Origin of the sequence: Actinoallomurus sp. NPDC050550 (assembly GCF_040655075.1) — a bacterium.
Taxonomy (GTDB): domain Bacteria; phylum Actinomycetota; class Actinomycetes; order Streptosporangiales; family Streptosporangiaceae; genus Actinoallomurus.
Window position 1 is genome coordinate 56,666 of the sequence record NZ_JBFAJC010000020.1, and the last position, 55,377, is coordinate 112,042.

Annotated in this window: 60 protein-coding genes (1 of these 60 running past the window's edge); 34 read left to right on the plus strand and 26 right to left on the minus strand. The window is 71.1% G+C overall.

The features are described from left to right. On the plus strand, nt 1-1,394 hold the 3' portion of the coding sequence (locus tag AB0I04_RS26440; RefSeq protein WP_360889621.1) for an MMPL family transporter. The gene continues 757 nt to the left of window position 1, outside the view; only the last 1,394 of its 2,151 coding nucleotides appear in the window; the start codon falls outside the window, past its left edge; its stop codon occupies nt 1,392-1,394. A gap of 203 nt (nt 1,395-1,597) precedes the next feature. Here AB0I04_RS26440 and AB0I04_RS26445 read toward each other — a convergent pair whose 3' ends face one another. The 3 genes from AB0I04_RS26445 to AB0I04_RS26455 all read right to left on the minus strand — a co-directional run bounded on the left by AB0I04_RS26445 (nt 1,598) and on the right by AB0I04_RS26455 (nt 2,726). Further along, nucleotides 1,598-1,945, minus strand: a complete 348-nt coding sequence (locus AB0I04_RS26445) for a metalloregulator ArsR/SmtB family transcription factor (protein ID WP_360889624.1) — start codon at nt 1,943-1,945, stop codon at nt 1,598-1,600. 2 nt (nt 1,946-1,947) lie between these two features. Beyond that, nucleotides 1,948-2,166, minus strand: coding sequence for a hypothetical protein (locus AB0I04_RS26450; RefSeq protein WP_360889627.1), 219 nt, complete (start codon nt 2,164-2,166; stop codon nt 1,948-1,950). Between the two features lie 242 nt (nt 2,167-2,408). Then, the gene (locus AB0I04_RS26455) at nt 2,409-2,726 is read right to left on the minus strand and encodes a hypothetical protein (protein ID WP_360889629.1); all 318 of its coding nucleotides are present in this window, start codon (nt 2,724-2,726) and stop codon (nt 2,409-2,411) included. Between the two features lie 192 nt (nt 2,727-2,918). Between AB0I04_RS26455 and AB0I04_RS26460 the strand changes: the two genes are divergently transcribed. From AB0I04_RS26460 to AB0I04_RS26470, 3 genes are all read left to right on the plus strand, one after another. Beyond that, complete coding sequence (locus tag AB0I04_RS26460) at nt 2,919-3,251, plus strand: hypothetical protein (protein ID WP_360889632.1); 333 nt, start codon at nt 2,919-2,921, stop codon at nt 3,249-3,251. Between the two features lie 393 nt (nt 3,252-3,644). Continuing rightward, nucleotides 3,645-4,508: a helix-turn-helix transcriptional regulator gene (locus AB0I04_RS26465; protein WP_360889635.1), complete on the plus strand. Its 864-nt coding sequence runs from the start codon at nt 3,645-3,647 to the stop codon at nt 4,506-4,508. Next, nucleotides 4,483-4,677 (plus strand): DUF397 domain-containing protein, encoded by a 195-nt coding sequence (locus AB0I04_RS26470; protein WP_360889637.1) that lies wholly within the window; start codon nt 4,483-4,485, stop codon nt 4,675-4,677. Before AB0I04_RS26465 ends, AB0I04_RS26470 begins: the two co-directional genes overlap by 26 nt. Nucleotides 4,678-4,742: 65 nt before the next feature. On the opposite strand, the gene AB0I04_RS26475 is transcribed toward AB0I04_RS26470, so the two are convergent. Beyond that, a complete protein-coding gene (locus AB0I04_RS26475; RefSeq protein WP_360889640.1) occupies nt 4,743-5,414 on the minus strand; it encodes a TetR/AcrR family transcriptional regulator in 672 nt (223 codons plus the stop codon). Nucleotides 5,415-5,546: 132 nt separating this feature from the next. Here AB0I04_RS26475 and AB0I04_RS26480 point away from each other — a divergent pair, with 132 nt between their 5' ends. The 6 genes from AB0I04_RS26480 to AB0I04_RS26505 all read left to right on the plus strand — a co-directional run bounded on the left by AB0I04_RS26480 (nt 5,547) and on the right by AB0I04_RS26505 (nt 10,905). After that, the gene (locus tag AB0I04_RS26480; protein WP_360889643.1) at nt 5,547-6,146 is read left to right on the plus strand and encodes an HAD family phosphatase; all 600 of its coding nucleotides are present in this window, start codon (nt 5,547-5,549) and stop codon (nt 6,144-6,146) included. A 108-nt stretch (nt 6,147-6,254) separates the two neighbouring features. Next, complete coding sequence (locus tag AB0I04_RS26485) at nt 6,255-6,572, plus strand: helix-turn-helix transcriptional regulator (RefSeq protein ID WP_360889646.1); 318 nt, start codon at nt 6,255-6,257, stop codon at nt 6,570-6,572. Further along, entirely contained in the window at nt 6,572-6,868 is a 297-nt protein-coding gene (locus AB0I04_RS26490) for an HAD-IA family hydrolase (protein ID WP_360889649.1), read from the plus strand. Before AB0I04_RS26485 ends, AB0I04_RS26490 begins: the two co-directional genes overlap by 1 nt. Before the next feature lie 240 nt (nt 6,869-7,108). Beyond that, complete coding sequence (locus tag AB0I04_RS26495) at nt 7,109-7,474, plus strand: hypothetical protein (RefSeq protein ID WP_360889652.1); 366 nt, start codon at nt 7,109-7,111, stop codon at nt 7,472-7,474. Nucleotides 7,475-7,659: 185 nt separating this feature from the next. Next, entirely contained in the window at nt 7,660-9,018 is a 1,359-nt protein-coding gene (locus AB0I04_RS26500; RefSeq protein ID WP_360889655.1) for a hypothetical protein, read from the plus strand. Between the two features lie 879 nt (nt 9,019-9,897). Then, entirely contained in the window at nt 9,898-10,905 is a 1,008-nt protein-coding gene (locus tag AB0I04_RS26505; RefSeq protein ID WP_360889658.1) for a virginiamycin B lyase, read from the plus strand. A gap of 193 nt (nt 10,906-11,098) precedes the next feature. Here the strand turns inward: AB0I04_RS26505 and AB0I04_RS26510 are convergent, their stop codons facing one another. The 3 genes from AB0I04_RS26510 to AB0I04_RS26520 form a co-directional block, all read right to left on the minus strand. Beyond that, the gene (locus tag AB0I04_RS26510; protein ID WP_360889660.1) at nt 11,099-11,716 is read right to left on the minus strand and encodes a hypothetical protein; all 618 of its coding nucleotides are present in this window, start codon (nt 11,714-11,716) and stop codon (nt 11,099-11,101) included. Between the two features lie 448 nt (nt 11,717-12,164). Beyond that, entirely contained in the window at nt 12,165-12,302 is a 138-nt protein-coding gene (locus tag AB0I04_RS26515; protein ID WP_360889663.1) for a hypothetical protein, read from the minus strand. A 322-nt stretch (nt 12,303-12,624) separates the two neighbouring features. Beyond that, nucleotides 12,625-13,200, minus strand: a complete 576-nt coding sequence (locus tag AB0I04_RS26520) for a hypothetical protein (RefSeq protein ID WP_360889666.1) — start codon at nt 13,198-13,200, stop codon at nt 12,625-12,627. 350 nt (nt 13,201-13,550) lie between these two features. Here AB0I04_RS26520 and AB0I04_RS26525 point away from each other — a divergent pair, with 350 nt between their 5' ends. Next, complete coding sequence (locus AB0I04_RS26525) at nt 13,551-14,213, plus strand: hypothetical protein (RefSeq protein ID WP_360889669.1); 663 nt, start codon at nt 13,551-13,553, stop codon at nt 14,211-14,213. A 217-nt stretch (nt 14,214-14,430) separates the two neighbouring features. Beyond that, a complete protein-coding gene (locus AB0I04_RS26530; RefSeq protein WP_360889672.1) occupies nt 14,431-15,438 on the plus strand; it encodes a DUF916 domain-containing protein in 1,008 nt (335 codons plus the stop codon). A 40-nt stretch (nt 15,439-15,478) separates the two neighbouring features. On the opposite strand, the gene AB0I04_RS26535 is transcribed toward AB0I04_RS26530, so the two are convergent. Beyond that, nucleotides 15,479-15,895, minus strand: a complete 417-nt coding sequence (locus tag AB0I04_RS26535; RefSeq protein WP_360889675.1) for a TIGR03668 family PPOX class F420-dependent oxidoreductase — start codon at nt 15,893-15,895, stop codon at nt 15,479-15,481. A gap of 246 nt (nt 15,896-16,141) precedes the next feature. Between AB0I04_RS26535 and AB0I04_RS26540 the strand changes: the two genes are divergently transcribed. From AB0I04_RS26540 to AB0I04_RS26565, 6 genes are all read left to right on the plus strand, one after another. Next, nucleotides 16,142-17,452, plus strand: a complete 1,311-nt coding sequence (locus AB0I04_RS26540) for an extracellular solute-binding protein (protein ID WP_360889678.1) — start codon at nt 16,142-16,144, stop codon at nt 17,450-17,452. A gap of 87 nt (nt 17,453-17,539) precedes the next feature. After that, nucleotides 17,540-18,505 carry a sugar ABC transporter permease gene (locus AB0I04_RS26545; protein ID WP_360889681.1) on the plus strand — a complete coding sequence of 322 codons (966 nt, stop codon included), beginning with the start codon at nt 17,540-17,542 and terminating at the stop codon, nt 18,503-18,505. Continuing rightward, on the plus strand, nt 18,502-19,377 hold the full coding sequence (locus AB0I04_RS26550; protein ID WP_360889684.1) for a carbohydrate ABC transporter permease: 876 nt from the start codon (nt 18,502-18,504) through the stop codon (nt 19,375-19,377). Before AB0I04_RS26545 ends, AB0I04_RS26550 begins: the two co-directional genes overlap by 4 nt. Next, nucleotides 19,374-20,801, plus strand: a complete 1,428-nt coding sequence (locus AB0I04_RS26555) for a GH1 family beta-glucosidase (RefSeq protein WP_360889688.1) — start codon at nt 19,374-19,376, stop codon at nt 20,799-20,801. Before AB0I04_RS26550 ends, AB0I04_RS26555 begins: the two co-directional genes overlap by 4 nt. An 88-nt stretch (nt 20,802-20,889) precedes the next feature. Beyond that, a complete protein-coding gene (locus AB0I04_RS26560) occupies nt 20,890-21,924 on the plus strand; it encodes a LacI family DNA-binding transcriptional regulator (protein WP_360889691.1) in 1,035 nt (344 codons plus the stop codon). A 41-nt stretch (nt 21,925-21,965) separates the two neighbouring features. Beyond that, the gene (locus AB0I04_RS26565) at nt 21,966-23,237 is read left to right on the plus strand and encodes a serine/threonine-protein kinase (RefSeq protein WP_360889694.1); all 1,272 of its coding nucleotides are present in this window, start codon (nt 21,966-21,968) and stop codon (nt 23,235-23,237) included. A gap of 3 nt (nt 23,238-23,240) precedes the next feature. Here AB0I04_RS26565 and AB0I04_RS26570 read toward each other — a convergent pair whose 3' ends face one another. Then, nucleotides 23,241-24,662 carry an aspartate aminotransferase family protein gene (locus tag AB0I04_RS26570; RefSeq protein ID WP_360889697.1) on the minus strand — a complete coding sequence of 474 codons (1,422 nt, stop codon included), beginning with the start codon at nt 24,660-24,662 and terminating at the stop codon, nt 23,241-23,243. Nucleotides 24,663-24,755: 93 nt separating this feature from the next. Then, the gene (locus AB0I04_RS26575) at nt 24,756-25,298 is read right to left on the minus strand and encodes an NUDIX hydrolase (RefSeq protein ID WP_360889699.1); all 543 of its coding nucleotides are present in this window, start codon (nt 25,296-25,298) and stop codon (nt 24,756-24,758) included. 33 nt (nt 25,299-25,331) lie between these two features. Between AB0I04_RS26575 and AB0I04_RS26580 the strand changes: the two genes are divergently transcribed. After that, entirely contained in the window at nt 25,332-25,931 is a 600-nt protein-coding gene (locus AB0I04_RS26580; RefSeq protein WP_360889702.1) for a hypothetical protein, read from the plus strand. A gap of 5 nt (nt 25,932-25,936) precedes the next feature. Here AB0I04_RS26580 and AB0I04_RS26585 read toward each other — a convergent pair whose 3' ends face one another. Genes AB0I04_RS26585 through AB0I04_RS26595 form a run of 3 tightly spaced genes read right to left on the minus strand, consistent with a single transcriptional unit; the run spans nt 25,937 to nt 27,793 of the window. Beyond that, on the minus strand, nt 25,937-26,350 hold the full coding sequence (locus AB0I04_RS26585; RefSeq protein ID WP_360889705.1) for an RpiB/LacA/LacB family sugar-phosphate isomerase: 414 nt from the start codon (nt 26,348-26,350) through the stop codon (nt 25,937-25,939). A gap of 5 nt (nt 26,351-26,355) precedes the next feature. Further along, nucleotides 26,356-27,051 (minus strand): deoxyribose-phosphate aldolase, encoded by a 696-nt coding sequence (gene deoC / locus AB0I04_RS26590; protein WP_360889708.1) that lies wholly within the window; start codon nt 27,049-27,051, stop codon nt 26,356-26,358. Nucleotides 27,052-27,061: 10 nt separating this feature from the next. After that, the gene (locus tag AB0I04_RS26595) at nt 27,062-27,793 is read right to left on the minus strand and encodes a GntR family transcriptional regulator (RefSeq protein WP_360889711.1); all 732 of its coding nucleotides are present in this window, start codon (nt 27,791-27,793) and stop codon (nt 27,062-27,064) included. 87 nt (nt 27,794-27,880) lie between these two features. Here AB0I04_RS26595 and AB0I04_RS26600 point away from each other — a divergent pair, with 87 nt between their 5' ends. Next, a complete protein-coding gene (locus AB0I04_RS26600) occupies nt 27,881-28,513 on the plus strand; it encodes a hypothetical protein (RefSeq protein WP_360889714.1) in 633 nt (210 codons plus the stop codon). A 207-nt stretch (nt 28,514-28,720) separates the two neighbouring features. On the opposite strand, the gene AB0I04_RS26605 is transcribed toward AB0I04_RS26600, so the two are convergent. After that, complete coding sequence (locus tag AB0I04_RS26605) at nt 28,721-30,025, minus strand: hypothetical protein (RefSeq protein WP_360889717.1); 1,305 nt, start codon at nt 30,023-30,025, stop codon at nt 28,721-28,723. A 271-nt stretch (nt 30,026-30,296) separates the two neighbouring features. Here AB0I04_RS26605 and AB0I04_RS26610 point away from each other — a divergent pair, with 271 nt between their 5' ends. Next, nucleotides 30,297-30,596, plus strand: coding sequence for a hypothetical protein (locus AB0I04_RS26610; protein WP_360889720.1), 300 nt, complete (start codon nt 30,297-30,299; stop codon nt 30,594-30,596). Nucleotides 30,597-30,638: 42 nt separating this feature from the next. On the opposite strand, the gene AB0I04_RS26615 is transcribed toward AB0I04_RS26610, so the two are convergent. The 3 genes from AB0I04_RS26615 to AB0I04_RS26625 form a co-directional block, all read right to left on the minus strand. Further along, complete coding sequence (locus AB0I04_RS26615) at nt 30,639-31,790, minus strand: acyl-CoA dehydrogenase family protein (RefSeq protein WP_360889722.1); 1,152 nt, start codon at nt 31,788-31,790, stop codon at nt 30,639-30,641. A gap of 4 nt (nt 31,791-31,794) precedes the next feature. Continuing rightward, a complete protein-coding gene (locus AB0I04_RS26620; protein ID WP_360889964.1) occupies nt 31,795-32,262 on the minus strand; it encodes a flavin reductase family protein in 468 nt (155 codons plus the stop codon). A gap of 309 nt (nt 32,263-32,571) precedes the next feature. After that, complete coding sequence (locus tag AB0I04_RS26625; RefSeq protein WP_360889725.1) at nt 32,572-34,068, minus strand: hypothetical protein; 1,497 nt, start codon at nt 34,066-34,068, stop codon at nt 32,572-32,574. A gap of 115 nt (nt 34,069-34,183) precedes the next feature. On the opposite strand from AB0I04_RS26625, the gene AB0I04_RS26630 reads away from it, so the two are divergent. From AB0I04_RS26630 to AB0I04_RS26640, 3 genes are all read left to right on the plus strand, one after another. Continuing rightward, nucleotides 34,184-35,341 carry an acetyl-CoA acetyltransferase gene (locus AB0I04_RS26630; RefSeq protein WP_360889728.1) on the plus strand — a complete coding sequence of 386 codons (1,158 nt, stop codon included), beginning with the start codon at nt 34,184-34,186 and terminating at the stop codon, nt 35,339-35,341. Continuing rightward, complete coding sequence (locus tag AB0I04_RS26635) at nt 35,338-35,751, plus strand: Zn-ribbon domain-containing OB-fold protein (protein WP_360889731.1); 414 nt, start codon at nt 35,338-35,340, stop codon at nt 35,749-35,751. The genes AB0I04_RS26630 and AB0I04_RS26635 overlap by 4 nt, the downstream gene beginning before the upstream one ends. Before the next feature lie 178 nt (nt 35,752-35,929). Continuing rightward, a complete protein-coding gene (locus AB0I04_RS26640; RefSeq protein ID WP_360889734.1) occupies nt 35,930-36,844 on the plus strand; it encodes a hypothetical protein in 915 nt (304 codons plus the stop codon). Between the two features lie 111 nt (nt 36,845-36,955). Here the strand turns inward: AB0I04_RS26640 and AB0I04_RS26645 are convergent, their stop codons facing one another. The 5 genes from AB0I04_RS26645 to AB0I04_RS26665 all read right to left on the minus strand — a co-directional run bounded on the left by AB0I04_RS26645 (nt 36,956) and on the right by AB0I04_RS26665 (nt 42,749). Next, complete coding sequence (locus tag AB0I04_RS26645; protein ID WP_360889737.1) at nt 36,956-38,575, minus strand: AMP-binding protein; 1,620 nt, start codon at nt 38,573-38,575, stop codon at nt 36,956-36,958. Nucleotides 38,576-38,609: 34 nt separating this feature from the next. Further along, nucleotides 38,610-39,686, minus strand: coding sequence for a hypothetical protein (locus tag AB0I04_RS26650; RefSeq protein WP_360889740.1), 1,077 nt, complete (start codon nt 39,684-39,686; stop codon nt 38,610-38,612). 37 nt (nt 39,687-39,723) lie between these two features. Further along, a complete protein-coding gene (locus AB0I04_RS26655; protein WP_360889742.1) occupies nt 39,724-40,791 on the minus strand; it encodes an LLM class flavin-dependent oxidoreductase in 1,068 nt (355 codons plus the stop codon). A gap of 99 nt (nt 40,792-40,890) precedes the next feature. Beyond that, on the minus strand, nt 40,891-42,033 hold the full coding sequence (locus AB0I04_RS26660) for a lysylphosphatidylglycerol synthase transmembrane domain-containing protein (RefSeq protein WP_360889745.1): 1,143 nt from the start codon (nt 42,031-42,033) through the stop codon (nt 40,891-40,893). An 86-nt stretch (nt 42,034-42,119) separates the two neighbouring features. Further along, nucleotides 42,120-42,749 carry a TetR/AcrR family transcriptional regulator gene (locus AB0I04_RS26665; protein ID WP_360889748.1) on the minus strand — a complete coding sequence of 210 codons (630 nt, stop codon included), beginning with the start codon at nt 42,747-42,749 and terminating at the stop codon, nt 42,120-42,122. Between the two features lie 78 nt (nt 42,750-42,827). Here AB0I04_RS26665 and AB0I04_RS26670 point away from each other — a divergent pair, with 78 nt between their 5' ends. Both AB0I04_RS26670 and AB0I04_RS26675 read left to right on the plus strand, forming a co-directional pair. Further along, nucleotides 42,828-43,115, plus strand: coding sequence for a hypothetical protein (locus tag AB0I04_RS26670; protein WP_360889751.1), 288 nt, complete (start codon nt 42,828-42,830; stop codon nt 43,113-43,115). Further along, entirely contained in the window at nt 43,112-43,276 is a 165-nt protein-coding gene (locus AB0I04_RS26675) for a hypothetical protein (RefSeq protein WP_360889753.1), read from the plus strand. The genes AB0I04_RS26670 and AB0I04_RS26675 overlap by 4 nt, the downstream gene beginning before the upstream one ends. Here AB0I04_RS26675 and AB0I04_RS26680 read toward each other — a convergent pair whose 3' ends face one another. The 4 genes from AB0I04_RS26680 to AB0I04_RS26695 form a co-directional block, all read right to left on the minus strand. Next, a complete protein-coding gene (locus AB0I04_RS26680; RefSeq protein WP_360889756.1) occupies nt 43,277-44,338 on the minus strand; it encodes an acyl-CoA dehydrogenase family protein in 1,062 nt (353 codons plus the stop codon). 148 nt (nt 44,339-44,486) lie between these two features. Next, entirely contained in the window at nt 44,487-45,854 is a 1,368-nt protein-coding gene (locus AB0I04_RS26685) for a threonine/serine exporter family protein (RefSeq protein ID WP_360889759.1), read from the minus strand. Between the two features lie 55 nt (nt 45,855-45,909). Then, nucleotides 45,910-46,365, minus strand: a complete 456-nt coding sequence (locus AB0I04_RS26690; protein WP_360889762.1) for a ferritin-like domain-containing protein — start codon at nt 46,363-46,365, stop codon at nt 45,910-45,912. Between the two features lie 184 nt (nt 46,366-46,549). After that, complete coding sequence (locus AB0I04_RS26695; RefSeq protein WP_360889765.1) at nt 46,550-47,056, minus strand: hypothetical protein; 507 nt, start codon at nt 47,054-47,056, stop codon at nt 46,550-46,552. A 168-nt stretch (nt 47,057-47,224) separates the two neighbouring features. On the opposite strand from AB0I04_RS26695, the gene rimP reads away from it, so the two are divergent. The 8 genes from rimP to truB all read left to right on the plus strand — a co-directional run bounded on the left by rimP (nt 47,225) and on the right by truB (nt 55,265). Next, nucleotides 47,225-47,764 carry a ribosome maturation factor RimP gene (rimP, locus tag AB0I04_RS26700; RefSeq protein ID WP_360889768.1) on the plus strand — a complete coding sequence of 180 codons (540 nt, stop codon included), beginning with the start codon at nt 47,225-47,227 and terminating at the stop codon, nt 47,762-47,764. A gap of 11 nt (nt 47,765-47,775) precedes the next feature. Then, nucleotides 47,776-48,798 carry a transcription termination factor NusA gene (nusA, locus tag AB0I04_RS26705; protein ID WP_360889771.1) on the plus strand — a complete coding sequence of 341 codons (1,023 nt, stop codon included), beginning with the start codon at nt 47,776-47,778 and terminating at the stop codon, nt 48,796-48,798. A gap of 4 nt (nt 48,799-48,802) precedes the next feature. Then, nucleotides 48,803-49,078, plus strand: coding sequence for a YlxR family protein (locus tag AB0I04_RS26710; RefSeq protein WP_360889774.1), 276 nt, complete (start codon nt 48,803-48,805; stop codon nt 49,076-49,078). A gap of 120 nt (nt 49,079-49,198) precedes the next feature. Next, entirely contained in the window at nt 49,199-52,336 is a 3,138-nt protein-coding gene (infB, locus tag AB0I04_RS26715) for a translation initiation factor IF-2 (RefSeq protein ID WP_360889777.1), read from the plus strand. Nucleotides 52,337-52,518: 182 nt separating this feature from the next. Then, nucleotides 52,519-52,818 (plus strand): DUF503 domain-containing protein, encoded by a 300-nt coding sequence (locus AB0I04_RS26720; RefSeq protein WP_360889967.1) that lies wholly within the window; start codon nt 52,519-52,521, stop codon nt 52,816-52,818. Nucleotides 52,819-52,894: 76 nt separating this feature from the next. Beyond that, nucleotides 52,895-53,377 (plus strand): 30S ribosome-binding factor RbfA, encoded by a 483-nt coding sequence (gene rbfA / locus AB0I04_RS26725; RefSeq protein ID WP_360889780.1) that lies wholly within the window; start codon nt 52,895-52,897, stop codon nt 53,375-53,377. Further along, nucleotides 53,374-54,402 (plus strand): bifunctional oligoribonuclease/PAP phosphatase NrnA, encoded by a 1,029-nt coding sequence (locus tag AB0I04_RS26730; protein WP_360889784.1) that lies wholly within the window; start codon nt 53,374-53,376, stop codon nt 54,400-54,402. The genes rbfA and AB0I04_RS26730 overlap by 4 nt, the downstream gene beginning before the upstream one ends. After that, entirely contained in the window at nt 54,399-55,265 is an 867-nt protein-coding gene (gene truB, locus AB0I04_RS26735) for a tRNA pseudouridine(55) synthase TruB (protein WP_360889787.1), read from the plus strand. The genes AB0I04_RS26730 and truB overlap by 4 nt, the downstream gene beginning before the upstream one ends. The last annotated feature ends 112 nt before the right edge of the window (nt 55,266-55,377 follow it).

Consider the following 55,377-nt stretch of genomic DNA (forward strand, 5'->3'; position numbering starts at 1 on the left):
AGGCGCTGCACGGGGACGACCACGAAGCGCATGCCGCCGACCCCGAGGAGGCGACGGTCATCGCGATCGCGACGGCCGGGCGGTCGGTGCTGTTCGCGGGCACCACCGTGGTCGTCGCGCTCCTGGGACTGTTCGTCATGGGGCAGCGGCTGCTGAACTCCGTCGCCGTCGCCGCGTCCCTCACCGTCCTCATGACGATGATCACCGCGGTCACGCTGCTGCCCGCGCTGCTCGGCTTCACCGGCCGGAACATCGACCGGTTCGGCCTTCCGTTCCTCGCCCGCCGACGGCGGCGGCGCCCGCGGTCCGAGCGGTGGGCCGGCGTGATCCAGCGGCGGCCGGTGCTCGCGGTCGTGGTCTCGGCGGCCGCGCTGCTGACGATCGCCGTGCCGGCGCTGTCGATGCGGCTGAGCTTCACCGACTCCAGCACCCAGCCCCACGACACGAGCGCCTACGCCTCGCACCGCATCCTCGCCGACGGGTTCGGCGCCGGATACGACGCGCCGCTGATCGTCGTGACCCGCCTGCCCGGGGACGTACGGCCCGTGGCGGACATCGTCCGGAACACCCTGGGCGTCGCCTCGGTCACCCCCGTCCGGACCAGCCAGGACGGCGCCACCGCCATGTTCATCGCGTACCCGAGGACCGGGCTGCAGGACGCCGCGACCCCGAAGCTCGTCCACACGCTGCGCGCGGCCATGGCGGCGCGCGACGCGGGCGGCCCGCGCGTCTACGTCGGCGGGCCCAGCGCCGCGACCATCGACTTCGCCGACGCGGTGATCTCACGGCTCCCGTGGCTGATCGCGGTCGTCGTCGGCCTGTCGCTGATCCTGCTCCTGGTGCTGGTCCGGTCGGTGGCCATCGCCCTCAAGGCGGCGCTGATGAACCTGGTGTCCATCGGAGCGGCGTACGGGGTGCTCACGGCCGTCGTCCAGTGGGGATGGCTGGGGCGCCAGCTGGGCTTCCCGACGGGCATGCCGGTGACCTCGTGGGTGCCGCTGTTCATGTTCCCGATCCTGTTCGGGCTGTCGATGGACTACGAGGTGTTCCTCATCTCGCGGGTCCGCGAGGAGTACGACCGGGGCGCGGCGACACGCGAGGCCGTCACCCGCGGCCTCGCCCGTACGGCCCGGGTGATCACCGCCGCGGCGGCCATCATGGTGTGCGTGTTCCTGGCGGTACTCCTCGGCGCGGACATCGCGGTCAAGCAGATGGGTCTCGGCCTCGGCGTGGCCGTGTTCATCGACGCGACCGTGGTCCGCATGGTGCTGGTCCCGGCCATCATGGAACTCCTCGGCAAGGCCAACTGGTGGCTGCCGGCCCCACTCGCCCGCCTGCTGCCGAACGCCGAGCCTCCGGCGCCCGCCCGGACCGCCCCCGTACGCGTCGAGTAGCGCTGATGAGCGGGCCGGCCACGACGAACATGACCGCCAGCAGGACCGTGGCCGCGGTTTCGGCGTGGTCGAGGCCGCGGCGCTGCGGATTGGCCTCCGGGCCCGTCCGTCGCAGCGTCCGCCGCAACGCTGCCGCCGTCCGCCGGCCGGCAGGTCGCTGGGACGGCATCGTCATCACCTTCAGACGCTGTGACGCCGGCTGATCAGCGGGCCTGGGCGGCAGTGGTGGCCTGCCGGAGTTCGGCGAGCAGTTCCTCGCGTCCGGTGATCAGCTCGGTGAGGATACGGCGGGCGGCTTGCAGCAGATCCGAGACGTCCGGGCCGGCGAGTGCGTACACCATCGTCGAGCCGTCCCGGGTGGCGGTGACGATCCCGCTACGGCGCATCACCGTCAGTTGCTGGGACAGGTTCGATGCCTCCACCTCGATCTCGGCCAGAAGGTCCCGTACCGGCATCGGCCCCTGGCTGAGCAGTTCCAGGACCCGGATCCGTACCGGGTGGCCCAGCATGCGGAAGAACTCCGCCTTCGCCTCATACAACGGGACACCCACGATCAGCCCTTCTCCTCGCCGGGCTGATCGGCGGCGTCGCAGGCCGCCGACAGGGACGGACGGCGGACCCTCAGGCCGTGCCGGTCGGCGACGCGCAGCAGTTCCTCCAGCTCCGCCTCATGTGTTGCCACCCCGTGGTCATCACCGGCGGCGTTCGCCTGCCCGATCGCTTCGCTGGCCAGCCCCAGCCGGCGTTCCATCTCCGCCGCGAAATCCCCCACACGCTCCTCCTTCAGCTCGGCTCCTGGTGAATGCCCGACGATCCCAGGATCTAACGGATTGAAGATATCTTCAATCCGGCAGCAGTTCCGCCCGTCCGCGGCGCGGTCACGGCTGTCTCGCCGGTGCGGGCAACGTTCACGATCGCGGTGCCGGCGTGGCTGCGGATGATGATCGCGCCGTCGTCGACGATGGCCTGCCGCGGTGGTACTGAGGCCGCGCGCGGCCGGTGGGCGTGGTCGAATCAGCCTGGGCTGTCCCCGGACCGGCGGGTACTTCCTTCGTGGGTGGAGCACTCGGCGGTGATCTTGCGTGCTTCGGCGGTGAGGGCGGCCAGCTCGCGGGCGGTTTGTTCGGCTCGGGCGAGCCGGGCGCGGGCCTGGGCGGCCGCCTGGCGGGCGAGTTCGGCCTGCCGGGAACCAGCGGCGGTGAGCCGTTCGCATTGGGCGGCCGCAATGCGGGCGGTCTCCAGCAGTGCGGCCAGATCCGTGGTGAGCCGTTCGGGGGTCGCGGCGTCCGGCACTCCACCGCGGTCTCTGTTCGCGATCGGCTTATCACTCACGGTGAAATCGTGTCATGGGTAGGCCCTGCCCGCAGGGACCATGCGATAGCGGGTCGCTCTTTGTGGTCCCGGGCGGCTGCAGAAGTCCGGCATCGGGCCGGTATCTGCGTGAAGCTGCACGAATCCGGCCAGCCGGGGTAATGAGGAGGGGAGAAACACCTGCCGGAGGCAAAGGAAGGGAGTGTGGCCGGCATGTCCCACATCTCCGCATGGCCGCCGGCCGGCGGTGACCCGCCGCCGGAGGCCGATGAGTTGCACCAGATCGCGGCCCGCCCGTGCGGGCGTCAGCGGATCTGCGCCGAACTGGCCGACGCGCTGGTGCGGCAGTTGCTGGCCGCCGGCCTGGACCTGGCCGCCACCCAAACCCGCGCCGCCTACCACGCCGACGGCCGCCTTCACGCCGCCCGCGAACGCCTGGAGCAGATCATCGAGGCCGTGCGCCTGACCGTCGTGGCCGACGCCCGGACGGCTGCGTCTGTGGCCGGCCCGCCGCTGCCCGCCCGGCGGAGTTGCTCCTGTCGGTGAGGGCATGCAACGGTCTTGTGCATGGAGCACCGTGTGCGATCGCCGGTAACAGCGCCGGCCTGATCGCAGGCCGGTCGGCCGCGTCACCGACATCAACAGTGCGAACCTCACTGACAACAACCAGACGAATCCACTGACATCAACTCGGCGCACAACAGGCGCGGCGTGTCCCGACCGGGACACCCCCGTGCGGCCTGCGTTGAGCGCCGACGCTGAGGCCGTTCGCACACGCTTCGCGATCTCCCTCGAGAGCCGTGAATGTGGAAATCGTCGTCATGGCACCACGCTCTGACGTCATCGGTTTACTCTGAGTGCGCATTCGCGTACGCAGTGAAGGAGCCGTGAAGGCGATTCGACGTCGGATCGCGTCAGCGCGAGGTGAGGAGCCCGGCAATGGCATCAACGACATCCCGCAAATCGACCACGTCCACGGTCTCCGGCACCACGGCGCTCGCCTACTGGGGCGACGAGCTGCGCTTCTACCGCGAACAGGCAGGGCTCACCCAGGAACAGCTGGGCCGCGCGATCCACATGTCCCCCTCTATGATCGCCATGGTCGAGACGGGCAGGCGCGCGCCTCGCATCGAGTTCATCAAGGCCTGTGACCATGTCCTGGCGGCCAACGGCGCTCTCGGCCGCCTCTGGAAGCGGATCATGGAACATTCCTATCTCGAGTGGTTCCGCCCGTTCGTCGAAGTGGAGTCCGACGCCACCGAGATCTTGGAATACGAGCCGCAGGCCGTGTCGGGCCTGCTCCAGACCGAGGACTACGCCCGCGCGCAACTGCGCGCGGGGCGGCCCCACGACACCGACGAGGAGATCGAGAAGCACGTCGCCGCCCGCATGAGCCGCCAGGAGATCCTCTCCCGCAGCGAGCCGCCGCTCCTGTGGGTCATCCTCGACGAGGCCGTGCTCCGCCGCCCCTTCGGTGGCGCCGAGGTGATGCGGGACCAGTTCGCCCGGCTGGTGTGCGTCGCGCAGTCCCCGCGGGTCGTGCTCCAGGTGCTGCCGTTCGCCGCCGGTGCGCATGCGGGAACCAGCGGCCCGATGGCGTTGTTCACCCTCCCCGACGAGACCAGGCTCGTCTACGCTGAGGGCTTCGGAGACGGGCAGATCATCGGGCGCCCGGAGGAGGTCGCGAACTGTCGTGTCGCTCTCGACCTTCTGCGAGCCTGCGCGCTCTCGCCCGACGACTCCGTCCGGATGATCGCCGACCTGATCGGAGAGTGCGATGAGCGACGAGGTCCCGTGGCGTAAGAGCAGTCGCAGCAGCGGCCAGGGCGGTCAGTGCGTCGAGGTCGCCCCGTGGCGTAAGAGCAGCCGGAGCAGCGGCCAGGGCGGTAACTGTGTCGAGGTGGCTCGGGTGACCGTCGAGGAGTCGGCCGTCGGGGGGCTCCCGCACGACGGTTCTGTCCTGGATCGCTGAGCTGGTCGGATAGGCGTACAAGAGGCTCGGTGAAGGGCGCCCCGATCCGGGGCGCCCGGCGTGGTTCAGCGGTGCAGGGAGATGCCGTCGAACAGGACCTTGATGTAGTGGTCGGCGAGGCCGTCGGCGTCCAGCCGGCCCTCCGGCTGGAACCACCGGACGGTCACCCAGATCGTGTCGCGGATCATCCGGTAGGTGAGCTTCGGCTCGATGTCCTCGCGGAACAGCCCGGTCTCCTGCCCCCGCTTGATCTGGTCGACCCACAGGCGCTCGGTTTCGGCCTCCGCCTTGGCGAGGTAGTCGAACCGCTCGAACTGCTTAAGGTAGTTCCAGTCGTTCTGCAGGACCATGATCGCCGCGCGGTGCGGGACCAGCGTGCTAAAGCAGATGCGCACCAGGTCGGACAGGACCTCACGCGGGTCGCCGCCTCTGGCCAGGGCCGCCTGGTTGGCAACGGCCAGCTCGTCGAAGAAGGACGTGAGGATCTCATCCACGATCGACTCCTTGGAGTCGAAGTGGTGGTAGAGGCTTCCGGACAGGATGCCGGCCTCGTCGGCGATGTTGCGGACCGTCGTGGCCTGGTATCCCTTTTGGGCGAACAGCTCCGCCGCGAGCTTCACGAGATGCTCGCGGCGCTCGGAGGCGAGCGTCGACGAGCCTCTGGCGCGGCGGCGGGCGCCCCCCGTGGTGCGGGCGTCGGCCCGCTGCCGTCCGTTGTCCTTGCTCGTGGTCGTCACCCCCTCATTATGACGTGCCCACCCAACCGCTTGTTCAACTGTCCGAATTACGCGCGATCCGCCCGGCAGGCCGCAGGGCGCGACGAAGTAGGCTCGCGGCACCACCTGACCGCCGCCCGAGGAGAGGACCGCATGCCGTCCGCGATCGTGTTCGACCTGTTCGGCGTCATCGCGCTGCCCCAGAAGCCCGAGGCCAAGCGCCGGATCGAGCAGATCGCCGGCGTCCGGCCCGACGTCCTCTGGGACGCCTACTGGGCGCTCCGCAAGCCGTACGACGCGGGACAGGCCAGCGCGGAGTACTGGGAGGCGGTCGGTGACCGGATGGGCGCGCGGTTCGCCCCGGACACGATCGACGCGCTGATCGAGGCCGACCTGGCGAGCTGGACGGACGCCGACCCGGCCATGGTCTCCCTCGTCGGCGACCTCGCCGACGGAGGACATCGGCTCGGCCTGCTGTCCAACATCATCAGCGATCTCGTCCCCGTTTTCGAGAAGAAGCACGGGGAGTGGCTCGCCCACTTCAGCGCGCTGACCTACTCCTGCTCCATCGGTGTGGCCAAGCCGGACCACCGTGCCTTCGAGATCGCGGCCGAAAGACTCGGCGTCACTCCGGCCGACTGCATGTTCATCGACGACACCGAGGCCAACGTCCTGGCCGCCCGTGAGGTCGGCATGCGCGCCGAGGTCTTCCGCTCCGCCGAGCAGGTACGCGCACTGGTCACCCTCTCGTAGTCGACGTGCCGAGCGGGCGCCCGGTTCGCGCAAGGGGCCGAGAGGCCGTGCGCGAAGGTATACCGTGCGCTTTTTGAAGGAGCCTCAGGCCGAAGAGGACGGTAGATCTTGACGGGCTACGTGAGGTGGAAGGACATTCGCGCCGAGCATGTCGAGCGTGCTGGCGGTGAAGAAGCGGTCGAGGCGGGTAAGCAGGAACTGCTCGCCAAGGTCCAGGGGCACCGCCTCGCCGAGATTCGCCGCAGCCGCGGGCTGACACAACGAGACATCGCAGAGAGGATGGGCGTAACGAAGGGGCGTATCTCGCAAATCGAACAGGGCAAGATCTCTGGGCAGGACATCCTTGCCCGCTACGCCGTCGCCCTCGGCGGGCGACTCCATCAGTCGATTTATTTCGATGATGGGGACATCGCGGCAATCGCCTGATGCCCACGCCGACGCGGCCTGCTGTCGAACATCATCGCCGACCTCGTGCCGATGTTCGAGAAGAAGCACGAGTCCTGGCTCGCGCACTTCGAGCGTTGACCTATTCCTGCGCCATCGGGGTGGCCAAGCCGGACCACCGCGCCTTCGAGATCGCGGCCGAGAGCCTCGGTGTCACCCTGGCCGACTGTCTGTTCATCGACGACACCGAGGTCAACGTCCTGGCCGCCCGCGAGGTCGGCATGCGCGCCGAGGTTTTCCGATCCGCCGAGCAGGCACGCGACCTGACCACCGCGTAGCGCCGGATCGGCAGGCCCAGCCTTGCCACGATCATCACGCCCGGTACAGGGACCAAGGTCCCGGGCAAGCACAGACCATCGCCACTGTCCTGCCGCCGGGCCTCGCAGGGAGGATCACGTCTGTCCCAGGCCAGAAGGAAGGCAGCGGCTCATGCAGGCGGGAGGGTGAACTCACCGGTTTGGGGGGTGCGTGGTGCCGGTTCGCAAGGGAGTGTGAAGGCGAGATGGGCAGGGGGCGTCGTGCCGTCTGATGAGCGGTACCGGGCGCAGGCGATGGCGCCGCGGCCCCACCGGATCCTGCGGCGGCGGCCCGAAGGGCCCGGGCAGGTGGCGCTGACGCTCGCCGCAGCCGACGGGGCGGCCACGGACCCGATCACGCCGGCCGATCCGGCGTCGCCGGGCCAGTACTGGGTGCTGCACACCGCGGCAGGCGCGAAGGTCCCAGCGGTCGACGTCACACTCCCGGCCGACGATCCGGACGTCGTGGCGACGGTGACCACGCTGGGTGTTCCGCGGGGCACCGGTCGGCGGGGCCGTCCGAGCGTGACCTGCGGGTCGTTGTGGTCCGTCAGCCTACCGTTGCTTTCCGCTAGTCTCTGTTGCTGATTGTAATCGCAGGGTAGCTGCATGCGGAACGCGCTACTCACGAGATGACCTGTGGTGATGCGACGGTTTCCGCGCGGGCTCGGCGTGTTCGCGGTCCTGGTCGGCGGGTTGTCGGCCGGGACGTGATTTTTCGGGCTTGTCGGGGGCGTTACGGAGTGTGCCGGTCATGGTCGCGGGAGGGTCGGTTGAGCAGGTTCGGCCGCTGGCCGATGGTGTCGTCGGTGCTGGTGGTCCTGTGGTGTGTGGTGTGCCTTGTCTGGCCTGTTCCCCGGGCGAGCGCGGCGACCCTGTCCGACGCCACCTGGACGACGAGCAAGACGACGACCAGTGCTACGGGTGCGAGTTATACCTACACCTTCACCGCGACGACGACGTCCTCGCTCAGTTCGGTGACGATGAGTGTTCCGTCCGGGACGGGCGGGAGCGTGAGTGTGGGCACGGTGAGTCCCGCCGGTGTGGCGGGCGGCAGCGTCTCCCTCGTCGGCACCACGCTCACCTACTCCTTCACCTCAGCCACAGTCGCCTCGGGTACGGCGGTCTCGATCAAGATCAATGGGCTGACCAACGCCGGCACCGCCGGAAGCTATACCTCGACACTCACCACGCGCAGCGGCGCGAGTTCGGTGGACACCGGCACGACCGGCGCAGTGGTATTCACCTCCCGTGCACTCACCAGCCCGGGCTGGTCGGCCTCGTCCGCGACAGTCGGCGCGACCAGCGTCAGCTATACCTTCACCTTCACCACGGCGACCAACGGCGTGACCCTCAACACGGTCACGATGACGGTCCCGCCCGGAACCTCGGGAACACCCACTCTCGGCACGGTCACTCCGTCCGGCCTGGGCGGCAGCATCGCGCTGTCGGGCGATACTTTGACCTTCTCGGGGTTCAGCAAGATTACGTTTGCTCCCACGGCGTTCTCGATCCAGGTCAACGGACTGACCAACACCTCCACGGCGGGCACCTACACCTCCGAAATCGTCACCAAGCGCGGGTCGGGCACTCTCGTCGACTCCGGCATCACCCCGGCAGTGTCTTTCACCGGCCCCCTGAACCTGGCCGCACCGAGCTCACTGACCTGGGCCGCCACACTGACCGGTACCGACCAGAGCGTCGTCGACGCCGTCGCGGCAGACCAGCAGTTCAGCGTCGACGACGAGACCAACTCTGGCGCGGGCTGGCACATCACCATCTCGGCGACCACGTTCACCGCCGGCACCAAGACCCTGCCCAACTCGGGCACCTTCGTGCTCACCGGCAGCCTCTCCTCGGTCTCCGCCACCACCGCGCCGAGCGCGACCTGCGTGACCAGTTGCGTCCCGCCCAGCTCCACCACGACCTACCCGGTCGCCATCACCACCGCCTCCTCCTCGCCGACACCGGTCACGGTCTACGACGACCCGGCCGGCAGCGGCCTGGGCCCTGCCACCCTCGGCGGCCACAGCGCGGCCCGTCCCATCGGCTGGTGGATCAACATCCCCGGCAACGCCAGAGCCGGCTCCTACACCTCAACCGTGACCACGACGATTGTGTCGGGACCATGAACCAAGCACGGCACACCCGATCGGTGACGATCGGGTGACCATCACCTGCCACACGCCGACGCGGCCCGTGGGCCGCCGCAGGCGTGGCGATCCGGCCCTCGCGTTCATCGCCGGGACAGGCACTGCCAGCCCGGTACGCGCGAGCGGCGCCCTGGGGGTGGACGGTTCGGCCTGACGCCGTCAGCGGCCCCCGAGCCCACCGCCGCCGATGCCGTCTCGCTGCCCAAGACCGCCGAGCGCGAACCTCACGATGGTGGTGAATGGTGACCATCCCCGCCGCCGCTGTCGCCGCCACCTGTACCGGCGCTACCTCCCAACCCGTCGCCTGACCCGGGGCACCGCACGCACACACCGTTCGCCACCCGAACCCGGTAGCCCGATCCCCGCTACGCCGATCACCATCTGGCTGGGGCTGGCCGGCCATGCGCGCCGCAGGTAGATCAACAGAAACCGTCGGCACCACAAAAATCTACGGATGGCCGCACACGGCGAGGTGAAGATTCGCTCCGCAGCCCACCCGTCAGGTGTCCGCGATCACGCCCGCGGGAATTCCCCTGCCCGTAGCGAGGGTGATCCACATCTCGACCGGGGTCACTGACCTCATGCCCTTGCAACGAGTTCCACCTCAGTCGGGCTCACACCGACACGGCTACCACCCTGCCCGAACTCAGTACTGCTTCGCCCAAGAAAGGTATCCGCATGCGTTCCCGCCTCCAGGCCCTCATCAGCCCACTCGCAGTCACGGCCCTAGCCTTGGTGGCCGTCGCGGCCGCACCCGCTGCTTCCGCCGCCCCGCCGCATCACCCGCCGCTCGAAGCGCCCTGGGTGAAGATCTGCCGCCGCCTTCAACAGATGCCCAGACACCGGCATATACGCTGCATGCCCCGGCGACTACCCCACCCGGCGGCCGGCCGGAACCTGGCAGCCCCGACTGGACCGGCAGCCGCCGGCCAGGCGGGCAGGGCGGCCCAGCGGGCGCTGCAGGCCCGGCGGCAACCCACGATCACCGAGTACTCCACACCGACCAGCGGAGCGGGCCCGGCAGGCGTCACCACCGGACCGGACGGGAACCTGTGGTTCACCGAGTACGACGCCAACCAGGTCGGTCGCCTCACTCCGTCCGGAGGGTTCACCGAATACACCCTGCCCACCAGCAGTTCCTATCCAGGCGAAATCACCACCGGCCCTGACGGCAACCTGTGGTTCACTGAGAGCAACAGCGGGCAGATCGCGAAAATGACCACGAGCGGGACCATCACCGAATACGCGCTGCCGAGCTCCACCGCCGGCCCATGGAGCATCGTCACCGGACCGGACGGGAACCTGTGGTTCACCGAATCGAACACCAACAAGATCGGGAAGATCACCACCAGCGGGACCATCACCGAGTACACGTTGCCGACCTCCGGCGCCTACGCGCTCTACATCACCGTCGGCCCGGACAACGCCCTGTGGTTCACCGAACCGGCCCCGGGCAACATCGGACGGATCACCACCAGCGGGACCATCACCGAAACCGCCGCGCCCGGATCTGGAACCGGCAACGCCCTACCCATCGGCATCACCGTGGGGCCAGACAATAACCTCTGGTTCACCGACTCCGGCATCGGAACCGTCAACTCCCTCACCACCGGCGGCACCTTCACCTCATACACGCTCAGCGACGTCAACGCCGGCCCGTATGACATCACCACCGGACCCGATGGCAACCTGTGGTTCACCGAAACATACGACAACAACCTCGCCTCCACCACCACCTCGGGAACGATCAACGAGTACGCACTGCCGACCTCCTCGGCCTACCCGATAAATGTCACCAACGGACCCAACAGCAGCCTCTGGCTCAGCGAAAACCTCGTCGACAAGATCACACAAGCAACACCCTGACCACCCACGCCGCGGCGGCCGTCCCCACGCGGGCAGACGGCCGCCGCACTCAGCCAACAACGCCCGCGAGCAACACCGCACCACCCGGACCTACGCAAGCCTCCTTACTTTCCCCTGGTGACGCGGACCCGAGTGGAGGGCAGTTGCTGACCGTAGATCAACATCGCGCTGTGCGATCGAACGGGATCCGGCGTTAGGCCGCTCCGCGACCGCCGACGCCGGCGATCCGGCCGACCAGGGAAACCCTCGCTACCGCCGGATTTCGTTCCGAATCACTCCGACCCCCGACGCTGAACTGCTGGTCGGCCGCAGTCCCGCGTCGACGACGCTCTGGTCGGTTCCGGTCAGTGTGGCAGCCCAGGTCAGTGAGCTCGGTGCGGCGAGGTTCAAGGTGCCGGTGAAAGACACGGCCGGGTGAGGTCGGAGTCGATGGGAGCGCCCGTACTTTGGTCACGATTTCGGAGGTGTAGGTGCCAGCTGTAGAGGTGTTGGTCAGTCCGTTGACCTGGATCGAGAACGCTGTGGGAACAAGCGGCAGCAGGGAGATGCCCGAGTAGGTCAGGGTCGTGCCGGACAGGCTCACACTGCCGCCTAGGCCAGATGGGGTGACGCTGCCCAGGGTCGGGGTCCCTGTTGTGCCGGGTGGAACCGACATCGTGATCGAGCTGATGGTCAGGCTCGTGGTCGCTGTGGTGAAGGTAAAGGTGTAGCTGACGCCGGTGGCACCGACAGTCGTGGACGAGGCGGACCAGCCCAGGCCGTTGAGCGCGCCGGCGGTGAATGTAACCCCGCTGGTGGTGCCGGTGTCCACCGAACTCGCGCCGTTCAGCGTGGTGACCGTCGAGTTGTAGCTTCCGACCGTGCCGGTGTTGGTCAGCCCGTCGATCTGGATCGAGACTGCCGTACCAGAGGCGACCGTGGCAGACGTGAAGGAGTAGGTGTAGCTCGCACCCCGTGGCACTGGTCTTCGTCTTGCTCGTCGTCCACGTAGCGCCGGACAGGGTCGCCGCACTCGCCTTGGAAGCAGGCCAGACGATGCTCACCGCGCACCACAGGGCCACCAGCGCCCACACCACCATCGGCCGGCGGCCGGACCTACTCAACCGACCCCCGCCAACCATGACCGGCAATGCGCAACGCCCCCGACAAGCCCGAAAGATCACTTCCGTCCGGTTGTTCCGTCCCGACTCAGGGTCCGGAAATGACCTCCATCGTGATCGTCGAGGTGTAGGTGTCGGCAGCCGTGCTGGCCGGGATGCTCACCCACCAGCCGAGCGGATTGGCCGCCGATTGGCCGCCGTGCTGCCGCCGATGACGACCTGCCCCAGACCGGTCCCGGCCGCCGTGTCGTAGATGGTGACCGCAGTCGGCGAACTCGCCGCCGTGGTGATCGTCACCGGATAGGTGGTCGAATTGGTCGGCAGAGTGCACGTCCCGGTACAAGTGGCAGACGGCGCAGTAGTCGCACTGACCGACGTTGTACTGCCATTCGTCGAGAACGTACCGCTGTCGGGCAGTGTGTGGCTGCCGCTGGTGAAGGTCGTCGCGGATGCCGTGACGTGCCAGCCCGCCCGCTCCCCGTGGCGTCGTTGACCGTGTGCTGCTGATCCGCGGCCGTGGTGTCGACCACGCTCTGGTTGAGGCCGTTCAACGTCGCGGCTCACGTCAGCGACGACGGCGACGTCAATTAGGTGATCACTCCGAGTGATCTTACCGTGGTCACGGTGTGTGACGCGGCTCGGCGGCGGCCGGTGTGGATGCAGGCGGTGTGGATGCAGGCGGTGTGGATGCAGGCGGTGCGGACCCGCCGGCGGGCGCATGTCCGACGTCTCCGCGAGCGAGGGGAGCTGCGCAGGTGATGGTGCGGTCCTTGTGTGCTTGGCAGGTCATGTATTTGATGGCTGTTGCCTTGTCGATCTTCTTCGGGCCTGAGGTCTCCACATCGGTTGCGGTGATCTTGATCTTCTCTCCAGTGGTGATGGGAGCCGCGGGGGTCGTCTTGATCGCGGTGGTGAATTTCTCGTTCCCGCCGTTGCCTGCCTGCTGCACTGACCCGGTACCGATGTCGGCACCGCCGCTTGCCGGGGCGACCGTCGTGGTCAGGTTCTCGGTGTGCCCGGGCCGGGTCGCGTTCACAGTCCCGCTAGCGAAGCAGATGTGTTGGTCAACAAGGCACTTGAGACCGTCGAGAACCAGCCCGACGGCGGCGGACGCGGGCGCAGCGGGAACGACCAATCCTGCGCTGCTCAGGGTCAGCGCGGCGGCGATGGCGCCGGTACGACAGCGGAAGATCACAGGATGCCCCTTTGATGGCTACTTTGAGTGACCAGCATCGCCAACAGTATCACTCTAGGTAACTAGAGTGATGGCGATCCGCCGGCCTGTCGACGCGAACAGGGACAAGCTCTCCCTCTTGTGATTTCGGTATGTCGGGCGCGTCGTAGGTGCTGCCACCAGCCGTCATTTGCGGCGTTTCTGCAGATAGATGGTGAGGTTGGCGTGTTACTTGACGGCCGCCACTGGCGGCGATCAGAGACGGGTGTGCGTGTCGCATCGCAATGATCGACTAATCACTGAGAGTAATGCTATGATCACGGCGCGTATTCGATCAGTGACGTCCGGATGAGGCGTCACGCTGCAGATGGATGATGCTGATGCGTCACTTCTCTCATGCGCTGGGCACGGCCATCGTTCTCGTTGCCGGGTCTGTTGCTCTGCTGTCAGGTAGAGCAACCGCCGCTCCCTGCGCCCCTGGTTCTCCGACCACTACCAACTGCACGTTGACCGGGACGGCCGCCCTGACCGCGGGCACGTTGACGCTGGCGGCGCCGGCGTCGCTGGCCTGGGCCACGACCTTGAACGGCCTCAACCAGAGCCTGGCCGACACGACGGCTGCCGACCAGCAGTACACGGTCAATGACGCTACTGGAAGCGGGGCGGGCTGGCACGTCACGACGTCCGCCACGACCTTCACTAACGGAACTCACACGTTCCCGGATAGCGGCACGTTCGTGACGAACGGCAGCACCAGCTTGATCACTGGTACTACCGGACCGACCGCTACCTGCAGTGGGACCTGTACGTTGCCGACCAATTCGATCACCTATCCCGTGGCCATCACCACGGCGGCAACGACGCCCACCCCGGTCACCATCTACAACGCCGCTGCGGCCTCCGGGCTCGGGGCGGTGGTCATCGGGGGCAGCACGGCGGCCAACCCGGTCGGCTGGTGGGTGAACGTTCCGGCCAGCGCGTCGTCCGGTTCGTACACCTCCACGATCACGATGGCGATCATCTCCGGGCCCTGAGCCCGGCGCTGGAAGCCCGAGTGCCCGCAGGGGAGCGATGATCTGTTCGCGGTGATGACGACGGTGCCGTCCGGGACGGGCGGCACCGTCTCCCGCGCGGGTGCCGTGACCGTCGTGGCAGGCCCGTGAACGAGGCACGGCCGACCCCACCGGAGGTGACCCCTTGAGTTCATCACAGGCCCGACGTCGGCGCGTACCGCATGCCGTCATAGGCCTCGTGACATTCGCCGCACTTACGCTCGCCGCCGCAGGCACGGTCGCCCCGGCGCATGCGGGTGGCGGCCTGGGAGGTGGCTCATTCGGCATCACTCCGTCAGCGACCTCGGCCGGCCGGGTGCGCTCATATTTCAACCTGAGCGTGCCGCCCGGCAAGACGGCCCGGGAGACGGCGGTCATCAGCAACGCAGTATCCAGGACCCAGCAGCTGAAGATCAGCATCTCCAGCGGCGTCACCGCGGCGAATTCCGGCTCCGCATACCAGAATGTCCCTGGGAAATGCGCCGGCGCCAGTTGCTGGGTGACCGGGCTTCCCTCCGCCGTCACCCTGGCCCCCGGCGAACGCAGGGCCCTGAGGTTTCGGGTCGCTGTTCCGGCTGATGCCCTGCCGGCGCAGTATCTCACCGGCATCACGGCCGAGTCCCTCGCTCGATCCAGTGCGGTCGGGGTCGGCTCGAACGGACGGTCATCAGCCAAAGCGATCATCGTCAGGCAGGTCACCGTCGGTGTCGCCGTCACCGTCGGCGCACTCGCGCAGATGAAGACGGCCCTGGCGATCGCGCCGCTTTCGGCGGGATGGGTCGGGAACATACCCCGCCTGTTCATCCCGGTGCACAATCCCGGCCAGACGTTCGCCAAGGCACATGGAACCGTCTCCTGTAGGGTCCATGGCAGGCCTCACTCCTATGACGTCATCATGGGAACGGTCCTGCCGGGCACCGGCGCGGTCCTTCCGATCAATGCCCGGGGCCTGAGCGGTGAATCGATGCCGTGCAGGGTCCGGCTGCGTGAGGGCGCTGGACCTGTGGCCTTCTGGTCCGGCACCGTGACACTTCCCTCCCGATCCCAAAAGAAGGTCATCCACACCGGGAATGGCGTGTACACCACGCTCCCGGACAACGCCGTTCCTCCCTGGGCGATCGCGCTCATGGTGATCGGAGCGCTGATTCTCATGGCCTTGATGGTGCTGCTCGTCCTACAGCGCAGGCAGCGGCAGCGCACCCGCTAGCCCGCCGCTCTTGTGGTAGTGGCTGGACCGCTGGTGGCCGTCAGGAGGCGGACCAGCCGGTCCAGCGGTGGACGGTCATGGCGATGACAGGGCCCTCGGGGGGATTCGCGCGGTACTGGCGGTAGCGCTCGCGGAGCAGGTCGATCGGCGCGGCCATCGCCTCCGGGTCCTCGACGATCTCGGCGGTGGCGTCGGCGCGGACCCACCACAGGCGTGACCACTCGTCCTCGTAGTGGTCGGCCAGTACGGCGACGCGGGGGTCGGCCTGCATGTTGCGCAACCGCTTGAGATCGCGGGTGCGCTTCGGCTTGGCGTCGACGGCGGAGTAGATCCGGTCGCCCTCGACCGCGAACGTCACGACGACCAGATGCGGACGCCCTTCTTCGTCCACCGTGGCCAGACGCACGGCCCGCGCGGACGCGAAACGGGCGCGCGCGATCTGCTCCGGAAGCCTCATCCTTCGAGGTTGCCACGGGTGTCGGCCGTCCGGCGTCAGGCGGTGGGCCGGGAACGCGTCGTGTCGCGGGCCGGCGAAGGCGCCGTGACGCCCGCGTAACGAATGTGTTGCGGGCTATTGACACTCACCATGACTCCCGGATTCGCTTCGTGGGAGCGCTCCCACACACCACCGGGCTCACCGAGGAGCCCGGGCAGAACCCCGCCTATGGAGACGACCTGAGAGGGGTCCGTCATGAGGGTCAACATGCGTCGAGGGCGAGTCGGCGCCCTGGCGATCGTGCTGTCCGCCGCGCTCGCGGCGGCGACGGCATGCTCGGGGGACGACGGCAAGAGCGATTCCAATAGCGCGAACGAGAAGATCACGCTGACGGTCGACGACTTCGGCACGTTCGGCTACCAGGACCTTTACAAGCAGTTCATGGCCCAGCACCCGAACATCAAGGTCACCGAACGCAACGTCCCGAAGCTCGACGACTACACGCCGCGGCTCCAGCAGTGGATCGCGGCGGGCGCCGGTGCCGGCGACGTGGTGGCGATCGAAGAGGGCATCATGGTCAAGTTCAAGGCCCAGCCCGACAAGTTCGTCGACCTGAAGCAGTACGGCGCGAGCTCGCTGCAGGGCAACTTCCTGCCGTGGAAGTGGCAGGGAGGCATGAGCCCCGACGGGTCCAAGCTGATCGGCCTCGGCACGGACGTCGGCAGCATGGCGCTGTGCTACCGCAAGGACCTGTTCAAGAAGGCGGGTCTGCCCGACGACCGCGACGCGGTCACCAAGCTGTGGCCGACCTGGGACGACTTCATCAAGGTCGGCCAGAAGTACACGTCCAAGGTCGGTGGCAAGTCGAAGTTCATCGACAGCCCCGAGACGTACTACAACACGATCCTCATGCAGGAGGCCGGCAAGGGCTCCAACCAGACGTACTTCGACCAGAGCAACAAGTTCGTCATGGAGTCGAACCCGGCCGTCAAGACGGCGTTCGACGAGACCGTGAAGATGTCCCAGGCGGGCCTGGCCAGCGGCGTGCAGTTCCTGTCCGACCCGTGGAGCCAGGGCCTGAAGAAGGACGCCTTCGCGACCGCGCCCTGCCCGGCCTGGATGCTCGGGCTCATCAAGCAGTTCGGCGGTGACGAGCAGCAGGGCAAGTGGGACGTCGCCGGCGTGCCGGGCGGCGGCGGCAGCTGGGGCGGCTCCTGGCTGGCGGTGCCCACGCAGAGCAAGCACCCGAAGGAGGCCGCCCAGCTGGTGCAGTTCCTGACCAGCGTGCAGGGCCAGATCGGCGCGTTCAAGGCGGCCAACAACCTGCCGTCCTCACCGGCGGCGCTGAACGACCCGGCCGTCAAGGCGTTCAACAACCCGTACTTCAACAACGCGCCGGTCGGCCAGATCTACGCGCCGGCCGCGATCAACCTCAAGCCGGTGTACCTCGGCGCCGACAACCAGGAGGTCCGGACGGCCGTCGAGGCGGACCTGCGCGCGGTCGCCCAGGGCAAGCTCTCGGCGGGCTCCGCCTGGAGCAAGGCCGTGTCCGACGCCAAGAAGGCCTCGGGCGGCTGAGACCGGCGGGCGGCGCCGGCCTTCCCCAGGACGTCGGCCGGCGCCGCCCGTGTCCACGCTCGCCCGTCTCCGTGAAAGGACCTCGGAATGGCTGTCGACCTGCGGCCCACACCGGTCGCCTCGCGCGCCGCGCCGCCGGGGCGGCGCGGCTGGCGCGCCCGGCTCTCCCGGCTGGACCTGAAGGTCTCGCCCTACCTGTACATTTCGCCGTTCTACCTGCTTTTTCTGCTGTTCGGGCTCTTCCCGCTCGGCTACACGTTCTGGGTCTCGCTGCACCGCTGGGAGATCATCGGCCACCACCAGTTCGTGGGTCTGCGGAACTACTCCCGGCTGCTCAGCGACGACCAGTTCTGGAACGCCGTCGTCAACACCCTCGGCATGTTCGTCGTCGCGACCGTGCCACAGCTGCTGCTCGCGCTCTGGCTGGCCAACGCGCTGAACCGGCGGCTGCGCGTCCAGACGCTGTTCCGGATGGGCGTGCTGCTGCCGCTCGTCACGTCGGTCGCGGCGGTCGCGATCGTGTTCACCCAGATCTACGGCCGCGACTACGGCATGGCCAACTGGATCCTGCACTTCTTCGGCGTCCACAAGATCGACTGGCAGGCGAACCGCTGGGCCGCCTGGGTGGCCGTCTCGACCATGGTCGACTGGCGCTGGACCGGCTACAACGCGCTGATCTTCCTCGCCGGCATGCAGGCGATCCCGCGCGACCTGTACGAGGCCGCGGCGATCGACGGCGCGGCACGGCGGCAGCAGTTCTGGCGGATCACGGTGCCGCTGCTGCGCCCCACGATCCTCTTCGTGTCGGTCATCTCCACCATCGGGGGCCTGCAACTGTTCACCGAGCCGCTGCTGTTCAACTTCGGGTATATGAACGGCGGCTCGCTGCGGCAGTCGCAGACGGTGACGATGTACATGTTCGAGAACGCTTTCAACCGCTTCCAGTACGGCTACGGCTCCGCGGTCGCCTGGATGCTCTTCCTGCTGATCCTCCTGTTCTCCCTCGTCAATTTCCTGCTGATCCGCCGTTTCTCCGGAGGTGGTGACAAGTGAAGGAGGCCGTTTTCCGGCGTTCCCGGAAGGCCGTCGCGGGCTCCGCGCGTCTCTGGAACGCCAGCCCGCTGACGTACGTCGTGCTCATCTTCGCGATCGTCCTGTCGGCGTTCCCGCTGTACTGGATGTTCGTCGTGGCCACGCGGACCAACGCCGTCGTCGGCGCGGTGCCACCGCCGTTCATCGCCGGTCAGCACCTCGGCGACAACCTGCGCCGGCTGTTCGACAACGAGCAGGCCCACTTCGCCAAGGCGCTGGTGAACTCCGCGATCGCCTCGGCCGTCGTCGCCACCTCGACGGTCTTCTTCGCGTCGCTGGCCGGCTTCGCCTTCGCCAAGCTGCGCTTCCGTGGCCGCAACGCGCTGCTGCTCATCATCGTCGCCACGATGATGGTGCCGGTCCAGATGGGCCTCATCCCGCTCTACATGGTGATGGTGCACCTGCACTGGACCGGCAAGCTCCAGGCGGTGATCGTCCCCTTCCTCGTCACCGGCTTCGGCGTGTTCATGATGCGGCAGTACGCCTCGCAGGCCATCCCCGACGAGCTCATCGAGGCGGCCCGCGTCGACGGCGCGTCGACGTTCCGGATCTTCTGGAGCGTGGTGCTGCCCGTGCTGCGCCCCGCCGCCTCCGTGCTGGCGCTGTTCACCTTCATGTCGACCTGGAACGAGTTCATCTGGCCGCGGGCCGTGCTGAATCCGGACAACCCGACGGTGCAGTACTCGCTGGCGCTGCTGAACAACGCCTACTTCAACGACTACACGCTGATGTTCGCCGGCACCCTCGTGGCGACCATCCCGTTGTTCGTCGTCTTCGTCGTGTTCGGCCGCCAGATCATCGGCGGAATCATGGAAGGGGCCGTGAAAGCATGACGATCCAGAGATCACGGGCGGAGACCGAGATCAGATTCCCGACGGACTTCGTCTGGGGTGCGGCCACGGCGGCGTACCAGATCGAGGGCGCCGTCGCCGAGGACGGGCGCGGCTCGTCGATCTGGGATACCTTCGCCCACACACCCGGGAACGTCCTCGGCGGCGACACCGGCGACGTCGCGACCGACCACTACCACCGGTTCCGCGAGGACGTCGCGCTGATGGCCTCCCTCGGGCTGACGGCGTACCGCTTCTCGATCTCCTGGTCGCGCGTACTGCCCGACGGCGCCGGGCCGGTCAACCCCAAGGGCCTGGACTTCTACCGGCGGCTCGTCGACACCCTCCTCGAGGCGGGCGTCCAGCCGTGGCCGACCCTCTACCACTGGGACCTGCCGCAGGCCCTCGAGGACGCCGGAGGCTGGCCCGCGCGGGACACGGCGTACCGGTTCGCCGAGTACGCCCAGACCGTGTGCGGCGCCATCGGCGACCGCGTCGTCAACTGGACGACGATCAACGAGCCGTGGTGCGCTGCCTTCCTCGGGTACGCGTCCGGCGACCACGCGCCGGGCCGCCGCGACCCGGAGGCATCCCTTCGCGCCGCGCATCACCTGCTGCTCGGCCACGGCCTCGCGGCGCGGGCCATGCGCGGCGACGGGCGGAACGTCGGCGCGTCGGTGAACCTGTACGCCGTGTCGCCGGCGAGCGACGCGCCCGAGGACGTCGACGCCGCCCGGCGCATCGACGGGCTGCAGAACCGCTTCTTCCTCGACGCGCTGCTGCACGGCCGGTATCCCGAGGACGTCCTCGCCGACGTGGACCGGTTCGACCTGGGCGTCCAGGACGGCGACCTGGACCTCATCGGAGGGTCGGTCGACCAGCTCGGCATCAACTACTACAACCGCTTCTTCGTCACCGGTCAGGAGGGCGCCGCACCCGCGATCACCTCGCCGTTCGCGCAGGCGTCGCCGTGGCCGGGCAGCGAGCACGTCGGCTTCGTCCAGGTCGGCCGGCCGGTCACCGCGATGGGCTGGGAGATTGACGAATCCGGGCTGGCCGAGGTACTCACGCGCGTCGCGGAGGAGTACCCGTCCGTCCCGCTGTACGTCACGGAGAACGGCGCCGCGTTCGACGACGTCGTGGCGGACGGCGAGAACGGTGAGGGCCCTCACGTCGACGACCCCGACCGCGTCGCGTACATCGACGCGCACCTGCGCGCCTGCCACACGGTGATCAGCGCGGGCGTCCCGCTGCGCGGCTATTTCGCCTGGTCGCTGATGGACAACTTCGAGTGGGGCTGGGGCTACGCCAAGCGGTTCGGGCTCGTCTACGTCGACTTCCTGAGTCAGGCGCGGATCCCCAAGACCAGCGCCCAGTGGTACTCCTCGGTCATCGAGCAGGGCGGGCTCGGCAGAATGTCCACGTGAGCACTGTCGACCGACCAACGCGACGCCCATCTGCCCGGGCACTCCCGCCGGACGCGAAGGCGGTCCTCCCGCCGCGGCGGGAGGACACGTGACGAGCGGGCCGCGACCGACCCTCGAAGCCGTCGCGGCGCTCGCCGGCGTCGGCCGCGGCACCGTCTCCCGGGTCATCAACGGCTCGCCGAAGGTCAGCCCGGAGGCCCGCGAGGCCGTGCTGCGGGCCATCGACGAGCTCGGGTACGTCCCCAACCGTGCGGCGCGCGCCCTGGTCACGCGCCGTACGGACACGGTCGCGCTGTTCGTGTCGGAGTCGGAGGAGCGCGTCTTCGGCGAGCCGTACTTCGCCGGCATCATCCGGGGGATCAGCGCCGGCCTCGCCGACACCGGGCTGCAGCTGCTGCTGGTCATCGCCCAGTCGGAGGACGAGCACGCGCGTTTCGAGCGCTACCTCACCGGCCAGCACGTCGACGGGGTCCTGCTGATCTCGCTGCACGGCGGCGACCCGCTGCCACGCCATCTCGAGGAGAACGGCGTGCCGACCGTGCTCGGCGGCCGGCCCGTCGGTGTGGACCCCGTGAGCTGCGTCGACGCCGACAACCGGGGCGGCGCCCGCCAGGCGGTCGAGCACCTCATCGGCCTGGGGCGCCGCCGGATCGGCACCATCACCGGTCCGCAGGACATGCAGGTGGGCGTCGACCGTCTCGACGGGTACCACGACGCCCTCGCCGCGGCCGGGCTCACCGGCCCGGTCGCGCACGGCGACTTCAGTGAGGAGTCCGGGGAGCGGGGGATGTGCGAGCTCCTCGACCGCGACCCGGACCTCGACGCCGTCTTCGCGGCGTCGGACCCGATGGCGGTCGGCGCCATGCGGGTGCTCAAGGAGCGCGGGATCCACATCCCCCGGGAGGTCGCGGTCGCGGGGTTCGACGACTCGTCGACCGCGCGCCACACCGACCCGCCCCTGACCTCGGTGCACCAGCCGCTCGAGGCGATGGGCCGGGAGATGGCGCGACTGCTCCTCGCCCGCATCCGCGGTGAGGAGATCGAGCATCCGGTCGTCATCCTGGACACCCATCTCGTGGCCCGCGAATCCTCCCTCGGCGGCGCGAGATCCGGGGCACACTAGGGGGCTCGTGCGGAACGCGAGATTTGGGGAAAACTGCGTTGATGCAGTCGCTTCTGGCCGGCCGGTACCGCCTTCGCGAGCGGATCGGCCGTGGTGGCATGGCATCCGTCTGGCTGGCGCGGGACGAGGTCCTCGTCCGGCAGGTCGCGGTCAAGCTGATCGACCCGGAGCTGGCGCGCGACGCGGAGTTCCGCAGGAGGTTCCGGGACGAGGCCCGCTCCGCTGCGGCGCTGTCCCACCCGCACATCGTCACCGTGCACGACTACGGCGAGTCCGACGGCACCCCGTACATCGTCATGGAGCTGCTGACCGGCTCCACCCTCGCCGACGTGCACCCCGTGTCCGACGCCGAGCGGGTCGTCGGCCAGATCGCCTCGGCGCTCGCCGCCGCGCACGAGGCGCGCATCGTCCATCGGGACATCAAGCCCACGAACATCTTCCTCACGTCGTCGGGGGTGAAGGTCCTCGACTTCGGCATCGCCGGCGACGCGCGGATGGGGACGCCCGACTATCTTCCGCCGGAGAACGACCTGTCGCCGTCCGCCGACGTGTACTCCCTCGGGATCGTGTGGTTCGAGGCGGTGATGGGCCGCCGGCCCGGGCCGGGGGAGACCCTCGGCGGCCTGCAGGCCCGCTGCGTCGCCCGATCCGCGGCGGAACGACCGGCCGCCGCGGAGATCGCCCGGGAGCTGGGGGTCGGCGACGAGCCCGCCGTCGACCCGGACGCCGTCACGCCGAGGCGACTCTCGCACCCGATCACGCGGGTCCTCACCGCGCCCGCGGTCCGCCGGCGCCGGGTGCCGCTGGCCGCCGGGGCGGCCGCCGCGCTGACGGCGCTGGTGATCGCCGCGGTGCTGAGCGCCGGCCACGGCGGCGGGAAGGCCGCGCTGAGCTCTCCGTCCCGCGTGACGGCGTCCCCCTCTTCGTCCGGGCCCGTCACTCCCACCGCCACACCGGGGAGCCGGTCCGCGCAGTCGGCCACGCGCTCCCGCGCGGCCACCCCGCCGCCTCCCGCCACCACCCGGCCGGTCCGGGCCCGCACGGCGCCGACGCCCCCGGGAACGGTCGACGCGCTGACCCGGATGCGCCGCACGGTGGACGAGGGCATGGCGGTCCGGGAGGTCCGCTCCGACGTGGCCGTCGACCTCGACAACGTCATCACCGGCCTGACGAACGAAGTGGCCGCCGGACAGAGCGTCGACCTGCGGCAGCGGGTCACGGACCTCCGGCAGAAGATCCTCACCCGGCTCAGCGAGGGCGGCCTGACCAAGAGCCGCGCCGACACGCTCCTCCGCGAGCTGCCCCAGGTGTGAGCCTCACGCGGCGAGTCGTGAGCCGATCTCCCGGACGATCGAGACGAGCAACTCGACGTCGGCCTCCGTGGTCCGCCAGTTCACGATCGCCGGTCGCAGGGCGGTCATGCCCCGGTACACCGTCGTGCCGGCGAACACCCGGCCGTCGGCGAGCAGCTCCGCGCCGAGCCGGGTGTTCAACCCGTCGAGGTCCTCGATGCCCGGCCGCCGGTACCGGAAGCAGACCACGCAGAGCCGGACCGGCGCGAGCAACTCCAGATCCGGGGCCTCCTCGACCAGCCGGCCGAGATGCCCGGCGAGGTCGAGATGGCGTTCCACCATCGCCCGGTACCCCTCCCGGCCGTACGCCCGCAGCGTCGCCCAGATCGGCAGCGCCCGCGCGCGGCGCGAGGAGTCGGGGCCGAGGAACTGGTAATTGACGTGGTCGTCGCCGTCTCCGGGCAGGTACGGCGCGTCCCACGCCCCGAACGCCCGCCCGAGCAGCGCGGCGTCCCGTACGAACGCGAAGCCGCTCTCGTACGGGACGTTGAGCCACTTGTGCCCGTCGCTGATCACCGAGTCCGCCCGTTCGATCCCGTCGACCAGGTGCCGGGTCCGCGGCGACACCGCCGCGAACAGCCCGAACGCGCCGTCCACGTGCAGCCAGGCGCCGTGTCGTTCGGCGAGCTCGGCCATCTCGTCGATCGGGTCGAAGTCACCGGTGTTGACCTCGCCCGCGTTCGCCACGATCACCGCCGGGCCGTCGGTCTCCGCGAGGGCCCGGTCCAGCGCCGAGAGGTCGACCCGGCCGGCGTCGTCCCGGGCGAACCTGCGGACGGTGTCGCGTCCGAGGCCGAGCATCTGCAGGGCCTTGCGGGTGCTGACGTGGACGTACCCGCTGGAGAACACCGGCATCGGCGGCAGCCCGGCCAAGCCGTCGACCGTCACGTCCACGCCGTGCCGTTCCGCCCACCAGAACCGCGCCGCCGACAACGCCGTGAAGTTCGCGGAGGTGGCGCTCGTCGTCAGCACCCCGCCGTACGACTCCGGCAGCCCGAACAGCTCCTTCAGCCATCCGAGCACCACCGTCTCGGCCTGCGTGCCGAACGGCGACGCCGCCCAGTTGCCGGGGTTCTGGTCGAGCAGCGAGGCGATCCAGTCGCCGGCCAGCGCGGCCGGAGTGGCACCGCCGACGACGAAGTGGAAGAAGCGCGGCCCGGCGGAATGTGTGGCCGCCCGCGTGCCCGTCCGCAGCAGCCGCGAGACGCCGGCCACCGTGCCGTCGCCGTGCTCGGGCAGCGACCCGCCCAGTTCGTCGAGTGACTCCCCGGCCTCCGGGTCGCTCACCGGCCGCGTCGTCAGTGACTCGAGGTACGGTGCCGCGGCCTCCGCCACCAGATCGAGGGCCTTACCGATCGCGTCACGCTCGTGAATGGGGTCCGCCATGGGAGGAGCAGATCACGCGCCTCGCCCTGTGGTCGATGGCCAATCGCCCGAATCGGCCTTCCTCGAGTCGGCGAACGGACGGCCGGCGTACGCCTACGGCGGGGACCCGCCGTCGTGGAGTCCGAGCAAGGTGTAGCCGGCCATCGTGCCGCCGTCGACGATCTCCCCGTCGCGGATCATCCGCTCGAAGTCCGTGCGGGCGACCCAGCGGTGGGTCATCCCCTGCTCCTCCGGGTCGCGGTCGGCGGCCTCACCCTGCGTCAGGCCGGTGGCGAGGAAGACGTCACAGCGCTGGTTGGTGAACCCCGGCCCGATCGCGAAGGAACCGATCCGCTCCAGTTCCGCCGCGCGCAGGCCCGCCTCCTGGACGAGCTCCGCGCGGGCGAGCTCCTCGCTGCTCGTCTCGCGGTCGTCCGGCCAGGTGCCCTGCGGGAACTCCAGGGACCGGCGAGAGAGTGTGTAGCGGTACTGCTCGACCAGGTGGAAGCCGTCGTTCTCCATCGGAATGATCAGCGCGGCCGTGGGCTTGTCCACGACGCCGTAGATGCCGGGGGAGCCGTCCGGGTGCCGGATGTCATCCTCCCGTACCGTCATCCACCGGTTCTGGTACACGACGCGACTGGAGATCTGGATCACCCCGGCAGCCTCTCACATCTACGCTGACGTCCCATGGGAGAGAGACGACGGCACGGCGTTCCACCGCCGGAGGAGATCCACCGGTCGGTCACGCGAGGCCGGTCCGCCGTCTTCCCGCTCGACGCGGCCGTCGACATGCCCGGGGCCACGGCCCTGGCCGCCGGACTGCAAGCGGAGCTCGTACGGGACGATCTCCTCGTCCTCGTGTGGCCCGGCCGACCGCCGTCCATCCGCGTCGTACGGCTCGTCGGCGAGCCCGAACTGACCCGGTGCCGCGCCGAACTGGAGATCCTCGTCGCCGACTTCCGCCGGACCGCGCGGCGGCTCATCGAGCGGTGTCGCGCCGAGGCGGGGCCCGCTTGGGACGAAGACGAGGCGTTCGAGCTGATCGAGGTCGACGGCGCGCACTGGTGGCTCTCGCCGCACGGCGAGCACTGCCGGTTCGAACGGGCCGACGGGGCCGAGATCGTGGAGGCCAACATCGAGCGTCCGGACGCCGTCGATCCGGGCTTCCTGCTGCTGTTCGCCGAGACCTCCGGCGGATACCCGAACGTCCGTGCCGCGTGCGTGGAGGGCTTCCACGACATGTGCCGGATGCTGGAGTCGGCCGGGGTGACGGCGCACACCGGGTAACGCGGTCAGAGGTCGCGGATCAGGTCGATGTTCGGCGTCTCCTCGGGGTCCTCTCGCTCTGTCTCGAGAAACGCCTTGACGCACTCGACGGCGACGTCGGGGGCCAGTCGCTTCAGGCTGAGCGCGAGGACGTTCGCGTCGTTCCAGAGGCGCGCGTTTCGCGCGATCCACGGCTCCCAGGCCAGCGCGGCCCGTACGCCGGGGACCTTGTTGGCCGCGATCGACGTGCCGGTGCCCGTCCAGCACATCAACACGCCGTAGTCGGCCTCGCCGGCGGCGACCGCGCGGCCCGCCTCCCGCGAGAAGTCGGGCCACTTCTCCAGATCGTCGATGACCCGCAGATCGGCGACCGCACGGAGGTGCTCGATCACCGCACGGGTGCAGTCGTTCGCGTCGTCGGCGCCGAAGACCACCTTCATATCGCTCACCCTGTCACGTCGCCACGGCGCCGCGCGAGGTCGTCGAGGATCCCGGCGGTGGCCGTCGCTCCGAAGCGGGTCACTCCGGCGGCGGCCATCTCCAGCAGGACGTCGAGGGTACGGACGCCTCCGGCCGCCTTGACGCCGACCCGCGCCGACACCGACCTCCGCATCAGGCGCAGGTCGTCGAGGGTCGCGCCGCCCGGCGCGAATCCCGACGACGTCTTGACGTAGTCGGCCCCCGCCTCTTCGGCGATCCGGCAGCCGCGGACCTTCTCCGCGTCGGTCAGATACGCGGTCTCCAGAATGACCTTGAGAAGGGCGCCCCGAGCCGCCGTCTGCTCGGCGACGGCACGAATGTCATCGGCGACGTACCGGTCGTCGCCGGCGCGCAGCCTGCCGATGTTCAGCACCATGTCGATCTCCCGCGCCCCGTCGCCGACCGCCGCGGCCGTCTCTCCCGCCTTCACGTGGGAGGCGGAGGAGCCGTGCGGGAACGCGACGACGGTGCCGACCGCCACGCCGGTGCCGCCGAGAGCGCGTACGGCGAGTGGGACGTCCGCGGGCCGGACGCACACCGACGCGACGTCGTAGCGGGCGGCCAGCGCACAGCCGGCCCGTACGTCGTCGGTGGTCAGGTCGGGACGGAGGAGTGAGTGGTCGATCATCTTCGCGACGTGCTCGACGGCGGGCCAGGACATGGGCTTCTCCTCAGCGGTTGGGAGGCTCGACGTCGAACGTGACGTCGAGGGCGTAACGGTCGCCGGCGTAGCGGGACTCGGTGAGCTCCAGCGGGAGGCCGTCCTGGTCGAGGATCAGCCGATGCTCCACGAGCAGGGGAGCGCCCGGATCCACGGCGAGCAGTGCGGCGTCCTCGGCGGTCGCACGATCGGCGGAGATGGACGCGTGCCCCAGGGTCGGCACGCGTCCTAGCGCGACCACCGCCTCGTGCAGTGAACCTCCGGCCAGGTCGGCCTCCAGGAGCCGCACCAGCGTGGGCGGGAAGAGCGCCTCCTCGAGGGCGATCGGCACGTCGTCGGCCGACCGGACCCGGCGGATCGCCACCACCCGTGCGTCGCGACCGAGCCGCAACCGGTCGGCCTCCGCGCCCTCGGCGGGCCGTATCCGGGCGTCCACCATCCGCGAGGACGGGGTCTTGCCGCGGCGTCGCATCTCGGCGCTGAACCGCACCAGGCTGTCGGCTCGGCGGTGGGCGGGCGGCGGCGCCACGAACGTGCCCCGCCCCGGCTCCCGGTACACCAGCCCGTCGGCGGCCAGACGCTGCACCGCGGCCCGGGCGGTCATCCGGCTCACGCCGAACTCCTCGCACAGCTCCGCCTCCGAGGGCAGCGGATCATTCGGCCGGGCGGCGGCGACGCGGGCGCGCAGCGCCTGCTCGATCGCGTAGTACCGAGGGGTGAAGTCACGCGTCTCGTGGCTCATGAGATGAGGCTATACGACTATCTGTATATACATCTAGCCCTGGATTCGGGGTGAGGGCCGACTCCACCGGCTGGTAGACATTGGGGCGTGACCGAGGAGGAGCCCGCCTGGGCGATGCAGCTCGCCCTGCGTATCGAGAAGGCCGCGCCACCGTCGCACCTGGCGATCTGCGAGGCCGCGGCGATGGCCGTCGTCCGGCTGCTCGCCGACCCGCGCTCGGCCCCGGGCGGGGAGTGGTACGAGGCGGTGGCGGGCTGGGAGGCGCGGCGCATCCGCAAGGTGGCGCGACGGGCGCGCGGCGCCCGCTGGGACGCCCTCGCCGGGCTGCCCGGCGTGCTCGTGGACCACGACGGCGCGCTGGCGCGGGCGTTCGTCCCCGGGCCGGTCACCGAGGTCCAGCCGGAGATCTCCAAGCGGCAGGTCGGAGGCACCGACCTGCCGCGCGACGACGAGCCGAAACCCCCGCCCGAGCCGCCGTACGCCCTGGTCACGCTCAATCCGCACGTCGCCATGACCACGGGGAAGGCGGCGGCGCAGTGCGGGCACGCCGCCCAGCTCCTGCTGCGCGCCCGCGGCGAGTGGCCGGGCCTGCGCGTCCGCGTCCTGGAGGCCGACGACTGGGCCGGGAGCGTCGCGGAGGCCGACGTGGCCGTACGGGACGGCGGCTTCACCGAGGTCGCCCCCGGCACGATGACCGCCGTCGCCCGCCTCATCGGCTGACGCCAGGACCCGCCGAGCCCCCGGACCGATGCCGGCTGGCGGAGCCGGTCGAAGAACTGCTCCAGGGCGAGGACCCCGACCGGGCCAGGCGCGACTTCCTGGAACCGGTGGCACGGCTGCGGGGCGGCTCCACCGCCCCGTCGTAGGCGGCGCCATACCGGCACGGCCGAGGATCGCCGGGGCCGGGACACCGGCGATCCTCGGCGATCACGGCCGCGCCGGGTCGCCTTCGTCCCGGTCGAACATCGTCTCGTCCGCCTCGGCCTCGCCCTCGGCGGCGGGCTGCGGCTCGGCGTCCCGGGTGCGGACGGGGATGTCGGCCCTCGTGGCGCCCCCGACGGCGTCCCTCTTGCCGAACTCGACGTCCCGGCTGTCGCTCGCGGGCTCGGCGCGATCCCGGTCGCTCGCGGGTTCGGCGAGGTCCTGGTGCGTGGCGTCGCTCGAGGGCTCCGGGAGGTCCCGGCGGGTGGTGTCGCTCGCGGGCAGGGTGACGTCGCGGCGGGCGTCGTCGTTCGCGGACGGGGTGACGTCGCGGCGGGCGTCGTCGTTCGCGGACGGGGTGACGTCGCGGCGGGCGTCGTCGTTCGCGGGCTTGGCGCGATCCCGGTCGTTCGGGGGCTCGGTGAGGTCTCGGCGGGTGACGTCGCTCTCTCCGGGGCCGGTGCCGCGGTGGTCGGCGTCGCCGGCCCGTTCGTCGGCCTCCGCACGGTCGGTGTCGGCGTCGCCGGCCGGTTCGTCGGTCTCCGTACGGTAGGCGTCGCGCCTCTGGATCCTGATGTCCTGGCGGGTCGCGTCGGCCGCGGGCCGTACGGTGGCCTTCTCGGGCGCGTCCGGGGACTCGGGCACCGGTCCGGCCAGGGTGGCGGAGGGACTCTGCGACGCCTCCGGTGGCTGCGGCAAGGCCAGAGCGCCCGGGAGCTTCGGTGCTCCCCGTCCGGGCTTCGACGTTCCCCATTCGGGGCTCTGCGCCAGCCGGTCGGGTGCGGCGGGTCTCGGAGGTTCGGGCGCGGCAGGGGAGCCGGCCGGGACGAGGCCGGCGAGCGCCGGCAGTGCGAGAGCGGGGACCGGCGGAGCGGGCTCGACGGCGGCCGGCGTGCCCTTGATCGATCGATAGGTCACCGCGAACAGGCCGCCGAACACCAGCAGGAACACCCCGTGCTCGACCAGCCGCAGGCGGTCCCCGGCGACACCGGCGACGACCGCCAGCACCAGGAACTCGAGGAGCCACCCGGCGAGCGCCACCAGCAGCCAGACGGCCCGGCGGCGGCCGACGGCCAGGACGGCGGCGACGGTGAACAGCAGTTCGGCGACCGCGGAGACGCCGAGCAGGGCCGTCGTCGCCCCGTCGCCCACTCCGAGCATCTGGGCCGCGTCGTGGTGGCGACTGGACCAGTCGAGCAGGGAGGCGACCCGGGTCAAGCCGAAGACGACCAGGAACACGCCCACCGGGACGTGCCGGCGGCGCCACCCGCCCCCCGTGGCCGGTGACCGTGATCCCGCGTCCAGTGTCATGTGTGCCCCTCTTTCTATCCGTGTACCGCCGTCTATGACGTACGCGCGGCCCGCCGAGTTGGCGCAGGGCGGAACATCGCGGCGAAAACGATTCCTGCGAGCATGCCGGTCGGGAGAGGAAACGTGCCACCGGAACGGACCTTCTTCACCCTGCGTGAACGTGCACGGGGCAAGTTCATGCATGTTCGGTGCTGCGGATTGCGTGGCGTACATCACATCGGAATGCTGTCCTCGGTCGGGCCGGATCCGTTTCAGGAGGGGTGATCCGATCGTGTCGAATGAGACCGCCGCTTTAGCGCGGACACGCATCACATATCTCGAAAGCCTCGGCGACGAGCTCCGGGGGCGGGGCTTCGCCGTACGGCTGACGGTTCCACGAGTCGGACCACCGAGCCTGCACGTGGTGAACCCACAGGTGTCGGTTCTCGCCGAGCACATTCTCGCCGAGAACTCCGCCGACGGCTGGTGGTACTGGTGGTCGTGGGCCGAGCGGATCGCACGCGTCGATGATCTCGACGACGCTGTCGAACGCGTCATACGGGTGCTCGCCACAACGGGGGAGCACGACTGAGGAGACGGCGCTGGAGGCGACCACGGCCTCCAGTGCCGACCGTCAGGCCCGCGGGAGGCCGAGAGTGCGCTCGGCGATGATGTTGCGCTGGATCTCGCTGGATCCCGCGTAGATGGTGTCGGCGCGGCTGAACAGGTAGAGCCGCTGCAGCTCCGACAGCTCGTACGGTCCGGCGTCGGCGACCAGGGCCTCGTCGCCGAGGGCGGCCACGGCGAGTTCGCCGAGCCGGCGGTGCCACTCCGACCAGTACAGCTTGGCGATCGACACCTCCGGTCCGGGCTCGCCGGCCGCCAGGGACGACATGGTGCGCAGCGCGTTCAGGCGCATGATCTCCAGCTCGATCCAGGACTGGACGAGCCGGTCGCGGAGCACGGGATCCTCGATCGTTCCGGTGCGCCGGGCGGCGGCGACGACCTGCTCGAACTCCCGGCGGAAGCCGATCTGCTGGCCGAGCGTCGAGGCGCCGCGCTCGTACCCGAGGGTGGCGAGGGCGACGCGCCATCCGTCGCCGGGGGCGCCGAGGATGTTCGCCTCGGCGGTGCGGGCGCCGTCGAAGAACACCTCGTTGAACTCGCTGGTGCCGGTCAGCTGGACGATCGGCCGCACCTCGACCCCGGGCTGCCGCATCGGCACGAGCAGGTACGACAGGCCGTGGTGGCGCGTGGAACCCGGCTCCGTACGGCAGAGGACGAAGCACCAGTCCGCGACGTGGGCGAGGGAGGTCCAGACCTTCTGCCCGGTGACCACCCATTCGCCGCCGCGCCGCTCCGCCCGGGTCTGCACGTTCGCCAGGTCCGAACCCGCCTCGGGCTCGGAGTAGCCCTGGCACCACAGCTCGTCGCCGCGCTGGATCGGCGGCAGGAAGCGCCGCCGCTGCTCCTCGGTGCCGAAGTCGATGATCGTCGGCCCGATCAGTCCCTCGCCGATGTGGCCGACGCGGTGGGGCGCGTTCGCGCGGGCGTACTCCTCGTGGAAGACGACCTGCTCCTCCAGCGTGGCGTCGCGCCCGCCGTACGCCTTGGGCCAGCCGAGGCACGTCCAGCCGGCCTCGCCGAGGCGGCGTTCCCAGGTGCGGCGCAGTTCGAAGCCCTCGTGCTCGCGTCCGGGGCCGCCGAGGCCGCGGGCCTCGGCGAACTCCCCGGTGAGCTCGGCCTCGAGCCAGCCGCGCACCTCGGCCCGGAACCCGGTGTCCACGGGCTCAGCCGTCGAAACGGCCGTAGGAGCCCTTGTAGAAGACGAGTGGATCGCCGTCGTGATGCTTGTCGAGGTGGTGCACCCGGGCGACGACGATGACGTGGTCCCCGGCGGCGTACTCCGCCTCGACGGAGCACTCCAGCCACGCGAGGGCCCCGTCGATCACCGGGCTGCCATTCGGGGACTTGGTCCACTCCAGGCCCGCGAACTTGTCCGCGCCCTTGGTGGCGAGCTGCAGGCAGACGTCGCGCTGCGGCTCGGAGAGGATGTTGACGCAGTGACGGTCGGCGCCCCGCAGCTTGGGCCACGTCGAGCTGGTGTGCGCCACGCAGAAGGCGACGAGAGCGGGGTCCAGCGACACCGAGGTGAAGGAATTGGCGGCCAGGCCCGTGGGCCCGCCCGTCTCGGGGTCGATCGCGGTGATGGCGACCACGCCCGTGGCGAAGCGGCCGAGGATATTGCGGAAGCGCATCTTGTCGATGTCGCTGATCTGGTCGGCGGTGCCCGGACGTGGCGTTCCGTTGGGCGAGCGGGGTGCGCGCCGTGGCGTGTTCTGGCCGGAGGATCGCGCGGCCGAACCTCGGGGGATCGACGTTGCGGCGGTCGCGCCGTCGGGCATGACCGGATCCTTTCTCTTAGCCAAGCGCTTGCTTGGACGATAGGCGGCAGCCTTGACGAGTGTCAAGTTGGCCGCTCGCCGCCCCTGCTCCACGTCTCAGTAAAGCGTCGCGACGTGCCCGAGATTCCAGGCCGGGGGTGAAATCGGCCGAAAGTCCTAGGCTTATCGTTCCGCGTTCCGGTACACGGTCGTCTTCGTCGACCGGCCCGGGAAGACCACGATGAGATGCCTCTCCACAGGTAGGTCCGAGACCGACCGTTCCGCCTTCTCCCGGTCGCGGACGTACACACGCAGCCGGTAGGGCCCAGGACCCGTCGAAGCGAGGATCGGCAGTCGCGGCATCTCCTCCATGGTGGTGACGCGCAACCCGCCGTGCGGACTGTCGACGCCGACCTCGGCGACGCGGTCCCAGCCCCGGAGCATGAGGGGAGGGCGGTGGCGGTACGCCGCGACGGTCAGGCACACGGGGCCGTCCTCGATCTCCGTCATGATCGCGGCGGTGTTCCCAGCCGCGCTGATCAATCCGTCGCCGATGGCGGCGTTGAAGGGATCGCCGGCTGTCGGCTCGCCGTCCGACGCGTAGTAGCCGCCTCCTTCCCCGACGAACAGCGCGGTCGTCGCCTGCCGTGTCGGCGCTCCCGCGAGCCGGGGACGGGCGCAGGCGGCGTTCATCCGCGTCTGGTATCGCGCCGCTTCCTCGGCCTCCTGCCGCGCCGAGCGTCCCAGGCGCGGCGACCAGCGCGCGGCGGCGTCGGGGCACAGGTAGGCGGCCGTGCGGGTCACGTCCTCGCCGCCGGTCCACTCCTGGGCGACGGTCGTCAGCAGAGAGGCGGTCGCCTGGTCGCCCGGTGCCGTACGGCCGAGGGCGTCGCACACGCGCCGGCCCATGGCCAGCAGGTCCTGGTCGGACCGGCCCTCCTGGTGCGCGGGCCGCAGGCCTCCCGGCGAAGTGAGGGAACTGCCGCGCGCCGCGCAGAGGAAGGCGAGCTCCCGTCGCGGTCGCGGCAGGCGGGCGATCGCCTGAGCCGGTGTCTCCGTGGCGACGGGACTCGCCGATGGAGCGTTCGCGCACGCGTCCGGCTCGCTGATCGGCCGCTCGGCGCCGCGATCCGCCGTCATGGCCGCGAGGAGGACCGCCGTCATGATCACCGCGCCGAGCGCCCTCCGCCTTCGAGGGCGCCGCCGTGACCCGCGCAGGGCCGCGACGGCGCAGCCGGCGGGCAGCAGGTAGTACAGCGGCCAGAGCGAGAAGCCGAGCATCGGCCCCCAGGCGTCAAGGCAGTCCTGGACGCCGTCGAACGCGACCAGCGCCGGCTCGGTCAGCGCGATGACCGCCAGGAAGGCCGGGGCCGTCCAGCCGATCCACGCCGCCGCCCGGTGCAGGCCACGGCGGCGGGAGAGCACCCACCCGGCGAATGCGGGGCCTACGACGACGACGGGCACTCCCTTCAGGACCGCCCACGCGGGCTCGCTCGCGAGCCGCATCTCCGCCTGCCAGCCCTGGCAGACCTTCGTGGCCACGCTCGCGAACCCGAAGCGGTCCGGGGCGCCCAGGAGGGTGGCCGCCATGCCGAGGGCGAGCGGCAGGGCCGTCAGTGCGACCGCCGCCCACCACAGGCGCAGCCGCGTGCGGGAGATCGGGGCGCTCTCCTCGGCCATCCTCGGTCTTTCCGTTCGGCGACGTGCCGGTCCACCCTAGTGATCATTGACAGCCGGGGACGGCGGGCTCTACGGTTCAAGAGAGTTGGCCGAGCGCTTGGTTGGTAGGAGAGGCATGGGGTTGCGGGATCGAGCGGCGATCGCCGGGGTCGGGTACACGCCGTTCAGCAAGGACTCCGGCGTCTCGACACTCACCCTCGCGATCGACGCGATCCTCGCCGCGCTCGACGACGCCGGGCTGACCGTCGATGACGTCGACGCCCTCGCGACCCACCGCGTCGGCGACTCGACGCCGCCCTGGGTGGTCGCGCCCGCCCTCGGCGTCCCCGAGGTGAGCTGGTACCTCGACCAGTTCGGCGGGGGCAGCGTCTCGCACGCGGTGATCGGGCAGGCGGCCATGGCGGTCGCCAGCGGTGTGGCCCGCACCGTCGTCTGCTACCGCGCGATCAACGCCCGCTCGGAGTTCCGCATGGGCGGCACGGGCCGCGGCGTCGCACCGATCTTCGACGCGCAGTACCAGGCGCCGTACGGCTACTTCGCGCCGCCGCAGCAGTTCGCGATGTTCACCCGCGCGCACATGATCAAGTACGGCACGACGCACGAGCAGCTCGGCCACATCGCGGTCGGCCAGCGCGCCAACGCAGTGAAGAACCCGCGCGCCCTCAAACGCGACCCGATCACGCTCGACGACTACCTGGCCTCCCGCTGGATCGCCGAACCCCTCCGCCTCCTCGACTGCTGCCTGGAGACCGATGGCGCCTGCGCCGTCGTCGTCACCTCCGCCGAGCGCGCCCGGGACCTGCCCAACCCGCCGGTCCTGATCTCCGGCGCGGTCTGGGGCGGCGGCGACAGCTTCTTCTCCGGTCAGGGCGGCGACTTCACCGTCTCGGAGGCCGCCCGGATCGCGCCCCGGCTGTACGCCATGGCGGGCGTCGGGCCGGAGGACATCGACGTGGCCGAGCTGTACGACTGCTTCACCTACTCGGTCCTCGTCCAGCTGGAGGACTACGGCTTCTGCCCCAAGGGGGAGGGCGGCCCGTACGCCGCCTCCGGCGCGACCCGGCTGGACGGCCCGCTGCCGGTGAACACCCACGGCGGCTTCCTCTCGGAGGGATACGTGCACGGCATCAACCACGTGGCCGAGGCCGTCGCGCAACTGCGCGGCACGGCCGGGGACCGGCAGGTGAGCGGCGCGGAGATGGCGCTGTCGACGGCCCAGCCCGGCTACGTCCTCGCCGGGACCTCCGCTCTGATCCTGCGGGCCGACCGGTGAGCCTCGCCGAGCGGCCGAGGCCGCAGGCCGACCGCGACTCCGCGCCCTGGTGGGAGGCCGTCCGCCGGCACGAACTGCTGGTCCAGAGGTGCGGCGGGTGCGGCACGCTGCGCTTCCCGCCCCGCGCGATCTGCGCCCGCTGCCGGTCGCGCGAGAGCACCTGGACCCCGGTGAGCGGCACCGGGCGCGTGGCGAGCTGGATCGTGAACCACCAGGTCTTCATGCGCGCCTTCGCCGACGAGGTGCCCTACGCGGTCCTGCACGTGCGGCTCGACGACGCCGACGACCTGTTCATGTACGGCGACCTGACCGGCGCGGACCCCGCCGACGTGACGCCGGGCATGCCGGTCCAGGCCGTTTTCACGGACGTGGACGAGGATCTCACCCTCGTGCGGTGGCGACCGCGATGAGAATTTCCGCCGCGCCGGACGGGGCTTTTCGCCGGGTGAGTGCGCCACATTGAGGTCGATCCGGTATTTTCGTCTGCCGTAGGCCGTGTCTTCGCACGCCTCTTACCAGCTCGCAGGCGTCACCTGATCACCCCGGCGCCCCATATCGCCCGCGTTCCCCCGTAGCCCAGGAGGCTGCTTGTTCTTCGGCATCATCCTCGCGCTCATCGCGACGGTCCTGTACAACGCCGGCTTCGTTCTCGAGAAGCGGGCGCTGCGCGACCTGCCGCCGATCAGCGCGCATCGGGTGGGCCACCTCGTCCGCGTCCTGGGCGGCAGCCGCGCCTGGGTGACGGGCTTCCTCGTGATGGCCATGGGCCTGCTCTGCCAGGTGGGAGTCATGGCGCTGGTGCCGCTGAGCGTCGGGCAGCCGATCCAGCTCGCCGGGCTGGCGCTGCTCGTGGTCTTCTCGGCCACCGTGCTGGGCGAGCGCACCACGCCGCGTGAATGGACCGGGCTCGGCGTACTCGCGCTGTCGCTGATGCTGGTGTGCCTGTCGATGGAGCCGACGCGGCTCGGCGTGCACGCCGACACCGGCGTGCTCCTGGCCGTCTCGGCCGGCACCGTCGTCCTCGGCCTGGGCGCGTTCGTCTCGGCGATGCGCACTGGGCGGCGCACCGGCCGCCCGGTGCCCGGAGTGCTGTACGGCGCCGCCTCCGGCCTGCTGTACGGCGCCGGCGGGTTGCAGACGAAGGGCGTCGCCGGGTTCCTCGCCGACCACTCGGGCGGCTTCCTCGGCCGGACCCTGGCCTCGCCGTACCCCTACCTGTACTTCCTGCTGTCGGGCGCGGGCCTGCTGCTGTTCCAGACGGGCCTGCAGCGCGGCCGGGCGTCCATCGTGGTGCCGGTCTCCAGCGTCGTCGGCAGCGTGTACACCGTCATGGCGGGCACGGCGGTCTTCGGGGAGCCGCTGCCGCAGGATCCCCTCCGTCTCGCGCTGCGGACGGCCGGGTTCGCGGCCTCGCTCGTCGTCGTGGTGCTCATGCCCCGGCACGACGAGGAGCCGGTCGAGGTGCTGGGCGCCCCCGCCCTCGTCACGGACCAGGTCGGCTGATCGAGGTGCCGGGCGCCCTGGCTCACGGGCCAGGTCGGCTGATCGAGGTGCCGGGTGTCCTTGCCCTTGTCACGGGCCAGGCGGGCTGATCGAGGCGCCGGACGCCCTGGCTCACGGGCCAGGTCGGCTGAGGAGCGTTCTCGCCGTACGGGTACGGGCGCGCAGCGCCTGCTTGTCGACCTTGCCGTTGACGTTGGCGGGCAGCGTGTCGACGAGGACGACCTGCCGGGGGACCTTGTAGTTCGACATGTGGTCGCGCGCCCAGGCGACGATCGTGGCCGGCTCGACCGGGCCGGCGGGGACCACGAACGCCCAGCCGACCTCGCCCAGCCTCTCGTCGGGCACCGCGACCACGGCCGCTTGCGCGACGGCCGGATGGTGCAGGAGCAGCGCCTCGATCTCCGCCGGGTAGGCGTTGAACCCGCCGACGATGAACATGTCCTTCTTCCGGTCGACGATCGCCAGGTCGCCCCGGGCGGTCAGCTCGCCGATGTCGCCCGTGTGCAGCCATCCGTCGGCGTCCACGGCCTCCGCCGTACGCTCCGGATCGTCCCAGTAGCCGCGCATGACGCCGTAGCCGCCGATGAGGATCTCCCCGCGCCCGCCGGCCGGCAGGTCCTTGCCCTCGTCGTCGACGACGCGCACCGTCACGCCGGGCACGGCGCGCCCGGTGGTGGCGGCGATCACCTCGACGGGGTCCTCGGCCCGCGTCATCGACACGACGGTGCCCTCCATCAGCCCGTACGCGTTGATCATCCGGTCCAGGCCGACCCGCTCGATCAGCCGCCGGATCAGCTCCGGCGGCACCGCCGCCGCCCCGCAGATCGCCACGCGCAGCGAGGTCACGTCCCGGCCATCGAGCTCCTCCAGGATCCGGTGGAACAGCGTCGGCGGGCCGGCCAGGACGCTGATCCGGTCGCGCTCGATCAGGTCCATCAGGGTGTCGGGCGCGAACACCGAGATCGGCATCATCGTCGCCCGCTTCAGCACGCAGGCCAGCAGCCCGGCGTTGATCCCGAACCCGTGGGAGAACGGCGCGATGATCGGGTAGCGGTCGTCGGGGCCGAGCGTGACGATCGACGCCCAGTCCCAGTAGCCGCGCAGCAGTTGCGCGTGGGGCAGCATGACGCCTTTCGGCGCGCCGGTCGTGCCCGAGGTGGCCATGATCTCGGCGAGGTCGTCCGGGCCCACCGCGAGCGCGCGCTCCTCCGCGTCCGCCACGTGCTCGCCCCGCTCGAGGAGGTCCTCGAACGAGACGGCCGGCGGCGGCGCGCCGGTCCCGGCGAGGGTGACGGCGTGCCGCAGATTCGGCAGGTCGCCGAACGGGCGCCCGCCGGACGGGCCACCGCAGATCTCCTGCAGCGCGCCGAGGTAGGAGAAGCCGAGGAACCCCTCGTCGACGAAGAGCACCCGCGCCCCGGTCCGGCGGAGCATGCCGGCGGCCTCGATCCCGCGGAACCGCGTCGAGAGCGGCGTGACGATGGCGCCGGCGTCCCAGACGCCGTACGCGATGACGACCCAGGCGGCGGAGTTCGGCGCCCAGACGGCGACGCGGTCGCCGGGCTCGACGCCGAGCGCGATGAGCCCCCGCGCCACTCTCGCGGCCTCCTCCCGGAGCGCGCGCATCGTCAGCGGCGTGCCGCCCTCCGCGACGACCACGTCGTCCGGATGGCGCGCCGCCTGGTCGCGCAGCATCCGCGGGATCGTCCCCCAGTCCGGCACCGGTTCCATGACGCGCCTCCTGTCGGTCGGAGAACGGGCCGGGTCACTCCACGACGGCCGACCGGTCGCGGCCGAGATGGTGGCCGCGCAGATCGGTCACCGAACCCGGCCGGGCCTGCTCGGCGACGTCGTCCTCGACGACGACCTCGATGGTCATGGGGGTCACCGCGACCAGCGCCTGGTGGATGCGCGAACGCCACATCGGATTCTTCACCAGCGTCGCGCGGTTGAACGTGACGTGCAGCGCGGCGGCGTCCAGCGTCCCCTCGCGGGCGACGCGAAGGTCCCAGTGGGCGATGCCGTCGATCCGGGCCAGGGCCGCTGCCACGCGCGGGATCGATAGCCACCGCCCGCGCACGAGGAGATGCTCGCCCACGGTGTGCTCCGGGGCGGGGATCCCGTCGCCCTCGGTGAGGCGCACGACCTGCCCGGTGCGCAGGGTCGTCCCGGCCAGAGTGGAGTGCCAGGCGGGGGTGACCACGATCTCCGCGCTCCCGGCGGCGTAGGGCGGCTCCAGCAGGACGTCCTTGCCGAGCGGTGCCACGCCCAGCAGGCCCTCGCGGGCGGGGGTGTACGCGGAGTCACGGGCGGACCGGTACGCCGTCGGCAGCCCGAAGAACGGGTCGGCGTACAGCTCGCCCACCTCCGCTTCGAACTCGGACGCGAGCTGCCCGTACGCACCCGGCGAGGGGAGCTCTCCGGTGAGCAGGATGCGGCGCAGCCCGAGGTCCAGCGGGTCGAGGAGGAACTCCAGGTGCAGCCGGGCGAGCAGGTCCATCGCCCCGGTGGGCGTCGCGATGAGCGTCGTGGCCCGTACGGCCTCCAGCGCGTGGTGCAGCCGCAGCCGTCCCCGAGGACCGGGCGCGGCCGCGGCCTGGGCGATCTCCGCGCAGGCCTGCGCGATCAGAGTGCCGCTCGCCTCGCCGTCATTGTTGAGGGCGACCACGACCCGGTCGGAGGGACCGACACCCGCCGCGCGCAGCGTCGTCGTCGCGATCTCCAGCGCGGCCGCGCGGTCTTCGGCGGTCAGCGGTACGACCAGGTCGGCCTCGGGGGAGATGAGCAGGAGCCCCGCCGCGTCGCGGGGGGTCGGCAGGGCCTCGCGGGTGGTCCAGGTCATACGGTCTCCTTCGCGCTCCCGGCGTTCCTGGGGCCGGTCACCCCATCACCTCGTCCATGAACAGCCGCATCGAGCCGGTGACGTGCTCGCCCGCCAGACCGCCGACCTGGGCCTGGAGGATCAGGTCGGTCGCGCCGGCGGCCTGGATGCGTTCGACGGCCTTGCGGGAGCCCTCGACGTCGTCCACGACCACCATGTGGTGTTCCCGCAGCGTCTCCATGGCCTCCTCGGGCGGCAGGCCGGCGGCGAGCTGGCCCAGCACCCGGTGGGTGGCGTGCCGGGCGTCGTAGTAGTCCGGGGGTGTGACGAGGTTCACCTGGCGGCGGATGTACCACAGGATCGCGTCGGCGGCCGTGGAGATCGCCTCGTCCCTCGACGGCGCGACGTACCAGGGGATCATCAGCGCGACGCGCCGGGTGTTCGGGTCGAAGCCGTTGCTCGCCAGGCACTTCCGGTACTCGGCGATGTCCTCCGCGACGTCGTCGAGGCCCTTCAGCATCGTCATGCCGAGCAGGTTGTAGCCCTTGCGGGCCGCCGCGAGGTAGCCGTCCAGCGAGGTGGAGGCCACCCAGACCGGCGGGTGCGGCTCCTGCACCGGACGCGGGTAGACCGCGACGTTCGGGACCTCGAAGAACTCGCCGGACCGGGTGACCGGCTCGCCGTCGGCGTTCCAGATCGCCAGCACCGCCTCGAGGGTCTCCTCCCAGATCTGCCGGGACTGCTCGAAGGGCCGCTGGAACGCCTGGTACTCCAGCGGCGACGCGCCGCGGCCGGTGCCGAACTCGACCCGCCCGCCGCTGAGGACGTCGAGGGTCGCGACCCGTTCGGCCGTGCGGACGGGGTGCTGGAACGGCAGCAGTACCACGCCGAGGCCGAGATGGATGCGCTCGGTCCGCTGGGAGCAGGCGGCGAGGACGAGGTCGGGCGCGGACGAGTGGGAGAACCCGCGCGTGAAGTGGTGCTCGACGAACCACGCCGTGTCGTAGCCGAGGCTGTCGGCCAGGACGACCTGGTCGACGACGTTCTCGAAGGCCCGCCGCTCGACCTCGCGCGTGCGCCCGCGCACCTCGAGCTCGTAACCAACGCTGACCCGTAGGGACATCACGCCTCCGGCATGTGCTCCGAATATGACCAAGCGCTCGCTTGGGAAGCGTAGCAGCGGGATCGTACGGCAACAAGCCATGAGGCATGGTCCGGCGGCGGGTCAGGCGGACTCTGGGGAATCCGGAGCCGGGGGAACGGGCGCCGCGCACGCCGTCGTCTGCGACATGGCGTACAACGCCGTTCCCAGGCCGCCGAACGCCCTCCGCAGGCGCACCCGCGTCGCGTCGTCCTCGGCGATCTTGATCGTCAGCCAGGCGAGCCAGCCCGCGCCGACCACGCCCCAGAAGGACACGAGCCGGTAGAGCGCCACCGCCACGCCGGCCGGGACGGCGAGCGCCCCGAAGGCGACCAGTGACGCGGCCAGGCTCGCCTCGATCGCGCCCAGCCCGCCGGGCAGCAGGGGCAGCACGCTGCCGGCGGCCTGGGCGGCGAAGTAGGCGAGCGTGACGGCGTACAGCGGCGTGTGCACGCCGACCGCGCGCTCGGCCGTCGCGAGGGACAGGATGTCGAAGACCCAGTTCAGCACGGCCATCAGGCCGAGCACGCCCCAGTCGCGCGGGCTCAGGCGCAGGGCGCCCCGGCCCTGCCACATCTCGGTGAGCGGCACGAGGAGCCGGTGCCGCAGCAGCGGCCCGAAGGCGTGCAGCGCCAGGCGGCTCAGCGCGGCCCGCCGCCGGTTCCAGAGCAGCGCGAACGCCCCGGTCACGCCCGCCAGGACCGCCAGCGCCGTGATCGCGAACGATCGGGAGTACGGCTCGGCGACCAGGGCGGTCAGGCCGACGACGGCGTAACCGGCGTTCATCACCACGCCGCCCACCACGATCACGGCGGTCGCCAGCCGTGGCGTGGCCCCGGCGTGGCGGAACTGCCGGAAGCTGAACGCCACGCTCACCGCCGGCCCCACCGGAAGCGTCGTCGACAGCGCGTTGCCCGCGTACGTGATCCGCAATGCGCGTGGCAGGGACATCCGGACCCCGCCCGCGCGGAGCAGCCGTCGCTGCACCCGGGTGAACATCGCCATGGACGCCAACTGCGTGAGCACCACCACGGCCAGCCAGCCAGGGTTCGCGTGGAGGGCCACGCGCCACAGCGCCCCGGCGTCGGGCAACTGGTCGCGGAACGCCCAGGCCGAGACGCCGATCGCCCCGAACATCGCCACCCGGCCCGCCCAGCGCAGCCACCGGCGCCGCGTCGGCACGGGCGGTGGTGACGTGGTGGTCGGTGTCGGGAGGAGATCGGTCACAGGGGGGTACCTCACGGAGGGTCTCGCTCGGGGAACGAGCGGCGCGCGGGCCCGCATTCCCGGCGGGCCGCGGGTAGTGGCCTAGGTCACCGATCGTCCGCCCGCGGCATGATCTCGCCGAGGTGCCGGTGCAGCGTCGCCCGCATGGCGTCGGCGTCGAGCCGGCCGGGCTGCAGGACGCCGTGCAGCGCCAGGCCGTCGACCAGCGCGTACAGGCGTTCCGTCTCGACCTCTGGGTCCAGGCCGTCCCGGAGCGCGCCGCTCCGCTCGGCGGCCGCCAGCACCTTCCGGATCAGGTCGCGGGTCTCGTCGTACAGCCGCTCGGCGTACGGCCGCAGGTCATCGCGGGTGCGCGCGCTCACGGTGAAGGCCAGCCAGACCTCGGTCTCCTCACGGCGCTCCGCGTCGAGCGGCAGCAGTTCGGCGAGGGCCGCCGCGAAGACGGCGACGTGCCGATCGGGGGGCGCGTCCGGGGCCGGCCGGTCGCGCACGTGCTCCATCAGGCGCGCGCCGGCGCGGTCCACGAAGTGCCGCATCGCGAAGATCATGATGTCGGACTGGCCCGCGAAGTAGTGCCGTACCGAGCCGATGGCCAGCCCGGCCTCGGCGGCGACGTTGCGCAGCGACGCGTGCTCCAGCCCGTCGCGGCGAGCGACGCGGAACACGGCCTCGGCGACCTCTTGGCGGCGGGCCTCTGGATCGACCTTCTTCGGCATGACGCCTTTGTAGCACCATCGTGCTAAATTCTTTTTGGCAGGGTCGTGCTAAAAAGCCGATCGGAGAGGGGAGTGATCGTGAGCACCGTCATGAATCTGCTGCTCATCAGGTTCGCGCTCATCGTGGGCGCCGTCGTGCTGCTGGTCATCGTGGGCTTCACCGCGCTGGTGATCCTCAAGCGCGGCGGCCGGCTGCCGGAGGCCTGCCGGGCCGCCGAACCGCTGCTGCGGGCGTTCGCAGAGGGAGGTGGGCGCGACCGTCCACGGGGGCGAGCGGGGAGGGGCGGCGGCGCGCGGCGGGCCGCGGCCCGCGCCGTCCTGAGATACCTCGAGGACGCGCGGGACGACGGAAGGCCGAGCCGGTGAACCCCGGCGCGCTCGGCCGGTCGGCGGAAGGCGACGGAGATCAGATCATCCGCGAACTCGCGATGGACCTCCTGGTCAAGGCGGCGATCGTGGTCGTCGCGCTCATCGTCCTCGCGGTGGTGCTGACGATCATCTATCGGAAGGTCGGGACGCGGAGGTAGTCACAGGCCGACGGCCGCGGCCAGCCGGGCGCGGTGGGACTCGGGGCCTCCGAAGAGGCGTGCGGACGCGGTCGCCCGCTTGAAATGCAGCTGGGCGTCGTGCTCCCAGGTGACGCCGATGCCGCCGAGGAGCTGGATCGTCTCGCCCGCCGCGTGCAGGTACGCCTCGGCGCAGTACGACCCGGCGAGCGCGGCGTACACCGGAAGCGAGTCCGGATCCTCGTCGGCGACGCGTGCGGCCTCGTACGCCGCCGACCGTGCGGACTCGACGCGCAGCAGCACGTCGGCGAGCCTGTGCTTGATCGCCTGGAAGGCGCCGATCGGCCGGCCGAACTGGACCCGGGTCCTCGCGTGCTCCAGGGCGGTCTCCAGGCAGCGCTGCGCGCCGCCGACCTGCTCGGCGGCGAGCGCGGTCAGGGCGACGTCGCGCACGCGCGTCAGGTCGCCGTCGATCCGCTCCGCCGGGGCGCCGTCGAACCGCAGGCGGGCCAGCCGCCGCGTCTGGTCGAGCGTCACGTACGGGGTCCGCGCGACGTCCGCGCCCCGGACCGCGTACACGCCGTCGCCCGCCGCGCAGACGATGACGTCGGCGAGGTGCCCGTCGAGGACGTACGGCGCCGTGCCGGTCAGCCGGCCTCCGTCCACCGTGATGTCCCCGTCGCGGTCGTATGGCGCGGTGCCGGTCACGCGGCCTCTGCCGGCCGTGATGTCCCCGTCGAGGACGACCGTCGCGATCAGGGAGCCGTCCGCGATCCCGGCGAGCAGCCGCCCGTCGTGCACGGCGTACGCCGCGAGGACCGCCGTGGCCAGGAACGGGACGGGGGTCAGCGCGCGGCCGAGCTCCTCGCAGACCACGGCGAGCTCGGAGAGCCCGCATCCCGCGCCGCCGTGCTCCTCCGGGACCGCCAGCCCGGTCAGCCCGAGTTCGCCCGCGAGCCGCCCCCAGAAGGCCGCGTCGTGCGCGGCGGGGTCGGCCATGAGCCGCCGTACGGCCGTGGGCGGGCACTCTTGGGCGAGGAAGGCGCGGACGGTCGCTCGCAGGTCGTCGAGTTCGTCGCTCACCCGACGATGATAACCAAACGCTTGCTCAAGAAGGGAGCGGCCGTTACCGGCGTTCGGTGCGTCCTGGCGACCTCAGGCGGCCCGCCCGGCCGCGCCGCGCCGATCGGCGGCCGGGCGGCGTGGGCCCGCCGGGATCGGTCGCGTTCGCTCAGTAGCCGCGGGTGCGGCGGGCGGCGGGGCGGGCTCCGCGGCCGGACGCGCCCAGGCCCACCCGCTGGAAGGCGCGCACGAACTCGCCGCCGAAGTTGACGCCGGCGCCGAGGGCCAGCGCGACGGAGATTCCGCCGATCAGGCTCAGCACGCCGTCCTGGGGCAGCCCGAGGTTCAGCTCGATCATTCCCCGGTACAGCGCCGTGCCCGGCAGCAGCGGCGCGATCGCGGGCACGATGTACGGGAGCGCGGGCTCCTGGCGCCGGCGGGCGATGAGGTTCCCGAGGAGGCCGACGAGGGCCGCGCCGATCGCCGAGGCGAGCACCGGTGTCACGCCGGCGCTGCGGGTCAGGACGTACACCACCCAGATCAGCGCGCCGCCCAGCGCGGCCGCGGGGAGCACGCGGCGGGGCACGGCGAGGGTCACCGCGAACGTCAGCGACACGGCCGCCGCGGCGATCACCGTCACCGGCAGCAGGGACGCGGGCGCGGCCGGCGGGTTGACGTCGACCGGGATTCCGAGGCGCACGGCGACGTACACGACCACGCCGAGCCCCGACACGATCGCCGCCACGATGAAGAACACCTCCAGCAGCCGGGCCCCCGCGCTGATCAGATCGCCGGTGATGCCGTCCTGGATGCTGGCGACCAGCGGCCGTCCCGGCAGGAGGGCCAGGACCGCGCCGGTGACGATGGCCGACGCGTGGGAGGCCGGAGCGCCGATTGCGATCACCAGTGACGCGCTGGCGGCGCCGATGGCCGCGGCCAGGGTGAGCTGGAAGAACTCCGCGACGCCCCGGCGGGCCAGCGAGGCCGCCGCCCGGTCGCCCAGGACCGTCGCCACGAACGCCGTGCCGGCCACGAGCGGCCCGCCGCCGACCATGACGCTGGCGGACGCGGCGATCAGACCGAGGCTGAGGATGATCAGCCAGGCCGGGTACGGCGGCCGCATCCGCTTGATCTCCGCGAGCCGTCGGTGCGCCTCCTCGACCTCCAGCATGCCGAGTGAGGCCTCCTGGACGAGCGAGTGCAGGGCGACGAGCCGCCAGTAGGCGGGAAAGCGGCGCCGGATCGCGCGGCCCCCGGTCACCGGCAACGCGCCGTTTCCGGGGTGGACGTTGACCGTGATGACGGTGAAGCTGACCGCCACGTCTGCGCGGGGCAACTCGTACGCGACGGCGAGGCTCAGCATCGACTCGTTCACGCGTTCGGTCGCCTCGCCGCTGGCCAGCAGCAGCTCACCGACCCGCAGGACGAGGTCGAGGGCCCGTGGGGAGAAAGCGTCGCCGGGCTCCTCCTCTGCCGGTTCGGCGGAGACCTCGCCGATCAGCGTCCGCCACGTCGCTCGCAGTCGATTCGCCGCCACGCCCATAAGTCAGCCCGTAACCCCCATACCGGTTGTCTCGGGCAGATTACGGCATCTACCCCGCGGGCTTGGGGGGAAGGGCGTTCAACGGGAGGCCCGGGAAGGCCTCCGTGGGCGCCGAGCCCCGCCAGCGGACCCCGCGCACCGCCGCCTCCTGCATCGCCTGGGCGGCGTAGCGGCGGAGGTTCGGGTCGCTCGCTCCGGCGAGGACCGCGTACCCCGCGACCACGCCGTCCTCCAGCGTGGCGGCCAGCCGCGCGGCGCTACTCGCCGAGGTGACCTTGAACGGCAGCCGGTACGCGGCCGCCGCGGCCACCGGACGGCCGCCGGCGGACTGGATGTAGCCGCGCAGCCGGTCACGCCGGCTGCGGTGGGCGCTCCAGATCAGCGTGACGTTCTCCTGCTGCGCCGGTGCGACGTGGCCGCCGAGCACGCCATAGCCGAAGATCGCGACGTGTTCGGCGGCGAGCGCCGCCTGCAGCGCCGCCACCGTGTCCTGCGCACCGCTCATCGCATGCCCCTCGCCGGTCCCCAGGACGCTCGGGAGCATCGAGATCCGCCGCTCGTGCCCTCTGCCGGTCTCCGGGGTGCTCGGGAGCGCGGAGACCCATCGCTCGTGCCGTCTGCCCGTCTCCGGGGTGCTCGGGAGCGCCGAGACCCGCTGCCCTCAGGCGCCTCGTGCCACCGCGGCATGCTCATCGGGCCCCTCCCGCCAGGGCCTGGGCGTGACCGGCCTCGCAGGCACCGATGCAGGCGAGCAGCTGGGACAGCGCCGGGCCGGCCCGGCGGACGTCGTCGGCGCGGGCCGCGGCGGCCTTGCGCTCGGCGGTCCGCAGCGCCGCGATGGCCCCGGACTCGCTGTCCGGCGCGGTGACCGTCTCCCGTGGGGCGGGCGTCGCGGTGCCGGTCTTCGTGCCGGGGACGTAGTGGCGCTGCAGGACGGCGAGATGCTGCGTGTGGTGATCGTGTAGCGGCTTGAGCCGGTCGGCCAGCGTCCGGTGCGCGCCGAGCACCGCCTCGTACAGGGCGATGAGGGACGCCTCGCTCTGGATGGCGGCGGTCAGCACCGTCACATCGGGGCCCGGGGGCGGGGCCGCCGCCTGGCCCACACTGGTGCATCCGGCCATCGCGGTCAGCGCCGCCGCGGAGCCGCCGAGCATCGCCGCGCGCCGCGTGGGACCCGGGAACCGCAGCGCGTCCAAGCGTGCCTCCGTTCATGATCTGATCGACTCCGCTGCGCAAGCATTCCACAAGGGTGTACCCGGCTGCTGGCGATGCGGGCACCCCGCCCCCTCGGCTGTGGATAGTCTTGGGGGCGGAGTGGGCGCATCGGGCGGCCACCGTCCCATCAGGCATGGAGGAGGGCCCACATGAGCGTGGACGGCCGCCGTGGCAGCGCTCAGGCGGGCCGGAGCGGGTCCGGGCACGAGACCCGGGCCGCGCTCATGCGGCTGCTCGAACCCGTGATCGCCGGCGCCGGGTTCGACCTGGAGGACGTGATCGTGACCCCGGCCGGCAAGCGCCGGCAGGTGCGGGTGATCGTCGACGCCGACGGCGGGGTCAGCCTCGACGGCGTCGCGGACGTCAGCCAGGAGATCTCGCACGTCCTCGACGAAAGCGACGCGATGGGCTCCGGATCGTACGTCCTCGAGGTGACCTCGCCGGGCGTCGACCGGCCGCTCACCCAGCCGCGGCACTGGCGGCGCGCGGCCGGCCGTCTCGTCCGCGCGACGCTCACCGAGGGCGGGGAGATCACCGGCCGGGTCACGAGCGCCGACGACACGGCCGTCGTCCTGGACAGCGACGGCCGCGAGCATCGGCTGGGCTACGCCGAGCTCACCCGCGGCCGGGTCCAGGTGGAGTTCAACCGCCGGGGCGACGACGACGGCGCCGCCGGCGACGAGGACTAGGGGGAGGCCTCGTGGACATCGACATGACGGCCCTGCGGAGTCTCGAGAGTGAGAAGGACATCTCTCTCGACCTCGTGGTCAAGGCGATCGAGGAAGCACTGCTCATCGCGTACCACCGGACCGAGGGCGCGGCGCTCAAGGCGCGCGTCGAGCTGGACCGGAAGAGCGGTCACGTCACCGTCTGGGCGACGGAGACCGATGAGGAGGGCGTCGGCGTACGGGAGTACGACGACACGCCGACCAATTTCAGCCGGATCGCGGCGACCACCGCGAAACAGGTCATCCTGCAGCACCTGCGCAACGCCGAGGACGAGCTGACGTTCGGGGAGTACGCCGGGCGTGAGGGCGACATCGTCGCGGGCGTGATCCAGCAGGGCAAGGACCCGCGCAACGTCCTCGTGGACCTGGGCAAGCTGGAGGGCGTGCTCCCGCCGGAGGAGCAGGTCCCCGGGGAGAACTACGACCACGGCGAGCGGATCCGCTCCTACGTCGTGCAGGTCAAGAAGGGGCACCGCGGGCCGCTGGTGAAGCTGTCCCGGACCCACCCGAACCTGGTGAAGAAGCTCTTCGCGCTCGAGGTCCCGGAGATCGCCGACGGCACCGTGGAGATCGCGGCGATCGCCCGTGAGGCCGGTCACCGCACGAAGATCGCGGTGCGGTCCCGCAAGTCTGGGGTCAACGCCAAGGGCGCCTGCATCGGGCCGATGGGCAGCCGGGTCCGCAACGTGATGCACGAGCTGCACGGGGAGAAGATCGATATCGTCGACTGGTCCGACGAGCCCGCCGAGTTCGTCGGGAATGCCCTGTCGCCGGCGCGGGTTAACCACGTTGAGGTCGTCGACGCCGAAGGGCGGGTCGCGCGGGTGATCGTGCCCGACTACCAACTCTCCCTGGCGATCGGAAAAGAAGGGCAGAACGCCCGTCTCGCCGCCCGGCTCACCGGCTGGCGGATCGACATCCGGCCCGACACGGAGACCGGATCTTCCGCCGAAGGGGAGCATGCGGCAGGTCCCGCAGACGCGTCGACGCGGTAGACTCATGAATCGTGGCCGAGCGGCCCCACAGCGCACGTGTGTGGGCTGCCGGGTTCGCACGGCCAAGTCCGACCTGCTGCGCCTGGTCGTGATCGAGGGCTCCATCGCCCTCGATCCGCACGGGCGACTGCCGGGCCGGGGCGCCTCCCTGCACCCTGACCTGGCATGTCTTGAGCTGGCCGAGCGTCGTCGGGCGTTTCCGCGGGCGTTCCGCCTGCCGGGGCCGCTCGACGTCAGTGCGCTCCGGCACTGGTTCGAGTCACAGCAGGACGGTTTGTAAGCGACGTCTAGTCGGAAGCAGGTCGAGATTGCTATGAGCGCTCGATGAGCACGCAGCGATGATTACCGCAAGGTAGCGACGGTCCGAGGACGCGTTTCCCCGGGCCGAGTAGGGAGTGCAGTGGCAAAGGTCCGGGTGTACGAGCTCGCCAAGGAGTTCGGTGTCGAGAGCAAGGCCGTCATGGCCAAGCTCAACGAGATGGGCGAGTTCGTCCGTTCGGCGTCCTCGACGATCGAGGCGCCGGTTGTACGCAGACTTAAAGAAGCTTTCGGTGGCGGGCCGGCCAAGCCGTCCGCCGACAGAAGAGGATCGGCCCCGGCTCCGAAGCCGGGTCCGCGCAACAGGCCGGTTCCGGGTCCGAAGCCGGCCGCGCCGAGGCAGGAGCCCAAGCCGGAGCAGCCCCAGCCGGAGATCCGGCAGGATCTGCGGCCAGAGTTCAAGGCGGAGGCCGCGCGCCCCGAGGCGCCGGCCGCGCCCGAGGCTCCGAAGCCGGGTCCCCGCCAGCCCGCGCCGCGTCCCGCGACGCCCCGGCCCGCCCCGCAGGGCGGTGCCCCCGCCCCGCAGGGCGGTGCCCCCGGGCCGAAGCCCGGTCCCCGTCCGGGGCCGGCGGCCGGTCGTCCGGGTCCTGGCCCGAAGCCGGGTCCGGGTTCGCGTCCGGGTGGTCCTGGTGCCCCCGGCGGTTCCGGTGGTTCCGGTGGCCGCGGCGGGGAGCGTCCGGCGACGCCCGGTCCGCGCTCCGGCGCGGGTCGTCCCCGTCCGGGCAACAACCCGTTCTCTTCGACCAACACGGGCATGGGTTCGGCGCCCAAGCCGGGTCCGCGCCCGGGTCCGCCCGGCCAGCGTGGCGACCGCCCCGCGGGTCCGCGCGGTGACCGTCCCGGTGGGCCGCGTGGCGACCGTCCCGGTGGGCCGCGCGGCGACCGTCCGGGTGCGCCGCGTGGCGACCGCTCGGCGGGTGCTCCGCCGCGTCCGGCGGCTCCCGGCCGTCCGGGTGCTCCCGGTGCGGGCGGTCCCCGTCCGAACCCGGGCAGCATGCCGCCTCGGCCTGGTGGCCCGCGGCCCAGCCCGATGAACATGCCGTCCCGTCCACAGCGTGACAGCGGTGGCCCCGGCGGTCCCGGCGGCGGGCGCGGTCGTCCCGGCGGTGGCGGCGGTGGCCGTCCCGGTGGTGGCGGCGGCGGCGGTCGTCCCGGCGGTGCCGGTCGTCCCGGTGGTGGCGGCGGCGGTTTCGGCCGTCCGGCCGGTGCCGGCGGCGGTGGCCGTCCGGGTGGCGGTGGCGGTGGCGGCTTCGGCGGCCCGCGCCCCGGCGGCGGCGGTCGCGGCCGTGGTGGCACGCAGGGCGCGTTCGGCCGTCCCGGCGGGCGTCCCGCGCGGGGCCGCAAGTCGAAGAAGCAGCGGCGTCAAGAGTTCGACAACATGCAGGCGCCGGCGATCGGCGGCGTGCGTGTTCCCCGTGGCAACGGCAAGACCATCCGGCTGCCGCAGGGCGCTTCGCTGACCGACTTCGCCGAGAAGATCGGCGCCAACCCGGCGTCGCTCGTCGAGGTGATGCTGCACCTCGGTGAGATGGTGACGGCGACGCAGTCGGTCAACGCGGAGACGCTGCAGGTCCTCGGCGGCGAGCTGGACTACGACGTCCAGGTCGTCAGCCCGGAGGACGAGGACCGCGAGCTGCTCGAGTCCTTCGACATCGAGTTCGGCGAGGACGAGGGCGGCGAGGAGAGCCTCGCGTCCCGTCCGCCGGTGGTCACCGTCATGGGCCACGTCGACCACGGTAAGACGAAGCTGCTCGACGCGATCCGCAACGCCAACGTGGTGGCCGGCGAGGCCGGCGGCATCACCCAGCACATCGGCGCCTACCAGGTCGCGACCCAGGTCGACGGCCAGGAACGCAAGATCACCTTCATCGACACCCCGGGTCACGAGGCGTTCACCGCCATGCGTGCCCGTGGTGCCGAGACGACCGACCTGGTCGTCCTGGTGGTCGCCGCCGACGACGGGGTGAAGCCGCAGACCACCGAGGCCATCGACCACGCGAACGCGGCCGGCGTGCCGATCGTCGTGGCGGTCAACAAGGTGGACAAGGAGGGGGCGGACCCGCAGCGGGTGCGCGCCCAGCTCACCGAGTACGGCCTCGTCGCCGAGGAGTTCGGTGGCCAGACGCAGTTCGTCGACATCTCGGCGAAGCAGCGGCTGGGCATCGACGACCTGCTCGAGGCGGTCGTGCTGACCGCCGACGCCGAGCTCGACCTGCGAGCCAACCCGGCCCAGGACGCGCAGGGCGTCGCGATCGAGGCGCACCTCGACAAGGGCCGCGGCTCCGTGGCGACCGTGCTCGTGCAGCGCGGCACGCTCCGGGTCGGCGACTCGATCGTCTGTGGTGAGGCCTTCGGCCGCGTCCGGGCGATGCTCGACGAGAACGGCAACAACGTCGAGGAGGCGCTGCCGTCCCGTCCGGTCCTGGTGCTGGGCCTGTCGGCCACACCGGGAGCCGGCGACAACTTCATCGTCGTCGACGACGACCGGATGGCCCGGCAGATCGCCGACCGCCGTCAGGCCCGCAAGCGCAACGCCGAGCTGCTCCGCAGCCGCGGGCGTCGCACTCTCGAGGAGATGTTCAAGGACCTCGAGAAGGGCGAGGTGCAGGAGCTGCTCCTCGTCATCAAGGGCGACGTGTCCGGTTCGGTGGAGGCCCTAGAGGACGCGCTCCTCAAGATCGACGTCGGCGACGAGGTCGGTCTGCGTGTCATCCGCCGCGGTGTCGGTGCGATCACCCAGGACGACGTGAACCTCTCGCTCACGTCCGAGGGCACGGTCATCATCGGCTTCAACGTCCGTCCTGAGCGCAACGCGCAGGAGCTGGCGGACCGCGAGGGCGTCGACATCCGCTACTACTCGGTCATCTACCAGGCGATCGAGGAAGTCGAGGCGGCGCTCAAGGGCATGCTCAAGCCCGAGTTCGAGGAGGTCCAGCTCGGCACGGCGGAGATCCGCGAGATCTTCAAGGTGCCGCGCATCGGCAACGTCGCGGGCTCGATGGTCCAGTCCGGCACGATCAACCGCAACAGCAAGGCGCGTCTGATCCGCGACGGCGTCGTGATCTCCGACAACCTCACGGTGTCCTCGCTCCGCCGGTTCAAGGACGACGCGACCGAGGTCCGCGAGGGCTTCGAGTGCGGTATCGGGGTCGGCTACGGCGACATCAAGATCGGCGATGTCATCGAGACCTTCGAGATGCGGGAGAAGCCGCGGGTCTGACCCTCGCCTGAAGGCCTGGGACGGCCTGATTCCGAGACGGCGTGAGCCCACGCGGACCGACCCGGTCCGCGTGGGCTCCCTGGGTGGCGTGCGGCTCTGTCGCACGCCATCTTGCTGTCGGCCGTCCCTGCGCCGGTGACTGAAATGCGGATGACCGGAACGGATCGCGCGGGGTGACCGTTGTGTATGTGGGATCGCTGACTCTGGACCTTTTGCTCGGCGACGTACGCTCGCTCAAACAGAAGCGCGCCGTGGTCCGCCCGATCGTCGCCGAGGTACGGCGTCGGTTTCCGGCGGTCGCGGCGGCCGAGACCGGCCACCTCGACCTGCACCGGCGGGCGGAGCTCGGTGTCGCCGTCGTGTCCGACACGGCGGGCAACTGCGTCGAGGTGCTCGAGGCGTGCGAGCGTCTCATCGCCGGGCGGCCGGAGATCGAGCTCCTGTCCGCCAGGCAGCGGCTCTTCAACGAGGAGGAGTCGTGAGTGACGTTCGCGAGGCATCGGTGAGGGCACGCCCCGACCCAGGTCGGTCGGGCGGCCGAACGACAATGGAGGAACTGTGACCGACCCCGCGAGGGCTCGCAAGCTCGCCGATCGCATTCAGCAGATCGTCGCGGAGATGCTGGAGCGGCGGATCAAGGACCCGCGACTCGGCTTCGTGACCGTGACGGACACGCGTCTGACCAACGACCTGCGGGACGCGACGGTCTATTACACCGTGTACGGCAGCGACGCCGAGCGCGCCGACAGCGCGGCGGCGCTGGAGAGCGCCAAGGGCGTGATCCGCTCGGAGGTGGGCAAACGCACCGGAGTGCGGCACACGCCCAGCCTGACCTTCGTGCCGGACGCGCTCCCGGAGAACGCCCGCCAGATCAACGATCTGCTCGCCAAAGCGCGCGCCGCCGACGAGCAGGTCGCCAAGGTGGCGGAGAACGCCCGGCCCGCGGGTGACGCCAACCCGTACCGGGAGACCTTGATCGAGGACGATGTTGACGAAACCGACAGCGACGGTCGCGGCGACGCGGGATACTCCCGGTCGTGAACTCCGCGCCGGGTAGGGTCCCAGCCATCACCGCCGACGAGTGGGACAGGGCGGTCGAGTCGATCCAGCGGACCGACGAGGTGTGCCTCGCCTGCCACGTCTGTCCGGACGGCGACGCGCTGGGTTCGATGCTGGCGTTCGCGCAGGCGCTGCGCGCGCTGGGCAAGCCGTTCACGGCCTCGTTCGGCGACGCGTTCGTCGTGCCGCGGATCCTGCGCTTCCTGCCCGGCCTGGACCTGCTCACCGACCCGGCCGACTTCCCCGCCGAGCCGGACGTGATGATCACGTTCGACGCGGCGGGCAGCGACCGCCTCGGCAGCCTGGCGGCCAACGCCGGGAAGGCGCAGGAGCTGATCGTCATCGATCACCACGCGTCCAACACGCGGTTCGGCACCACGCACCTGGTCGCCCCCGGCGCCGCGGCCACCGCCGTGGTCGTCGAGGACCTCATCGACCGGCTGGGCGTCCCGCTGACCCACGACATCGCGCTCGACCTGTACGTCGGGCTCGTCACCGACACCGGCTCGTTCAAGTACCGGTCCACGACCCCCGAGGTCCACGCCCTCGCGCAGCGGCTGCTGGCGACGGGCATCCGGCCCGAGCAGGTCGCCCGTGAGGTCTGGGACCGCGCCCCCTTCGGATACCTGCCGGTGCTCGCGGCCGCGCTCGGCCGGGCCCGGCTGGAGCCGGACGTCGCGGATGGGCTCGGCATGGTCTGGACGACCGTGACGCGCGCCGACCGCGCCGCGCACGGCCTCTCGTACGACCTGCTCGAGGGCGTCATCGACGTCGTCCGCCGTACGGACGAGGCGGAGGTCGCCGTCGTCTTCAAGGAGGACGACGAGGGCGCCTGGCAGGTGTCCACGCGGTCCAAGGGCCGCATCGACGTCGGTATGGCCTGCGTGGCCCTCGGCGGCGGCGGCCACCCCACCGCGGCGGGCTTCACCCTGCACGGCGAGGTCGAGCAGGCCGTCGCCCGGCTGCGCGAGCTCCTGACCCAGATCGAGGTCGCCGCCCACTCATGAACGGACTTGTCATCGTCGACAAGCCGGCCGGCTGGACCTCCCACGACGTCGTGGGCAAGATGCGCCGGCTGGCGGGCACCCGACGCGTCGGGCACGCCGGCACGCTCGACCCCATGGCGACGGGCGTGCTGGTCGTCGGGGTCGAGAAGGCCACCCGGCTGCTCGGTCACCTGTCGCTCACCGAGAAGACCTACGAGGCGGTCATCCGCCTCGGGCAGTCCACCAACACCGACGACGCCGAGGGCGAGCCCACCGCGACCGCCTCGGCGGCCGAGGTGACCGAGGACGCCGTACGGAACGCCGTGGTCGACCTGACCGGGCCGATCGAGCAGATCCCCCCGCAGGTCAGCGCGATCAAGGTGAACGGCGAGCGCGCGTACAAGCGGGCCCGAGCCGGCGAGGAGGTCGAGCTCAAGCCGCGTACCGTCACCGTGTACGAGTTCGGGCTCGGCGACTTCCGCCGCGAGGGCGACCTGCTCGACGTGACCGCGACCATCACCTGCTCCAGCGGCACCTACATCCGGGCGCTCGCCCGCGACCTGGGGGCGGCCCTGGGCGTCGGCGGGCACCTGACCGCCCTGCGCCGCACCCGCGTCGGCCCGTACGACCTCTCGATGGCGCACACGATCGACCGGCTCTCCGAGGAGCTCATCGTGCTGCCGATGGAGGAGGCGGTCGCCGCCGCGTTCCCCCGGCTCGACGTCTCCGAGGACGACGCGCGGAAGATCGCGCACGGCGGCCGGCTGGCCGCGACGGGGCTCGGCCAGGGTCCCATCGGCGTCTTCGGCCCCGACGGCACCCTGCTGGCCCTGGTCGAGGAGCACGGCCCCGTCGCCAAGCCCATCGCCGTCTTCGTACCCTGACGGGTCGCCGGGCGCGTCGAGGTCTTTGCGCCCTGATCGGGTCGCCGGGCGCGTCGAGGTCTTCGTGTCCTGATCGGGCCGCCGGGCGCGTCGAGGTCCGCTTCCGCTGAGC

Excerpts from the sequence above, each read along its gene's own strand:
- AB0I04_RS26565 (WP_360889694.1), top strand. The coding sequence starts at position 21,966 with ATGCAGTCGCTTCTGGCCGGCCGGTACCGCCTTCGCGAGCGGATCGGC.
- AB0I04_RS26465 (WP_360889635.1), top strand. The coding sequence starts at position 3,645 with ATGGCATCAACGACATCCCGCAAATCGACCACGTCCACGGTCTCCGGC.
- AB0I04_RS26650 (WP_360889740.1), bottom strand. The coding sequence starts at position 39,686 with ATGACCTGGACCACCCGCGAGGCCCTGCCGACCCCCCGCGACGCGGCG.
- AB0I04_RS26605 (WP_360889717.1), bottom strand. The coding sequence starts at position 30,025 with ATGACACTGGACGCGGGATCACGGTCACCGGCCACGGGGGGCGGGTGG.
- AB0I04_RS26595 (WP_360889711.1), bottom strand. The coding sequence starts at position 27,793 with ATGAGCCACGAGACGCGTGACTTCACCCCTCGGTACTACGCGATCGAG.
- AB0I04_RS26580 (WP_360889702.1), top strand. The coding sequence starts at position 25,332 with ATGGGAGAGAGACGACGGCACGGCGTTCCACCGCCGGAGGAGATCCAC.
- AB0I04_RS26505 (WP_360889658.1), top strand. The coding sequence starts at position 9,898 with ATGCCCCGGCGACTACCCCACCCGGCGGCCGGCCGGAACCTGGCAGCC.
- AB0I04_RS26710 (WP_360889774.1), top strand. The coding sequence starts at position 48,803 with ATGAATCGTGGCCGAGCGGCCCCACAGCGCACGTGTGTGGGCTGCCGG.
- AB0I04_RS26625 (WP_360889725.1), bottom strand. The coding sequence starts at position 34,068 with ATGGCCGAGGAGAGCGCCCCGATCTCCCGCACGCGGCTGCGCCTGTGG.
- AB0I04_RS26540 (WP_360889678.1), top strand. The coding sequence starts at position 16,142 with ATGCGTCGAGGGCGAGTCGGCGCCCTGGCGATCGTGCTGTCCGCCGCG.
- AB0I04_RS26490 (WP_360889649.1), top strand. The coding sequence starts at position 6,572 with ATGCCCACGCCGACGCGGCCTGCTGTCGAACATCATCGCCGACCTCGT.
- rimP (WP_360889768.1), top strand. The coding sequence starts at position 47,225 with ATGAGCGTGGACGGCCGCCGTGGCAGCGCTCAGGCGGGCCGGAGCGGG.
- AB0I04_RS26470 (WP_360889637.1), top strand. The coding sequence starts at position 4,483 with ATGAGCGACGAGGTCCCGTGGCGTAAGAGCAGTCGCAGCAGCGGCCAG.
- AB0I04_RS26630 (WP_360889728.1), top strand. The coding sequence starts at position 34,184 with ATGGGGTTGCGGGATCGAGCGGCGATCGCCGGGGTCGGGTACACGCCG.
- AB0I04_RS26585 (WP_360889705.1), bottom strand. The coding sequence starts at position 26,350 with ATGAAGGTGGTCTTCGGCGCCGACGACGCGAACGACTGCACCCGTGCG.
- truB (WP_360889787.1), top strand. The coding sequence starts at position 54,399 with ATGAACGGACTTGTCATCGTCGACAAGCCGGCCGGCTGGACCTCCCAC.
- AB0I04_RS26460 (WP_360889632.1), top strand. The coding sequence starts at position 2,919 with ATGTCCCACATCTCCGCATGGCCGCCGGCCGGCGGTGACCCGCCGCCG.
- AB0I04_RS26545 (WP_360889681.1), top strand. The coding sequence starts at position 17,540 with ATGGCTGTCGACCTGCGGCCCACACCGGTCGCCTCGCGCGCCGCGCCG.
- AB0I04_RS26690 (WP_360889762.1), bottom strand. The coding sequence starts at position 46,365 with ATGAGCGGTGCGCAGGACACGGTGGCGGCGCTGCAGGCGGCGCTCGCC.
- deoC (WP_360889708.1), bottom strand. The coding sequence starts at position 27,051 with ATGTCCTGGCCCGCCGTCGAGCACGTCGCGAAGATGATCGACCACTCA.
- AB0I04_RS26620 (WP_360889964.1), bottom strand. The coding sequence starts at position 32,262 with ATGCGCTTCCGCAATATCCTCGGCCGCTTCGCCACGGGCGTGGTCGCC.
- AB0I04_RS26665 (WP_360889748.1), bottom strand. The coding sequence starts at position 42,749 with ATGCCGAAGAAGGTCGATCCAGAGGCCCGCCGCCAAGAGGTCGCCGAG.
- AB0I04_RS26535 (WP_360889675.1), bottom strand. The coding sequence starts at position 15,895 with ATGAGGCTTCCGGAGCAGATCGCGCGCGCCCGTTTCGCGTCCGCGCGG.
- AB0I04_RS26570 (WP_360889697.1), bottom strand. The coding sequence starts at position 24,662 with ATGGCGGACCCCATTCACGAGCGTGACGCGATCGGTAAGGCCCTCGAT.
- AB0I04_RS26525 (WP_360889669.1), top strand. The coding sequence starts at position 13,551 with ATGATGCTGATGCGTCACTTCTCTCATGCGCTGGGCACGGCCATCGTT.
- AB0I04_RS26645 (WP_360889737.1), bottom strand. The coding sequence starts at position 38,575 with ATGGAACCGGTGCCGGACTGGGGGACGATCCCGCGGATGCTGCGCGAC.
- AB0I04_RS26555 (WP_360889688.1), top strand. The coding sequence starts at position 19,374 with ATGACGATCCAGAGATCACGGGCGGAGACCGAGATCAGATTCCCGACG.
- AB0I04_RS26480 (WP_360889643.1), top strand. The coding sequence starts at position 5,547 with ATGCCGTCCGCGATCGTGTTCGACCTGTTCGGCGTCATCGCGCTGCCC.